Raw genomic sequence first — 57,671 nt, forward strand, 5'->3', positions numbered from 1 at the left:
GTGCACAAGATCGCCCGCGAGATCGCGGCCGTCGTACGCGACGGTGCGCAGATCGCGGTCGTCATCGGCGGCGGCAACTTCTTCCGCGGTGCCGAGCTCCAGCAGCGCGGCATGGACCGGGCCCGCTCCGACTACATGGGCATGCTCGGCACGGTCATGAACTGCCTGGCCCTGCAGGACTTCCTGGAGAAGGTGGGGGTGGACTGCCGGGTGCAGACCGCCATCACCATGGGCCAGGTCGCCGAGCCGTACATCCCGCTGCGCGCCGTGCGGCACCTGGAGAAGGGCCGTGTGGTCATCTTCGGTGCCGGTATGGGCATGCCGTACTTCTCCACCGACACCACCGCCGCCCAGCGCGCCCTGGAGATCGACGCGGAGGCGCTGCTGATGGGCAAGAACGGCGTGGACGGGGTCTACGACTCCGACCCGAAGACCAACCCGGACGCGGTGAAGTTCGACCACCTCGGCTACGGCGAGGTCATCACCCGTGACCTGAAGGTCGCCGACGCCACGGCCGTGACGCTGTGCCGCGACAACAAGCTCCCGATCGTGGTCTTCGAGCTGCTGGCGGAGGGCAACATCGGACGTGCCGTCAAGGGTGAGAAGATCGGCACGCTGGTGGGGGACCCCGGCAGCCGGGACTGAGACCCGAGAACAACCCCGTCCGGGGGACGGACGGGACGGAGCCGGGCCGGGGGATGGACAATGTTCCACCGGTCGGGAACCGTGCAGGAAGAAGACGCGACGCAGCCGGCCGCCGCCCACATGGAACCGCAGCCGGGCCTACTCAAGACACGCAGGAGCAAGTGGTGATCGAAGAGACCCTCCTCGAGGCCGAGGAGAAGATGGAGAAGGCCGTCGTGGTCGCCAAGGAGGACTTCGCCGCGATCCGCACCGGTCGTGCGCACCCGGCGATGTTCAACAAGATCGTGGCCGACTACTACGGCGCGCCGACCCCGATCAACCAGCTGGCCTCGTTCTCGGTGCCCGAGCCGCGCATGGCCGTGGTGACCCCGTTCGACAAGAGCGCGCTGCGCAACATCGAGCAGGCGATCCGCGACTCGGACCTGGGCGTCAACCCGAGCAACGACGGCAACATCATCCGAGTGGTGTTCCCCGAGCTGACCGAGGAGCGCCGCCGCGAGTACATCAAGGTCGCCAAGAGCAAGGGTGAGGACGCCAAGGTCTCCATCCGCTCCGTGCGCCGCAAGGCCAAGGACGCCATCGACAAGCTGATCAAGGACGGCGAGATCGGCGAGGACGAGGGCCGCCGTGCGGAGAAGGAGCTCGACGACACCACCCACAAGTACGTGGCGCAGGTGGACGAGCTCCTGAAGCACAAGGAAGCGGAGCTGCTCGAGGTCTGATGAACGACTCTTCCTGGGGGGCGCCGCCACAGGCCGGGTACTGGGGGCCCACCGACCAAGGGCATTCCCATGGGCACTCCCACACCCATGGGAATGGGCATGCCCACCCCCCTGGCCAGGGGCACGTCCAGGGAGCCGCTCCGGCGGGTCCCGCTTACGATGCGCATGAAGCGCCTCAGACTCGCCCCATGCCCATCGTGCCCGACGTAGCCGCGTACGGCGGAAACCAGGATGACGACCGGGGGGCTGCTCGGCTGAGCGGCTCTCCGGTCCGGAACGAGACGAATCCGGAGCCCATGCCCGACGCCGCAGAGCCGGCACCCAAGCCGCAGAAGAAGAGCGCGGGTCGCGACCTGAGTGCCGCGATAGGGGTCGGGGTCGGGCTCGGCGCGGTGATCGTCGCGTCGCTGTTCGTCGTCAAGGCCGTGTTCGTCGGTGTGATCGCGGTCGCCGTGGTGGTGGGTCTGTGGGAGCTGACCAAGCGGCTGGACGAACGCAAGGGCATCCGGGCGCCCCTCGTGCCGCTCGCGCTCGGCGGTGCCGCGATGGTCGTCGCCGGGTATGTCCGGGGTGCCGAGGGCGCCTGGGTCGCCATGGCGCTCACGGCACTGGCCGTGCTGGTGTGGCGCATGACGGAACCGCCCGAGAACTACCTCAGGGACGTCACGGCGGGCGTCTTCGCGGCGTTCTACGTGCCGTTCCTGGCGACGTTCGTCGCGATGATGCTGACGGCGGACGACGGGGCGCAGCGGGTGCTCACGTTCCTGCTGCTCACGGTCGTGAGCGACACCGGTGCCTACGCGGTCGGCTGGCGCTTCGGCCGGCACAAGCTCGCCCCGCGCATCAGCCCCGGAAAGACCCGCGAGGGTCTGCTCGGTGCGATCTCCTTCGCGATGGTCGTGGGCGCGCTGTGCATGCAGTTCCTCATCGACGACGGTGCCTGGTGGCAGGGCCTGGTGCTCGGCCTCGCGGTCGCGGTCAGCGCCACGCTGGGCGATCTCGGCGAGTCCATGATCAAGCGGGACCTGGGCATCAAGGACATGGGCACGCTGCTGCCGGGGCACGGCGGCATCATGGACCGGCTGGACTCACTGCTGCCCACGGCTCCGGTGGTGTGGCTGTTGCTCGTGCTCTTCGTCGGGTCCGGCTGAGGCGATACGGCTCTTACGGATCGTATGGCGAGCTCCGGCCGGGTGACCGGCGGGGGCTCGCTGCCGTTGTGCGGAGGTGCCTGCGACGTCTCCACGTGGGACGATTCAGGTGTACGTCGCAAAGGGGGACATCATGTCCAGCATTCGACAGACCATCGATGTCGACCGGCGCCCCGAGGACGTCTACGACTACGTCACGGACGCCGAGCGGCTGCCGGAGTGGCAGCTGAGTGCCGTGTCCGCGGAACGTCTCGACGAGGGGCCGGTCGGTGTCGGCTCCCGGATGCGGGTCACCCGGCACGTCGGCCGCCGGGTCATGCCGATGACCATGGAGGTCACGGAGTACGACCCGCCGCACAGCTGGGGCATGCGGGGTGTCGACGGCCCCGTCCGGGCGCGGGTGCACGGCGAGGTCGAGCCGTTCGACGAGGGACGGCGCTCCCACGTGACGATCGAGGTCGACTTCGAGGGCCACGGCGTCGGCAAGGTCCTCGTCCCGCTCGTCGTACGCCCCCAGGTCCGCAAGGAACTGCCGCGCAACGAGCAGATCCTGAAGGACCGGCTGGAGCACACGGGAGAGCAGGGCCTCTGAGGGGTACGGCCGCTGTGTGACGGGCCCTTCTGTGTTCAGACAGGGGCTCACCGCCGTGGCCCTCGAAAACGGCATGCTGACTGAACCGTGGACCGTCCCTGGGCCGTGCGAGGCCGAGCGGCGATGGCAGATGGCGATCAGGGGTGACCGCCCCCACCCCGCTCCGGCCTGGGGCACCGGAGTTGATCTGCCACACTGGATGGGTTATGCCTGCACCCGGAGAACTCACTTTCGTCGCCCCGCGCGGAGCCAAGAAGCCGCCGCGGCATCTCGCCGACCTCACTCCTGCTGAGCGCAAGGAGGCCGTTGTCGCTGTCGGGGAGAAGCCGTTTCGTGCCAAGCAGCTGTCGCAGCACTACTTCGCGCGGTACGCGCACGATCCGGAGCAGTGGACCGACATTCCGGCCGGCTCCCGTGGCCGGCTCCAGGAGGCGCTCCTTCCCGAGCTGATGACCGTCGTGCGGCATCTGTCGACCGACCAGGGGACCACGCGCAAGACGCTGTGGCGGCTGTTCGACGGGACGCTCGTGGAGTCCGTGCTGATGCGCTACCCGGACCGGGTGACCATGTGCATCAGCTCGCAGGCCGGGTGCGGGATGAACTGTCCGTTCTGTGCGACCGGGCAGGCGGGGCTCGACCGGAATCTGTCCACCGCCGAGATCGTGCACCAGATCGTGGACGGTATGCGGGCCCTCAGGGACGGCGAGGTGCCGGGCGGGCCGGCGCGGCTGAGCAACATCGTGTTCATGGGGATGGGTGAGCCGCTCGCCAACTACAACCGGGTCCTCGGCTCCATCCGGCGGCTCACCGACCCCGAGCCCGACGGGCTGGGGCTCTCGCAGCGCGGGATCACCGTCTCGACGGTCGGACTCGTCCCGGCCATCCACCGGCTCGCCGACGAGGGCCTCAAGTGCCGGCTCGCGATCTCGCTGCACGCCCCCGACGACGAGCTGCGCGACACCCTCGTCCCCGTGAACACCCGGTGGAAGGTCCGCGAGGTGCTGGACGCCGGCTTCGAGTACAGCGCCAAGTCCGGGCGCCGGCTGTCCATCGAGTACGCCCTGATCCGGGACATCAACGATCAGGCGTGGCGCGGTGACCGGCTCGGGCGGATGCTCAAGGGCAGGCCGGTGCACGTGAACCTGATCCCGCTCAACCCGACGCCGGGGTCGAAGTGGACGGCTTCCCGGCCGGAGGACGAGAAGGCGTTCGTGGAGGCCATCGCGGCCCATGGTGTGCCGGTGACGATCCGGGACACCCGTGGTCAGGAGATCGACGGGGCGTGTGGTCAGCTCGCGGCCACCGAACGGTAGTCTGACCGGCGTAAGCACAACCGTATTTTCCGACACCTTCATATTCCGACAGGGGAGCGCCACAGCGCTGAGAGTGCGGCACACGGCCGCAGACCCTCCGAACCTGGCCCAGGTCATTCTGGGTAGGGAGATCGGTCATCACTCGAGCTGTTGCGCCCTGCCCGGGACTCCCAGAGATCCCGGGCAGGGCCGCGTCTTCTCCTGGTCCTCCAGGAGGAATCCAGTGAGCCACACCATCAAGCGGCTGACGGCGGTGGCCGTCGGGCTCGGCATGGCCGGCACGCTCGCCGCGTGCGGGTCGTCCGACGGCGGCCAGGGGTCCGGCGACTCCAAGACCGTGACCCTCGTCAGCCACGACTCGTGGGCCGCCTCGAAGGACGTCATCGCGGCCTTCGAGAAGCAGTCCGGCTACAAGGTCAAGGTCCTCAAGGACGGCGACGCCGGGCAGGCCGTGAACAAGGCCATCCTGACCAAGGACAACCCGCAGGGCGACGTCTTCTTCGGCGTCGACAACACGCTGCTGTCCCGCGCCCTCGACAACGGCCTGTTCCAGCCGTACGAGGCGAAGGGCTCGGACCGGATCGCGCCGGAGTACCGGGCCGACCAGGACGAGCACCGGGTCACGCCCATCGACACCGGCGACATCTGCGTCAACTACGACAAGAAGTACTTCGCCGACCACAAGCTCGACCCGCCGCGCAGCTTCGACGACCTGGTCAAGCCCGAATACAAGAACCTCCTGGTCACCGAGAACGCCTCCACCTCCTCGCCCGGCCTCGGCTTCCTGCTCGGCACCGCCGCGAAGTACGGCGACGGGGGCTGGGAGGGGTACTGGAAGAAGCTCAAGGCCAACGGCGTGAAGGTCGTCGACGGCTGGGAGCAGGCCTACAACGAGGAGTTCTCCGGCTCGGCCGGCGGCAAGAAGGCCAAGGGCGACCGGCCGCTCGTCGTGTCGTACGCCTCCTCGCCGCCCGTCGAGGTCGTCTACGCCGACCCGAAACCCGCCGCGGCACCGACCGGGGTCGCGCAGGGCACCTGCTTCCGGCAGGTCGAGTACGCCGGGCTGCTGAGCAACGCCGAGAACACCAAGGGCGGCAAGGCGCTCCTCGACTTCCTGATCAGCGAGCGGTTCCAGGAGGACATGCCGCTCAACATGTACGTGTACCCGGTGCGCGAGGGCGCCCAGGTGCCGCCGGAGTTCGTGAAGTACGGGCCGCAGGCCAAGGACCCGGAGACCATGAACCCGGCGAAGATCGCCGACCGCCGTGACCAGTGGGTCAAGTCGTGGACTTCGCTCGTACTGAAGTAGCCGCCCGGAAGAGGAGCGCGGCGGCGCGGTCCGGTCTGCTGGCCGTGCCCGTCGCGTTCTTCGCGGTCTTCTTCGCCTACCCCGTCGCCGCGATCGTCGCGCGCGGTCTGGAGGTCGACGGGGTCTGGCAGTTCGGGCGGATCGGGGAGGTGCTGGCGCAGTCCGACGTCCGGCACGTCCTGTGGTTCACCACCTGGCAGGCGGTCGTCTCGACCGTGCTCACGCTGCTGGTCGCACTGCCCGGCGCGTATGTCTTCGCGCGCCTCGACTTCCCGGGCAAGCAGGTCCTGCGGGCGGTCGTGACCGTGCCGTTCGTGCTGCCGACGGTCGTCGTCGGTACGGCCTTCCTGGCGCTGGTCGGGCGCGGCGGGCTGCTGGACGAGCTGTGGGGCGTGCGGCTGGACACCACCGTGTGGGCGATCCTGCTCGCGCACGTCTTCTTCAACTACGCGGTCGTCGTACGGACCGTCGGCGGGCTCTGGGCGCAACTCGACCCGCGGCAGGAGGAGGCCGCGCGGATGCTCGGGGCGTCGCCGCTGCGGGCCTGGCGGCAGGTCACGCTGCCGGCGCTCGCGCCCGCCGTGGCCGCCGCCGCGCTCATGGTCTTCCTGTTCACCTTCACCTCCTTCGGTGTCGTCCAGATCCTCGGCGGCCCCACGTTCTCGACCCTGGAGGTGGAGATCTACCGGCAGACGTCGGAGATCTTCGACCTGTCCACGGCGGCCGTGCTGACCTTGATCCAGTTCGTCGCGGTGGGCGCGATCCTCGCCCTGCACGCTTGGACCGTACGACGGCGGGAGACCGCCCTGCGGCTGGTCGACCCGGCCGTGACCGCGCGCCGGCCGCGCGGCACGGGGCAGTGGGCGCTGCTGGGCGGGGTGCTCGTCACCGTCGTCGTGCTGCTCCTGCTGCCGCTCGCCGTGCTGGTGCAGCGCTCGCTGGACGCACCAGGCTTTGGCTACTACCGGGCGCTCACCAGGGACGACGGCGGGGTGTTCCTGGTGGCGCCGATCGCGGCGATCGGCAACTCACTGGAGTACGCCGTCGCCGCGACCGCCATCGCCGTGGTGATCGGCGGCCTGGCCGCCGTCGCGCTCACCCGCCGGGACGCCGGGCGGTTCGTGCGCGGCTTCGACGCGCTGCTGATGCTGCCGCTCGGGGTGTCCGCGGTGACCGTCGGCTTCGGGTTCCTGATCGCCCTGGACGAGCCGCCGCTGGATCTGAGGTCCACGTGGATCCTGGTGCCGCTCGCGCAGGCGCTGGTCGGTGTGCCGTTCGTCGTGCGGACGATGCTGCCCGTGCTGCGGGCGGTGGACGTGCGGCTGCGGGAAGCGGCCTCGGTGCTGGGGGCCTCGCCCTGGCGGGTGTGGCGCGAGGTGGATATGCCGATGGTGCGGCGGGCGCTGCTGATCGCGGCCGGGTTCGCCTTCGCGGTGTCGCTCGGGGAGTTCGGGGCGACGGTGTTCATCGCGCGGCCCGACAACCCGACGCTGCCTGTGGCGGTCGCGCGGCTGCTGGGGAGGCCCGGGGAGCTGAACTACGGCCAGGCGATGGCCCTTTCGACGGTTCTGATGGTGGTGTGCGCCGTGGCCCTGCTGGTACTGGAGAGGCTTCGCACCGACCGGAGCGGGGAGTTCTGATGCTGCTGGCCCTGGAGGGTGCGACGGTCCGTTTCGGCGGGCGTGCCGTGCTGGACGCCGTCGATCTGGAGGTCGCCGAGCACGAGGTCGTGTGCGTGCTCGGGCCCAGCGGCAGCGGCAAGTCGACACTGCTGCGGGTCGTGGCGGGGCTCCAGCCGCTCGACTCCGGGCGGGTGGTGCTGGACGGGCGCGACCAGGCCGGCGTGCCCGCGCACCGGCGCGGGGTCGGGCTGATGTTCCAGGACCACCAGCTGTTCCCCCAGCGGGACGTGGGCGGCAACGTCGCCTTCGGACTGCGTATGCACGGGGCGTCGAAGCGGCAACAGGCCGACCGCGTAAAGGAGTTGCTGGACCTGGTCGGTCTGCCGGGCGCGTCCCGCCGGGCCGTCGCGGCGCTGTCCGGCGGGGAGCAGCAGCGCGTGGCGCTGGCGCGGGCCCTGGCGCCGAGCCCCCGGCTGCTGATGCTGGACGAGCCGCTGGGCCAGCTCGACCGGTCGCTCAGGGAGCGGCTGGTCGTCGAACTGAAGGAGCTGTTCGGCCGGTTGGGCACGACCGTGCTCGCCGTGACGCACGACCAGGGGGAGGCCTTCGCGCTGGCCGACCGGGTCGTGGTGATGCGGGACGGGCGGATCGCCCAGTCCGGTACGCCTCTTGAGGTGTGGCAGCGGCCGGCCGACGCGTTCGTGGCCCGCTTCCTCGGCTTCGAGAACGTCGTCGAGGCGACGGTCGGGGCGGAGGCCGCGGACACGCCGTGGGGCAAGGTGCCCGTGCCGGAGGATGCCCCGCAGGGCACACGGACCCTGCTCGTGCGGCCCGCCGGTGTGCGCCTGGTGCCCGTCGGCGCGGGTCTGCGCTGCACGGTGACCGCGCGCACCTTCAAGGGCACCCATGTCGCCGTCCACCTCCAACCCGAGGACGCCCCGCGCCTGGAGGCGGCCTGTGCGCTGCGGGCGGCGCCGGAGCCCGGGGACGAGGTCGGGGTGGAGTTCGACGCCGCCGAAATCGTGGTGCTCGACTGATCGGACACCCCCTAGGGTGCGGGCATGACGTTACTCGCACACGACCGCTACTGCGACGAAATCGCCCACCAAGTGGGCCTGTTGAGGTCCGTGGTCACCTCCGGCGCGGATCTGTCCGTAACCGTGCCCACTTGCCCCGACTGGTCGCTGGAGGACCTGGTCCGGCACATGGGCGGGGCTCTGCGCTGGGTGGAGTTCATCGTGCGGACCCGGGCCGAGGAGGAGGTGCCCGAGGAGCGGGTGCCGGGCCTCGCCGGGCCCGGAATCCGGGGTGACGCCGTCGTACTGGACGCATGGCTGGCGGAGGGCGGTGAGCAGGTCGTCGCGGCGCTGCGGGAGGCCGGGCCGGACACGAGGGTGTGGAGCTGGGCGGGGATCCCCAACTCCGGGTTCTGGGCCCGCCGGATGACGCACGAGATCACCGTGCACCGCGCGGACGCCATGCTCGCCGCCGGACTGCCCTATGAGGTCGCGCCCGACGTGGCCGCCGACGCGATCGACGAGTGGCTCCAGATCGTCGAGTTCGTCCAGCGGACGGCACCGCACGACACGGCGCGGGAACTGCGCGGCCCGGGCCGCAGCATCCACCTGCACGCCACCGACACCGGCGCCGACCTCGACGCCGAGTGGCTCATCGAACTCGCCGAGGACGGTGTCACCTGGCGCCGCGGCCATGAGAAGGCCACCGTCGCCCTGCGCGGGCCGCTCACCGCCGTCCTGCTGGCCTTCTACCGCCGGCTGCCGCTGGACGCACCGGAGCTGGAGGTGCTGGGGGAGCGGGAATTGCTGGAGTTCTGGCTGGAGCGGGCGACGTTCGGGTGAGACGGGACGTGGCCCGCCCCAGGGATCACGGGACGGGCCACATCACGGTGTGCGCAGGCGTCAGCTGTCGCTGCTGCTCGCCCCACGACGGCGCATGCCGAAGAACACCGCGCCGCCACCGACGACGACCAGGGCCGCCGCGATGCCGGCGATGATGCCGGTGTTGGAGTCGGCACCCGTCTCGGCGAGGTTGGAGTCACCGGCCGCGGGCGCGGGCGCGTTGCCCGCCGGCGTGGTGCTCTCGCTCTCCGACGGCGACGGAGCCGGGGTATCGGCCGGGGTGTCGCCCTCCTCGGCCGGCTTCGACGGGGAGGCCGACGGGGTCGGCGTGGCCGGCTCGGTTGCCGGCGACTTCTCCTCTTCCTTCTTGCAGGCCGTGGCCGGGGTGACGAGGTTCGGCTTGATGTCCTCGTCGACGTACGGAGTGGCCTTCACATGGATGCGGTACTCCGCGTTCGGCTTCCAGTTCTCGGCGAAGGTGATGGTGGTGCCTTCGCGCGAGCCCTTGACCACCTGCTCGCCGACCTTCTTCACATCGGCGCCGTTGTTCTCCAGGTACACGGTGACGGTCGCCGGGACACCGGCGGGGTCCACGTCCGTGACGGTGATGACGCCCTTGTCACCCTCGCACTTCGCCTCGGCCGAGAACTCGTTGATGTTGCAGGCGAGCGCGTTGCCGGCGGCACCGAGCGCGAGCGCGGCCGAGGCGGAGACGACACCGAGGATCCGCACGGAACGTGCGACGGTACGGCGCGAAGCCGTACGACGTGATACGGACAGAACTGCCACGTTTGTCCTTTACAGGATGCGCAAATGCGGGGGGTGGAGGCAGCGCTGACTGTGCATCAGCACTACCGGGAGGCTCTCAGGTCTATAAGCGTCACATAAGTAGTGTCAACGCATATGCAGGCTGCAAGCACTTGCTTTGCCAGCTTATTAACCGCCGAGACGTTTCAACGCCTCGGGCACCTCCTCGATGCGCTCCACGAGCGCGATCCGCGCCTCCATCGAACGGCCCCTGGCCAGCGACTGGAGCAGTGGCCACGTCGGCAGCTTCTCCGTCCAGTGCGCCCGGTTCACCAGCACCATCGGCGTCGGCTCGCCGCGCGACTCGTAGTAGTTGGGCGTCGCGTTGTCGAAGATCTCCTGGACGGTACCGGCGGCGCCCGGCAGGAACACCACGCCCGCGTTGGACCGGGCCAGCAGGCCGTCCTCGCGGGTGGCGTTGGCGAAGTACTTGGCGATGTGCGACGCGAAGGCGTTCGGCGGCTCGTGGCCGTAGAACCAGGTCGGGATCCCCACGGAACGCCCGCCCTGCGGCCAGCGCGCGCGTATCTCGAAGGCGGCCACCGCCCACTGGGTGATCGACGGCGTGAAGTGCGGTGCCTTGGCGAGCAGTTCGAGCGCCTCGGCGAGCATCTCGTCGCCGAACGGGGCGGCGTACGCGCCGAGGTTCGCGGCCTCCATCGCGCCCGGACCGCCGCCCGTGGCGACCGTGAGGCCGGCCCGGGCCAGCTCCCGGCCGAGCCGCGCCGCCCCCGCGTAATCCTGGGTGCCACGGGCCATCGCGTGGCCGCCCATCACGCCCACGACCCGGGCGCCGGACAGGAGTTCGTCGAGCGCGTCCGAGACGGAGTCGTCGTGGACCGCGCGCAGCATGGAGGCGTAGATGTCCCGGTCCGCCTTCGTGCGCTGGAACCAGGCGTAGGCCTGGGCGTCGGGCGTGGCCTCGTAGCCGTCCGCCAGCGACTCGAAGAGTTCGTCCGGCGCGTAGACCTGGCCGCGGTAGGGGTCGAAGGGCAGGTCCGGGACCGGCGGGAAGACCAGGGCGCCGTCCGTGCGGATCTTCGCGGCGGCCTCCTCGCGCATCGCGCAGCCGAGGAAGACGGCGCCCGTGGTGTCCGTGCCGAGCAGTTCGCGCGTACGGTCCGTCAGGTCGACGGCCTGGACGCGGTGACCGGCGAGCGTGCCGCGCGCCGCGACGGTCGCGTCGAACTCCTCGAGTGTCTCGATCTCACGGTCGTCATGGTGGGCCGCATGGGCGGGCATCGTCTGCACGCGCCCATGCTGGCACAGCGCCTCAGCCCTCGACGGCCGTCGGGTCCATCCACACGACCTCGAAGGTGTGGCCGTCCGGGTCGTCGAAGGCGCGGCCGTACATGAACCCGTGGTCCTGCGTCTCGCCGGAGACGGAACCGCCCGCCGCGACCGCCTTCTCGACCAGCTCGTCGACCTTCTCACGGCTCTCGGAGCTGAGCGCGATCAGCACCTCGCTGGTCTTCTTGGCGTCCGCGATCTCCTTCCTGGTGAACTGGGCGTACTTCTCCTTGGTGTGCACCATCACCACGATGGTCTCGCTGATCACGAGCGAGGCGGTGCTGTCGTCGCTGAACTGCTCGTTGATCGAGTAGCCGAGCTCCGTGAAGAACTTCTTCGAGGCGTCCAGGTCGCTGACGCACAGGTTCACGAAGATCATCTGCTGGTACATGCGAGGTCTCTCCCATCGGGTGTGTGTCGTTACGCGGGGATAGACCGGGGGCCGGAGCGGAACTCATCGCCGTACGGAGATTTTTTTCGCACGAGTTTTTCAGCGGACCGGCGTCAGTTGACCGGCGTCAGCGGGCCAGCGCCAGCGCCGCCAGCTCGGCGACGGTCAGGGTGAGCGGGCCGAACAGGGCGAAAAGGGCGCCCGCGCGGAGGGCGGCGGCACCGCGGAGCATCGTCGCGGGGGCGCCGAGCCGCAGCAGGGCGGCGGTGGTGTCGGCTCGGGCCTGACGGGCCTCGACGGCGGCCGTGAGGAGCGTCCCCACGGTGCAGCCGGTCACCAGCAGCACGCCGAGCGTGGTGAGCGGACCGAGGGACAGTCCGTCCGGGGCGTGCAGCAGCGCCATGGCGTACGCCGCCGCCAGCACCGCGCAGACCACGCCCAGGGGGCGGCCGATCCGGGCGGCCTCGGCCATGAGGATCCGGCCGGCCAGGAGCCGGAGGGCGCCCGGGCGGGCCGACTGGAGCAGCCGTCCGCACAGATGGGTCAGGCCGGGACCGGCCAGGGCCAGTCCGACGGCGGCCAGGACCCAGCCCGCCAGGACGCCGGGGGAGGCGCCGGAGAAGGTGAGGTCGGGGGGCGTGGGGGAGGTGCGGCTCGTGTACGTCTCCACGGCGAGACCCGCGGCCAGGACGGTGATGCCCCAGGGGAGGCCGGAGGGGGCGGTGGTGGGGGCGTTGTCCGGCAGGCCGGCTTCCGGCAGGGCCGCGTCGGAAGCGGTGGCGGTGGAAGCGGCGAGCTCGCCGTCGCCGTGCGGTGCCGCCGCGTGCCGGGCGGACTGCCGGGCGGCGTCGGCGGCCGCGTGTGCGGCGCCGCCGGCCGGGATCACGGCGCTCACGGTGCCCTGTGCCGCCGTCCGGGACCCGGACGGCTCGGGCGAATCCTCGACCGTCGTGCTCCCGGCGCCCCGCGCGGTCGGGCCTGTGGCCGATGCCGGGACGGACCCGCCCGTCCGCGCCGGAGGCGGCCCGCCGTGCTGCGCGCTCTGCCCGGCCCCGGCCGCTGCGGAGGGCTCGGTGGCACGACCGCCCGTGGGCCGGACGATCTGCCGGCCGAAACGGCCGTACGCCCCGAAGGACTCGCGTGTGGCGGTGCGCCGGTACGCGCCGAAACGGCCGTACGTCCCGGCCGGCCGGGACGGTGCCGGACCCGTCTCCCTCGGCCGCAGCGCCAGGGCCACCGCCACCGACGCCGCTCCGGGCACGAGCGCGAGCAGCGTCAGGGCTCCCGGCAGCGGCAGCGGCCGGTCCGCCGCGAGGGGCTCGGCGGCCGCGCCGTCGAACGGCATGCCCGTCAGGTCACCGCGCAGGTGCAGGAAGACCAGCAGGGCCAGCACCGAGCCCAGGACGCAGGACAGGGCCGTCGTCGTCGCCGAGAGGGCCATCAGGCGCAGCGGGCCGAGTCCGATCGCGGAGAGGCCGGTGCGGGGCTTCGTGGCGGGGTCGGTGCGGGCCACCGCGACCGCGAAGTACACCGTGGCGGCCAGGGGAACCACGCACCAGGCCAGGCGCAGCAGGGCGGCGCCGGTGGCGTCGGGGTGGCCCAGCGCGTAGCCCAGGGTGCAGAGCAACAGGAAACCCGTGCCCGCCGAGGCCGCCGCGACCAGCAGGCGGCGCAGCTGGACGGCGGGGTGGGCGCCGCGGGTCAGACGGAGAGCGAGCACGCGGCCCGGCCTTCCGACTCGGTGGGCCCGCCGACCGGCGGCAGGTGCACCGTCTGCACGCGCCGCCCGTCGAGCAGGGACACCGTGCGGTCGGCGAGCGCCGCGGTCTCCGCGTCGTGCGTGGCCAGGACGACCGTGATGCCGTGGGAGCGGGCCGCCGTGGTGAGGGTGCGCAGCACATGGGCGCGGTCGGCGCGGTGCAGGGGCGCCGTGGGCTCGTCGGCGAACAGGACCGACGGGGCGGGGGCGAGGGCACGGGCGATGCACACCCGCTGCCGCTCGGCCTGCACCAGCTGGTGCGGGCGTTTGCGGGCGCCCTCGCCGATGTCCAGGCGCTCCAGCCACTCCAGGGCCGCCTTCTTGGCGCGGCGCCTGCTGGTGCCGCGCAGCATCAGCGGCAGGGCGGTGTTCTCCCAGGCGTTGAGCTCCGGGACCAGCGAGGGCGCCGGGTCGATCCAGCCGAAGCGGTCGCGGCGCAGTCGCTCGCGGGTGAGGGAGCCCATGGTGTGTACGGGCACGCTGTTGAACCAGACCTCGCCGCGCCGTACGGGCACCAGGCCGGACAGGCACCGCAGCAGGGTGGTCTTGCCGCTGCCGCGCGGGCCGCTGACGGCGAGGATCTCGCCCTCCCGGACGCCGAGCGAGACACCGCTGAGCGCGGGGGAGCCGTCGTCGTGCTGGAAGTGCAGGGCGCGTGCCCAGAGCACGTCGTTGTCAGGCGGGGCCTCCATGAGCGTACACCTCGGTTCAGATCCGTAGTTCCCGTGCCAATCCCCCGTGCGGGGGAACGAAGGCAGGGCCGATCGGTCACTGGCACGCTAGGCAGAAGGCGGCGGGACGCCGGACAGCACGCGGCCCCGGACCGCCGTTTCTCACTCGAACGGGCGGCACCGGGGCCGGTGTTGATCATCCATGCAGACGATCGGAGCAACGCGTGGTCACAGCTTCGTCCACGCCTCCGACAGCGTGGCGCGCAGGATCTGCTCGATCTCGTCGAACGTCGACTGGTCGGAGATCAGCGGCGGGGCGAGCTGCACGACCGGGTCGCCGCGGTCGTCGGCGCGGCAGTACAGGCCGTTCTCGTACAGCTTCTTGGAGAGGAAGCCGTACAGGACCCGCTCGGTCTCGTCCGCGTCGAAGGACTCCCTGGTGTCCTTGTCCTTGACCAGCTCGATGCCGTAGAAGAAGCCGTTGCCGCGGACGTCGCCCACGATCGGCAGGTCGTGGAGCTTCTCCAGGGTGGCGCGGAAGTGGCCCTCGTTGTCGAGGACGTGCTGGTTGAGGTTCTCGCGCTCGAACAGGTCGAGGTTGGCCAGGCCCACGGCCGCGGAGACCGGGTGGCCGCCGAAGGTGTAGCCGTGCAGGAAGGTGTTGTCGCCCTTGTAGAACGGCTCGGCCAGGCGGTCGGAGACGATGCACGCGCCTATGGGGGAGTAGCCCGAGGTCATGCCCTTGGCGCAGGTGATCATGTCCGGGACGTAGTCGAACTTGTCGCAGGCGAACATCGTGCCCAGGCGGCCGAAGGCGCAGATGACCTCGTCGGAGACGAGCAGCACGTCGTACTGGTCGCAGATCTCGCGCACCCGCTGGAAGTAGCCGGGCGGGGGCGGGAAGCAGCCGCCCGCGTTCTGCACCGGCTCCAGGAAGACCGCGGCGACCGTGTCCGGGCCCTCGAAGAGGATCTGCTGCTCGATCTGGTCGGCGGCCCAGCGGCCGAAGGCCTCGGGGGCGTCGCCGTGGATCGGCGCCCGGTAGATGTTCGTGTTCGGCACCTTGTGGGCGCCCGGCACGAGCGGCTCGAAGGGCGCCTTCAGGGCGGGCAGCCCGGTGATGGACAGGGCGCCCTGCGGGGTGCCGTGGTAGGCGACCGCGCGGGAGATGACCTTGTGCTTGGTGGGCTTGCCGACCAGCTTGAAGTACTGCTTGGCGAGCTTCCAGGCGGTCTCGACCGCCTCACCGCCGCCGGTGGTGAAGAAGACCTTGTTCAGGTCGCCCGGGGCGTGGTGCGCGAGGCGCTCGGCCAGCTCGACGGCCTTGGGGTGGGCGTAGGACCACACCGGGAAGAACGCCAGCTCCTGCGCCTGCTTGAAGGCGGTCTCGGCGAGTTCGACGCGGCCGTGCCCGGCCTGCACCACGAACAGGCCGGCGAGACCGTCGAGGTAGCGCTTGCCCTGGTCGTCGTAGATGTACGTGCCCTCGCCCCGGACGATGGTGGGGACGGGGGCCTTCTCGTACGACGACATGCGCGTGAAGTGCATCCACAGGTGGTCGTACGCGGTCTGGGAGAGGTCCTTGCTCACGGCTATCGGGTCCTCACGGTTATCGGGTTCCCCACATGTAGGTCTGCTTCTTGAGCTTGAGGTAGACGAAGCTCTCGGTGGAGCGCACTCCGGGGACGGCCCGGATGCGTTTGTTGATGACCTCCAGGAGGTGGTCGTCGTCCTCGCAGACGATCTCCACCATCAGGTCGAAGGAGCCCGCGGTCATCACCACGTACTCGCATTCGGACATGGCCGTCAGCGCGTCCGCCACCGACTCCACGTCGCCCTCGACGTTGACGCCGACCATCGCCTGTCTGCGGAAGCCCACGGTGAGCGGGTCCGTGACGGCGACGATCTGCATCACGCCCTGGTCGAGCAGCTTCTGGACACGCTGGCGCACGGCCGCCTCGGACAGGCCCACGGCCTTGCCGATGGCGGCGTACGGCCGGCGGCCGTCCTCCTGGAGCTGCTCGATGATGGCGAGGGAGACGGCGTCCAGCTGGGGACCGCCGCCGTTCCTGGACTCGCGGGAGTCCCTCTGATCTGCGCTTCGACTGGCCACCGGCTCACTGTGCACGAGGTCTCGACACTTCCGCAAGGTCTGATCGATGAAATCCGTTGTTTGCATAGCTCACATCTGCGGATTCCGCACGATCGAAGGGAGTGGGGGTGTTGAAAACGTGGACCGGCCGACTAGGGTGGGTGTCTCAAGTACTGGACATCCGAACTGGAGGGCCGGCAGTGAGCACCGAGCTGCGTCGTCTGCGCAACTACATCGGCGGTGAGTTCCGGGACGCCGCCGACGGACGGACCACCGAGGTGGTCAATCCCGCGACGGGCGAGGCGTACGCGACCGCTCCGCTGTCCGGGCAGGCGGACGTGGACGCCGCGATGGCGGCGGCCGCCGAGGCCTTCCCCGGCTGGCGCGACACCACGCCCGCCGAGCGCCAGAAGGCCCTGCTGAAGATCGCGGACGCCTTCGAGGAGCGGGCCGAGGAACTGATCGCGGCCGAGGTGGAGAACACGGGCAAGCCGGTCGGGCTGACCCGCTCCGAGGAGATCCCGCCGATGGTCGACCAGATCCGCTTCTTCGCGGGTGCGGCGCGGATGCTCGAGGGCCGCTCGGCCGGTGAGTACATGGAGGGCCTGACCTCCATCGTGCGCCGCGAACCGGTCGGCGTCTGCGCGCAGGTCGCGCCGTGGAACTACCCGATGATGATGGCCGTGTGGAAGTTCGCCCCGGCGATCGCGGCGGGCAACACGGTCGTCCTGAAGCCGTCCGACACCACCCCGGCCTCCACGGTGCTGATCGCGGAGATCCTCGGCGGGATCCTGCCGAAGGGCGTCTTCAACGTCATCTGCGGTGACCGCGAGACCGGCCGCATGATGGTCGAGCACGACATCCCGGCGATGGCCTCCATCACCGGCTCGGTACGCGCCGGCATGCAGGTCGCCGAGTCCGCGGCCAAGGACGTCAAGCGCGTCCACCTGGAGCTCGGCGGCAAGGCCCCGGTCGTGGTCTTCGAGGACACCGACATCGCCAAGGCCGTCGAGGACATCTCGGTCGCGGGCTACTTCAACGCCGGCCAGGACTGCACGGCCGCCACGCGCGTCCTCGTCCATGAGTCCATCCACGACGAGTTCGTCTCCGCGCTGTCGAAGGCCGCGTCCGAGACGAAGACCGGGCAGCCGGACGACGAGGACGTGCTGTTCGGCCCGCTCAACAACCCCAACCAGCTCAAGCAGGTCGAGGGCTTCATCGAGCGGCTGCCCGCGCACGCGCGGGTGGAGGCCGGCGGCAAGCGGGTCGGCGACAAGGGCTACTTCTACGCGCCGACCGTCGTCTCGGGCCTGAAGCAGGACGACGAGATCATCCAGAAGGAGGTCTTCGGGCCGGTCATCACCGTGCAGTCCTTCCGCGACGAGGAGCAGGCGGTGGAGTGGGCCAACGGCGTCGAGTACGCGCTCGCCTCCTCCGTGTGGACCAAGGACCACGGCCGCGCCATGCGGATGTCCAAGAAGCTCGACTTCGGCTGCGTCTGGATCAACACGCACATCCCGCTGGTCGCCGAGATGCCGCACGGCGGCTTCAAGAAGTCCGGCTACGGCAAGGACCTGTCGGCGTACGGCTTCGACGACTACACGCGGATCAAGCACGTGATGACGTCGCTGGACGCGTAGCTACTCCGTTCGGTCGTGACGGCCCCGGGCGCTGATGCCGCCCGGGGCCGTTCGTCTGCCCGCTGAACTATTTTTGAACATGTTCAACACAGGCGTAGAGTGCCGCCATGAGCGACAGAGCCGCCCTGCTGAAGGGCATCCGTGCGTGGCTGGTCTTCTTCGTCGTGTGCCTGGTGCTCAGCGGCGCCACGGCCTTTCCCCTGGTGCACGAACTGCGCTGGACCGAGGATCTGCTGCGCACGCTGTCCGTGGGCGACCACCTGCCCGGCTTGACGGACTGGATCGAGCGGGTCCGGGCCGGGCTCGACGAGGCGGACGCCGAGTACCCCTTCCTCCTCTACGGCACGGACTGGCTGGCCTTCGCGCACCTGGTGATCGCGGTCGCCTTCTACGGGCCCTACCGGGACCCGGTCCGCAACATCTGGGTCGTCGAGTTCGGGATGATCGCCTGCGCGGGGATCATCCCGCTCGCCCTGATCTGCGGGCCGCTGCGCGGGATCCCCTTCTGGTGGTCGGTGATCGACATGGCCTTCGGGGTGCTCGGGGTGATCCCGCTGTACGTCGTACGGCAGCGGATCAAGCGGCTGGAGGCGCTGACCGCCCCGGCGGCGGCCACCCCGGCATTCGGCGGCTGAGAAAAACTGTTATCCCGAGAACCTTCACGCCGTCTCCCCGCATGTGATCCCCCACATAGCCAAGACCCCCGTCCTGCCTGAGAGGGTGCGTGCGGAAAAGTACTGATCTCAGCCGGCGAGAGGCCACCGTGGACAGTCAGCACTGGCGCGCCGTCATCACGGCGGCGCAGGCCGGCGACCGGCAGGCGCTGGACGAGCTGGTCGCGGGCTGGCTGCCGCTGGTCTACAACATCGTGGGCCGGGCTCTGAACGGCCACGTGGACGTCGACGACGTCGTGCAGGAGACCATGCTGCGCGCGGTCGACCACCTCGGTTCGCTGCGCGACCCGGACAGCTTCCGGTCCTGGCTGGTGGCGATCGCCATGCGCCAGATACGCGACCGGGCCCGGCGCCGCACCCCGGAGCGGCTGGAGGAGGCGGCGGCCTCCGACTTCGCCGAACTGACCGTGCTGCGGCTCCAGTTGGAGGGGCAGCGGCGCGAGGTCGCCGAGGCCGTGCGCTGGCTCGACGACGAGGACCGGCAACTGCTGTCGCTGTGGTGGCTGGAGGTCGCGGGCGAACTGACCCGGCGCGAACTGGCCGCGGCCGTCGGCATCACCCGGCAGCACGCCGCCGTGCGCGTGCAGCGGATGAAGGAGCGCCTGGAGACCTCGCGCGGCATCGTCCGCGCCCTGGACGGCGCCTGCCCGGACCTGCGCGAGCTGACCGGCCGCTGGGACGGCCGGCCCGACTCGGTGTGGCGTAAACGGCTGGCCCGGCACATCCGGGGCTGCGGCTACTGCGGCGGCACCCGCGAGACGGTCGTACCGGCGGAACGCCTCCTGGTCGGCATCGCGCTCGTCCCGCTTCCCGTCGGGTTCACCCTGTCCCTCGCCTTCGGCGGGAAGACGGCCGTAGCCGCCGGCTCCGCCGGGTGGTCCGCCAAGCTGCTGGGCGCGCTCACCAAACCGGCCGTCGCGATGACCGCCGGCGCGACGATCGTGGCGGGCGGCGCGTACGTCGTCACCCAGCCGCCTCACGCCCCGCCTCCCCGGGCCGCAATCACCCCCACGGCGAGGGCCACGTCCGAACCGCCGCCCTCCGCCACGCCCAGCCCCAGCCCCACCCCCACGCCCTCACCGTCGGCGACGAAGAAGGCCGACCTGTACGGCACGGTCGTCGACGCCGTCGACCGTGCCCCCGACCCGGACGCCCGGCCCGCCGCCCTGCCCCGCCGCCCCGAGTCCGGCGTCACCAGCACCGGAGGCCCGAAGGCCGTCATGCAACACCGTGGCGACAGCGTGACGCTGAGCGGCCGGGGTTATGTCCTGGTCCGCTGGCAGATCTCGCCGCACGCCCGGCCCGGCGGGGTGGTCATGCCGACCTGGACCGGCCTGAAGGGCAAGCTGTTCCACGTGGCCTCCGGCGGCTCGCGCCGCATGGACGACCCGCTGCCCGGCGCCCCGAACGGCTACGTCACCGGTATGGGCGGCCCGGACATCGGATACGCCGTACTGCCGCCCGGCACCCAGCAGATGTGGCAGAACGAGTACTTCTACGTCGACGGCACCGTCACCCTCACCCAGAACGAACGCGGCTGCGACTACGGCATCGCCGTGTTCCCGTCGAACTGGGAGGCCGTCGAGAAGGACGTCGACACGGGCCCCGCCCATGGCGCCATCCGCTACGGCCTCGTCCGCGACACCGGCACGGACAGCGCGCCGGTGCCGCAGTACGTCACGCGGGCGACCCCGGCCGATCCGGCGACGGTCCCGCAGCGCTCGCGCGTGTAGCGCACAGCACGTCGATGCGGTTGGTCGTGATCGAGTCCACTCCCGCGCGCAGCAGCCGCCGCATGGAGCGCCGTGTGTCGGGAGTCCACACGGAGAGCAGATAGCCGTCGCGGTGGACCCGCTCGGCGAGGGGCCGGTCCACCAGGCCGAAACGGTAGTTCAGCCAGCGCGGGCGGATCGCCTCCAGCAGGACGGGCCGGGGCGGGGCCAGCGTCGTCCAGGTGAGGGCGATCTCGGCGGCCGGGTCCGCCGCGCGCACGGCGAGCATGGCGTCGGCGCCCGCGCAGTAGTAGACCCGGTCCGCCGCCCCGGCCTCCCGCACGGCGTCCGTCACCCGCCGCACCGCCCGTACGTCGGGCGAGCCGGGCAGGTCGATCATCACCCGGTGGCCCTCGGTCGCGGCCAGCGCCTCCGTCAGGGCCGGAACCCCGCCGCCGGTCAGTCCGCGCACCTCCTCCCAGGACAGCGCGAGCACCGGCCGCTCCAGCTCCCAGAGCCGCTTCAGCGTGTCGTCGTGCAGCAGCACCGGTACGCCGTCCCGGGTGAGGCGTACGTCGATCTCCACCGCGTCCGCGCCCCGGTCGAGCGCGGAACGCAGCGAGGCGACGGTGTTCTCGCGGTGGCGGTAGGGGTCGCCCCGGTGGGCCACGGCGGTCACGCGCCGCCGGGCAGGCCCGGGGTGTCCCGGGTGCTCGGGGTGCTCGGGGGCGGACGTCACCGGTGGAGCCATCCCGCGGTGTACGTGTCGATCTCCTCCTTGATCCTGGCCTTGCCCGCCGCGTCCAGGAAGGACGCCGCCACGGCGTTCTTCGCCAGGTCGGCCAGGCCCCGCTCGTCGAGGTCGAGCAGCCGGGCGGCGACCGCGTACTCGTTGTCGAGGTCGGTGCCGAACATCGGCGGGTCGTCGGAGTTGATCGTGACGAGGACCCCGGCCGCGGCGAACTCCTTGATCGGGTGCTCGTCGAGGGTGCGGACCGCGCGCGTGGCGATGTTGGAGGTCGGGCACACCTCCAGCGGGATCCGGTGCTCGGCGAGGTGCGCCAGCAGCTTCGGGTCCTGCGCGGAGCTGGTGCCGTGCCCGATGCGCTCGGCCCGCAGATGCGTGAGGGCGTCCCACACCGTCTCCGGGCCGGTGGTCTCGCCGGCGTGCGGTACGGAGTGCAGCCCGGCGGCGATGGCCCGGTCGAAGTACGGCTTGAACTGCGGACGCGGCACGCCGACTTCGGGCCCGCCCAGACCGAAGGAGACCAGGCCCTCCGGGCGCAGCCGGTCGTCGGTGGCGAGCCGGGTCGTCTCCTCGGCGGCTTCGAGTCCGGCCTCGCCGGGGATGTCGAAGCACCAGCGCAGCACGGTCCCGAAATCGGCCTCGGCGGCCTTGCGGGCGTCCTCGATCGCGTCCATGAAGGCGCGCTCGTCGATACCGCGGCGGGTGGAGGAGAACGGGGTGATGGTCAGCTCGGCGTACCGCACCTGCTGCCGGGCCAGGTCACGGGCCACCTCGAAGGTCAGCAGCCGGACGTCCTCCGGGGTGCGGATCAGGTCGACGACCGACAGGTACACCTCGATGAAGTGGGCGAAGTCGGTGAACGAGAAGTAGTCGACCAGGGCGGCGGGATCGGTCGGGACCTTCGAGTCGGGGTGCCGGGCGGCCAGTTCGGACACGATCCGGGGGGAGGCGGAGCCCACGTGGTGCACATGCAGTTCGGCCTTGGGCAGTCCGGCGACGAAGGCCGTGAGGTCGCGTGGGGCGCGAGGATCGACGAGATGCTCGGTCAAGGGTTCCTCCCCGGAACGGCGCCCCTGCCGGCGCGTGGCCGGCGGGGCGCGGGTGATCGGCTGATCGATGACTCGGAGTCATCGTATGCCGTGGGCACAGCGCCCGTTCAGGGGCGCGGGGCTGTATCCATATGCGGCTCCGCCGCGTGGGCGCGACCAGCCCCACGCACCCGCACTGTGGCGCTTCGCAGACGCCCCGTAGCATGGCGGCACGATCGACCCAGGGGGGATGCACCATGACGGACGCGACGCAACCAGACGGAGGCGGCGGCCACGACCCGTGGGCGCCCCCGGAGAACAAGACCTCGCTCGACAAGAACCAGACGCCGCAGTCGCCGTCAGGGTCGCCGTCCGTGCACGACCAGGCCACGGTCACCTCGATGCCGAGCGCGGGTTTCACCCCGCCCACCGGCACGCCCCAGTACGACACGTCCCACTCCGGCGCTGTCCCGCCCCCACCCGTGGCCCCCGGCGGGTACGGCTACCCCGGCTATCCGCAGGCAGGCGGGTACCCCCAGGCAGGCTACGGCTGGCCGGGCATGCCCGTGGCCCCCCAGAACGGCATGGGCGTCGCCGCGATGGTGCTGGGCATCATCTCCTGCACGCTCTTCTGCCTGTACGGCGTGGTCTCCCTGGTCACCGGCATCCTCGCCGTCGTCTTCGGCATCAAGGGCCGCAAGCGCGCCGAGGCCGGAGTGGCCACCAACCACGGTCAGGCGCAGGCGGGCCTGATCATGGGCATCATCGGGATCATCCTCGGCATCGCGGTGATCGTCCTGATAGCCGTCGGCATCACGGCCGCGATCAACAGCGACGAGCCGTACGACGACCCGTACTACGGCGCGCAGGCCCCGGTCGCCACTGCCGCGTCCCTCCGCTGAAACTGCCGTACTGCGCGGCGGATTCGGCCACTACGATTCCCTGGTCTGACAACGGAGGGGAGATCGTCCATGTCCAACACCAACCCCACGCCCGGTGGGTTCGGTCCGCCGTCCCAGCCACCGCAGCAGCCGCCCCCCGGGTACGGCTACCCGCAGCAGGGCGGCCCCGGCTACGGCTACCCCCAGGGCACTCCCGGTTACCCGGCCGCGCCCCCTGCGGGCTACCCCCAGGCTCCCGGCTACGCGATGCCCGCGCAGCCGAGCAACGGCATGGGAACCACGGGTCTGGTGCTGGGCATCATCGGCGTGGTGTGCAGCGTGACCTTCCTGCTGTGGTTCTTCGGCGTGATCCTGGGCATCCTGGCGATCATCTTCGGCGCCATCGGCCGGGGCAAGGCCACCCGTGGTGAGGCCACCAACAAGGGTGCGGCGACCGCCGGTCTGGTCTGCGGCATCATCGCCACCGTGATCCTGCCGCTGCTGGGCTTCCTGCTCTTCGCCAGCATCATGGGCGGGATCGGCGCCGCTTCCTGAACGAGGGCCCGAGACGGGGGCCGGTCCGTGGGCCGGCCCCTCACTCATGTCCCGCGCAGCCGCTCCCGCGCCTCCATCAGCGCGAAGCCCAGCAGGTTCGGCCCCCGCCACCGCTCCGGATCCCCCGCCGCCTCGTCGTCCGCGGCCAGCCCTATGCCCCACACGCGGTCCACCGGACTCGCCTCGACCAGCACACGATCACCCGTGCCCAGCAGAAACTCCCGCAGCGCGGGATGCGCGCCGAACTTGTGGACGCTGCCCTCCACGACGATCCGGAACCGCTCCCGTTCCCATATCGCCTCGTCGAACCCGCGCACGAGCCGCCCGGCCTTCTTCGCCTCGGCGGGATGCGCGGCGGCCAGGGCGGCTCGCTGCGCCGCCGCGTCCTCGAAGAGCCGGGCCTTGCCCGCCATCATCCAGTGCTCGGCCGTCGCGTACGCCACGCCGTCCACCGTGAACGGCGCCGGCCACCACTGGCTCAGACAGCTCTCCCCGATCCGGCCGTCCGGCCGCGGCCGGTGCCCCCAGAAATGCAGATACTTGATCCTGGTCCCCGTACGGGACGCCCTGATCAGGGCGTCCCGGGAACGGACCGCCCCCGTGATCTCCTCCATGCACGCGAGTCTGGCACGCACCACTGACACAGCGTCCTGCCTTTTCGCGGGGGACTCGACACCTGGTCGACAGATTCCGTCGCGTAACCAAAAATCAACAACGGAATCCCTTGTTGGCATGCCATCCCTCTGTCAGGATCGGCACTCAAATCGAGCCTGAGCCACGCCGGCCCCACCACGGGGACACGGAGGAGAGCGACATGCACAACCCGGGCAACGCCACCGCGGACCGATTCCCGGCCGAGGAGCGCTTCGCGGAGGGTACGCAGTTCATCGCCGGGCGCCTGACCAGGGGCACCTCCGGCCGCACGCACGCGGTCGTCGACCCGGCGTCGGGCGAGGAGGTGCTCCGCTACGAACTGGCGGGCACGGCCGACGTCGACCGGGCCGTCGCAGCCGCCCGCGCGGCCTTCCCGGGCTGGGCGGCGGCCACGCCCGGCGAGCGTTCCGACGCCCTGCACCGGTTCGCCGCGGTCCTGGCCGACCGCGCCGAGGACTTCGCCCGCGCCGAGTCGCTCCAGTGCGGCAAGCCGCTGAAGCTGAGCCGGGAGTTCGACGTCCCGGGGACGATCGACAACACCGCCTTCTTCGCCGGTGCCGCGCGGCTGCTCCAGGGCCAGTCCGCCGGCGAGTACTCCGGGGACCACACCTCGTACATCCGGCGCGAGCCCATCGGTGTCGTCGGCTCGATCGCGCCCTGGAACTATCCCCTGCAGATGGCCGCCTGGAAGGTCCTGCCGGCGATCGCGGCGGGCAACACCATCGTCCTGAAGCCCGCCGAGCTCACCCCGCTGACCTCGCTGCTCTTCGCCCAGGCGGCGACGGACGCCGGGATCCCGGACGGCGTGATCAACATCGTCACCGGCACCGGCAGGGAGGCCGGTGAGCACCTCGTCGGCCACCCCGACGTGGCCATGACCTCCTTCACCGGCTCCACCGCCGTCGGCAAGCGCGTCGCCGAGATCGCCACCGCCACCGTCAAGCGCCTCCATTTGGAGCTCGGCGGCAAGGCACCCTTCGTGGTCTTCGACGACGCCGACCCGGAGGCCGCCGCCCACGGCGCGGTCGCCGGCGCGCTCATCAACACCGGGCAGGACTGCACGGCCGCCACGCGCGCGTACGTGCAGCGACCGCTGTACGAGGCCTTCGTGGAGCGGACGGCGGCGCTCATGGAGACCGTCCGGCTCGGCGACCCCTTCGCCTCCGGCACCGACCTCGGACCGTTGATCTCGCACGCGCAGCGCGACCGGGTCGCCGGTTTCGTCGACCGGGCGCGTGCCTACGCGCGCGTGGTGACCGGCGGCGAAGCACCGGAGGGCGAGCTGGCCAAGGGCGCCTTCTACCGGCCCACCCTCATCGCCGACGCCGCCCAGGACAGCGAGGTCGTCCAGTCCGAGATCTTCGGACCGGTCCTGGTCGTGCTGCCCTTCGACACCGACGACGAGGGCATCGCGCTCGCCAACGACACCCCGTACGGGCTGGCCGCCTCCGCGTGGACCCGGGACGTGTACCGGGCGAACCGGGCCACGCGCGAGATCAAGGCGGGCTGCGTGTGGGTCAACGACCACATCCCGATCATCAGCGAGATGCCGCACGGCGGCTACAAGTCCTCCGGCTACGGCAAGGACATGTCCGCCTACTCGTTCGAGGAGTACACCCAGATCAAACACGTCATGTTCGACAACACCGCGGTGGCCGCGAAGGACTGGCACCGCACCGTCTTCGGGGATCGATAGTCGTCCGCAGGCCGCCTGACCAACGGCCGTCCACCCTCCGAAAGGGCACCACGCGCATGGAGCAGTACGAGCCCGACCGCCTGTCCCCGGCCCAAGTGGCCGCCATGCGGCGCAGTTTCAACAACGGCAGGGCCGCCCTCACCCGGCGGTCGCTGCTGCGCGCCTCCGCGGGCGGGGCGCTGGCGGTCGGCGGACTCGGGACGCTGAGCGCCTGCGGCATCCCGGCGGCGGGCCAGTCGCAGGGCGGCGTCCCGGCGCAGGACCACTCGGCCGAGGAGAAGACCGTGAACTTCTCCAACTGGACCGAGTACATGGACGTCGACGACAGCGGCAAGCACCACCCGACGCTGGAGCAGTTCACGAAACGCACCGGCATCAAGGTCAAGTACACCGAGGACATCAACGACAACAACGAGTTCTTCGGCAAGATCAAGCCGCAGCTCGCCGCGGGCCAGGACACCGGCCGGGACCTGATCGTCCTCACCGACTGGCTGGCGGGCCGCCTCATCCGCCTGGGCTGGGTGCAGAAGCTCGACCCGAGCAACCTGCCGCACGCCTACGCCAACCTGTCGGCCCAGTTCCGCAGCCCCGACTGGGACCCGGGTCGCGCCTACTCGTACGTCTGGCAGGGCATCTCGACCGTCATCGCGTACAACAAGAAGGCGCTCGACGGCGTCGAGGTGAAGTCGATCTCCGACCTGCTGGACAACCCCAAGCTCAAGGGGCGGGTCGGCTTCCTGTCGGAGATGCGCGACAGCGTCGGCATGACGCTGCTCGACATGGGCAAGGACCCGGCGGACTTCACCGCCGACGACTACGACGCGGCCATCGCCCGGCTCCAGAAGGCCGTCGACAAGGGCCAGATCCGCCGCTTCACCGGCAACGACTACACCTCCGACCTGACCAGCGGCGACTTCGCGGCCTGCGTCGCCTGGGCCGGGGACGTCGTCCAGCTCAAGGCGGACAGCCCCGACATCGACTTCCTCATCCCGGACAGCGGCTACATGACGTCGACCGACAACCTGCTCATCCCCAACAAAGCCCGCCACAAGACGAACGCCGAGCGGCTCATCGACTTCTACTACGAGCCGAAGCCGGCCGCCGAACTGGCCGCGTACATCAACTACGTGTGCCCCGTCGACGGGGTGAAGGCCGAGCTGGCGAAGATCGACGAGGACGCGGCGAACAACCCGCTGATCATCCCCGACAAGGCCATGGCCGCCAAGTCGCACGCCTTCCGCTCGCTGAGCTCGAAGGAAGAGACCGAGTTCGAAGAGAAGTTCGCGAAGCTGACGGGGGCGTGACCCAAGATGACGAACAAGACAGACCCCACCGGCGACGTCCGCCTGACGGGCATAGCCAAGACCTACGGGGCCTTCACCGCCGTCCATCCGCTCGACCTGACCGTGCCGCAGGGCTCCTTCTTCGCCCTGCTCGGCGCCTCCGGCTGCGGCAAGACCACCACCCTGCGCATGATCGCCGGCCTGGAGGAACCTTCCGCCGGGACCGTGTCGCTGGGCGGCCAGGACGTGACCGCGCTCCCGCCGTACAAGCGGCCCGTGAACACGGTCTTCCAGTCCTACGCCCTCTTCCCGCACCTCGACATCTTCGAGAACGTCGCCTTCGGCCTGCGCCGGCGCGGCCTGAGATCGGTGAAGAAGCAGGTCGAGGAGATGCTCGACCTCGTCCAGCTCGGCGAGCAGGCCCGCAAGAAGCCGTACCAGCTCTCCGGCGGCCAGCAGCAGCGCGTCGCCGTGGCCCGCGCGCTGATCAACCACCCCAAGGTGCTCCTCCTCGACGAGCCGCTCGGCGCCCTCGACCTCAAGCTGCGCCGCCAGATGCAGCTGGAGCTCAAGCGCATCCAGACCGAGGTCGGCATCACCTTCATCCACGTCACGCACGACCAGGAGGAGGCCATGACCATGGCCGACACGGTCGCCGTGATGAACGCGGGCCGCGTCGAGCAGCTCGGCTCACCGGCCGACCTCTACGAGAACCCGCACACCACCTTCGTCGCCAACTTCCTCGGCACTTCCAACTTCATCGAGGCCGAGGTCGACTCCAAAAACGGCGGCGAGATCGTGCTGAAGGCGGGCGGCGGCAAGCTCGTCCTGCCCGAGGCGCGGTGTTCCGCCCCCGCGGCCACCGGCGGCAAGGTCCTGGTCGGCGTCCGCCCGGAGAAGATCTCCCTCACCCACGCGGACGACGCCGGCGAGATACCCGAGGGCCGCAACCGCATCACCGGGAAGATCGCCGACTCCAGCTTCATCGGCGTCTCGACGCAGTACGTCGTCGACAGCCCGGTCTGTGCGGACTTCGAGGTCTACGCCCAGAACATCGACCGCGACCCGCGGCTCGTGCCCGGCGCCGAGGTCGTCCTGCACTGGAACCCGGCCCACACCTTCGGCCTGGACGCCGCCCAGGACGCCGATGCCGGAGTGGAAGAGGCGGCCTGATGTCGACACTCACCGAGGCACCACCCCCGCTCGCGCCGGAAGCGCCCGAGCCGAAACCCCCCAAGCGCCGGGGCCGCTGGACGCCGTACTGGCTGCTGCTCCCCGGCATCCTCTGGCTGGTGGTCTTCTTCGCGCTGCCGATGATCTACCAGGCCTCCACGTCCGTGCAGACGGGCTCCCTGGAGGAGGGCTACAAGGTCACCTGGCACTTCGCCACGTACTGGGACGCGCTGTCCGCGTACTGGCCGCAGTTCGTGCGCTCCGTGCTCTACGCGGGCACCGCGACGATCCTGTGCCTTCTGCTCGGCTACCCGCTCGCGTATCTGATCGCCTTCCGCGCGGGCCGCTGGCGGAACCTGATCATGATCCTGGTGATCGCGCCGTTCTTCACCAGCTTCCTGATTCGCACCCTGGCCTGGAAGACGGTCCTCGCGGACGGCGGCCCGCTCGTCGGCGCGCTCGACACGCTGCACGTCCTGGACGTGACGAACTGGCTCGGCTGGACCGCCGGCGACCGGGTCCTCGCCACACCGCTCGCGGTGGTGTGCGGACTGACGTACAACTTCCTGCCGTTCATGATCCTGCCGCTCTACACCTCGCTGGAGCGCATCGACGGCCGGCTCCACGAGGCCGCCGGTGATCTTTACGCCCGCCCCTGGACGACCTTCCGCAAGGTCACCTTCCCGCTGTCGATGCCGGGTGTCGTCTCCGGCACGCTGCTGACCTTCATCCCGGCCACCGGCGACTACGTCAACGCCGACCTGCTCGGCTCCACCGACACCCGCATGGTCGGAAACGTCATCCAGACGCAATTCCTCAGAGTGCTCGACTACCCGACGGCGGCGGCGCTGTCCTTCATCCTCATGGCGGCCATTCTCCTCATGGTCACCCTCTACATCCGCAGGTCCGGGACGGAGGATCTGGTCTAAATGCCCTTCGTCAACTGGCTGAAAAGAAATCTCGTCGTCATCGCGGGACTGCTGACGCTCGGTTATCTGCTCCTGCCGAACGTCATCGTCACGGTGTTCTCCTTCAACAAACCGAAGGGGCGCTTCAACTACGAGTGGCAGCAGTTCTCCCTGGACGCCTGGAAGGACCCGTGCGGCGTCTCCGATCTGTGCGGCTCACTGTCGGTCAGCCTCCAGATCGCCTTCTGGGCGACACTCGGCGCCACCCTCCTCGGCACGCTCATCGCGTTCGCGCTGGTCCGTTACCGGTTCCGCGCCCGCGGCGCCGTGAACTCGCTGATCTTCCTGCCGATGGCGATGCCCGAGGTCGTCATGGCCGCCTCGCTGCTCACCCTGTTCCTCAACATGGGCGCCCAGCTCGGCTTCTGGACCATCCTCATCGCGCACATCATGTTCTGCCTGAGTTTCGTGGTCACAGCCGTCAAGGCGCGCGTGATGTCGATGGACCCCAAGCTGGAGGAGGCGGCGCGGGACCTGTACGCGGGCCCGTTCCAGACCTTCGTCCGGGTCACCCTGCCGATCGCGGCACCCGGAATCGCGGCGGGCGCACTGCTCGCTTTCGCCCTCTCCTTCGACGATTTCATCATCACCAATTTCAACGCCGGATCGACCGTCACCTTCCCCATGTTCGTCTGGGGCTCGGCGCAGCGCGGAACGCCCGTTCAGATCAATGTCATCGGCACGACCATGTTCGTCGTCGCCGTGCTGCTCGTCCTGGCTTCCATGGTCGTCGGTAATCGGCGCAACATACAAAAGGCCTGACCGTAGGGAGTTGACATCATGGCCCCGAGCGCCATGAACCAGTGGATCCGTTCGCTTTCCGAAGCCCAGCCGCTTCCGTACTGGCTGGACGACCCCGGCCGGCCCCGCCCCGAACCCGCCCTCACCACCTCCGAGACCTGCGATCTGCTGGTCGTCGGCGGCGGCTACAGCGGACTGTGGACGGCGCTGATCGCCAAGGAACGCGAACCGCAGCGGGACGTGGTGCTGGTGGAGGGCCGCGAGGTGGGCTGGGCCGCCTCCGGCCGCAACGGCGGATTCTGCGCCGCCTCCCTCACCCACGGCCTGCCCAACGGCCTCGCCCGCTGGCCCGACGAGATCCACAAGCTCCAGGAGCTGGGCGCCCGCAACCTCGACGCGATCGAGGCGGCGGTCGCCCGGCACTCCATCGACTGCGACTTCGAACGCACCGGCGAGATCGACGTCGCCACCGAGCCCTACCAGGCGGCGGAACTGCGCGGCTGGCACGAGGAGACGGCCCGCCGGGGCCTCGCCGAGGACGTCGAGTTCCTGGACGCCGAGGCGGTCCGGGAGCAGGTGAACTCACCGACCTTCCAAGCGGGCCTGTGGGACCGCCGGGGCGTGGCCATGCTGCATCCCGCGAAGCTCGCCTGGGGCCTGAAGCGGGCGTGCGTCGAGCTGGGCGTCCGCGTCTACGAGCACACTCCCGCCCTCACCCTGAAGCCGTACGGCGCGGGCATGGCCGTACGCACCCCCTACGGCCGCGTCCGCGCCCGCCGGGTCGCCCTCGGCACGAACGTCTTCCCGAACCTCGTCCGGCGGGTCCGCTCCTACACCGTTCCGGTCTACGACTACGCCCTGATGACCGAGCCGCTCAGCCCTGACCGACTGGCCTCGATCGGCTGGAAGAACCGCCAGGGCCTCGGGGACAGCGCCAACCAGTTCCACTACTTCCGCCTGTCCGCCGACAACCGGATCCTCTGGGGCGGCTACGACGCGATCTACCCCTACGGCGGCCGCGTCCGCGCCGAGTACGACGACCGCCCGGAGACCTACGCCAAGCTCGCCGGGCACTTCTTCACCTGCTTCCCGCAACTGGAGGGCGTCCGCTTCACCCATGCCTGGGGCGGCGCGATCGACACCTGCTCCCGCTTCTCGGCGTTCTTCGGCACCGCCCACCAGGGCAAGGTCGCCTACGCGGCCGGCTACACGGGCCTGGGCGTCGGTGCCACGCGGTTCGGCGCCGAGGTGATGCTGGACCTGCTGGCGGGGGAGCGCACGGAGCGCACCGAGCTGGAGATGGTCCGCAGGAAGCCGCTGCCGTTCCCGCCGGAACCCTTCGCCTGGACGGGCATCGCCCTCACCAAGTGGTCCCTGGCCCGCGCCGACGCCCAGGGCGGCCGCCGCAACCTGTGGCTGCGGACGATGGACCGGCTGGGGCTGGGCTTCGACAGCTGAACCGGCGGCGTGTGGGACGGTTCACTCGTGTGAGACGGTTCACTCCAACGAGGGGCCGAAACCCGCGTAATGACCGCGAGGAGACCTCCTCTCCCTCGTGACGCCCTCGGAACGCACCGCGCGTTCGCGAGGTTCACGAGCGAGAAGGAGGTCTTCCTGATGACCGGTGCGAAGACGGCGGTCGAGTGGCTGGCATCCGTCGCACCCGATCCCGAGAGCTGCCGCTGGGAGTGGGAACGCAACCCGCTCGGGGTCGCGCTGCTGCCGGCCGGCAGCGCGTGGGACGTCCTCATCCTGCCCGGCGAACTCGGCTACGCCACGCTCGACGTGCTCAGTCGCGTCCTCGACCAGCCGGGCCCCGTGCTCGTCGACTTCGGCGACGCGCGCATGGGATTCTTCGTGCCGCCGGGCACCGCGGCCCGCTGGCTCGGCACGGGCATCCGCGCGGCCGGCCCCGGCACCTGGATCGTCGTGCCGTACCCGGGCCGTTCCTCACCCGGCGGCGTCCGCTGGCTCGTTCCCCCGGACGGCTCGGGCACCCTGACGGACCCCGCCCTGCTGGAACTGGCGATGCACGAGGCGGCGGCGGGGCTGGCCACGGAGTACGACGATTAGCCCGACAAGGGCTGCCCGGGCCGGGCCGTCCGCCCGAGGAACAGCCACAGCGACGACAGCAGCACCGCGCACAGGCACCAACTGGCCACCACGTCCAGGGGCCAGTGGTAGCCATGGCGGACCAGGCCGAAGCTCACGCCGAGTACGAGGGCGAGGCAGGCGGTGACGAGGGTGCGGCGGGCGAGGGGGGTGCGCAGCCGGGGAAGCAGGAGCAGGGTCGCGCTGCCGTAGGCGATGGCGGCCGTGGCGGTGTGGCCCGAAGGGTAGTAGCCGGTGCCGGGCGGGACGGCCGGGGTGCCCGGGCGGTCCGTCAGTTCCTTGAGCGGCACGATCAGTGCCAGAACCAGCGCCATGGGGAGGACCGCGGCGGTGACGGGCAGCCACCAGCGGTCCGTACCGCGGGTCCGCAGCGCGAGGTATCCGAGGACGACGGCGAGGACCGGGAGCGCGACCTGGACGTTGCCGAGGTCGGAGAGGAACTCGGAGAGACCGTCCGGGTGGAGGAGGCCGCGGCTGACGCGCTCGTCGAGACGGACGAGCGGACCGTCCGCGACGACCTGCCATGTGATCAGGGCGAAGAGGAGCACCGGGACGCCGAACAAGACGGCGAGGAAGCGTGGGAGCTGCGCGGTGGCGGATTCGTCGAGATCCTGGTCCTCGGAGATCGGCATGGGAACCAGCTTGGCACGGGCACGGATATCCACCGTCCACCTGCTCGACCCAGTGGAGGATCACGTGAACCACCCGGCGGAGAACGACGACGACGGCCTCTTCGACCACTGTCCATGGCTCTATGCCGAGCAGGCGTCGCAGGGGCAGCGGGCGGCACAGCAGCGGCGGCAGAAATGGCTGGTCGGGGGAGCGGGGTCGGGAGCGGAGCCGGGCGCTGCGTCCGTACGGCTCGGGGAGGGCTGCTTCGTCGCGGAGACGGCCGCCGTGTACCCGGACCATCTGTCCCTGGGCGACCGGTCGTACATCGCGGCCCACGCCTACGTCACCGGCGAGATACGCACCGGCGCCGACTGCACGATCAACCCCTTCACCGTGGTGCGCGGCACCGTCACGCTCGGGAACGGGGTGCGTATCGGCGCCCACAGCTCGCTGCTCGCCTTCAACCACGGGACCTCGCCCGACCTGCCGGTCCATCAGCAGCCCGTCACCAGCGCCGGGATCACGGTCGGCGACGATGTGTGGATCGGCTCCCACGTGGTCGTCGTGGACGGCGTCACCATCGGCGACCACTGCGTCATCGGCGCCGGCGCGGTCGTCACGAAGGACCTGCCCGCGTGGACGGTGGCGGCCGGCAACCCGGCCCGGCGGATACGCGACCGCCGGGAGCCGCGGGTGCCAGCGACGCGCGGAGCGGCACCGCGCCCCTCCACGGAACGGTCGGCGCTCATGGAGGAACTGTCCGCGTTCGCCGACGACGCCCGCGCGCAGGCCGCCGGTCTGCTCGACCGCTGCCGGCAGCCCGAGACCGGCCGGTACGTCGACCGGCCCGGTGTCGAGCCGACCGTGCGGGCGCACTGCGACGCAGTCGAGGTCGCCGCGCTGCTGCTCGGGGAAGCACCGCCCCACCTGCCCGCCGCCGAGCACGCGGCCCGGCTGCGTGCGCTCCAGGACCCCGTCACCGGACTGGTCCCCGAGTACGGCGCGGCACCGCCGGTCCCCGGCCCGGCCGGGCTGCCGGAGGACGGGGCCTCGGCGTACCACGTGCTGTGCGTCGGCTACGCGCTGGACCTGCTCGGCAGTTCCTTCGCCCACCCGGTCCACTCGGTGCGCACCACCACGGCGGACCGACTGGTCGGGCGCCTGGCCGAACTGCCCTGGCGCGACCGTGCCTGGCACGCCGGGGCGTGGGTCGACTCCTGGGCCACCGCGGCGCACTGGAACCGGCGCCTCGGTACGGAGGCCGCCGCGCCCGGGGCGCTGGAGGCGCTGTTCGGCTGGCTGCACACCCGTGCCGACCCCTGGACGGGCATGTGGGGCTCGCCCACCCCCGAGTCCGGGCGCCTCCAGATGGTCAACGGCTACTACCGGCTCACCCGCGGTTCCTTCGCCCAGTTCGGGCTGCCCGTGCCGTACGCGGAGCGCGTGGTCGACACGGTTCTCGACCACGCGCGCGACACCCGGTACTTCTCACCGGGCCGGGAGAACGCCTGCAACGTCCTGGACGTGATCCATCCCTTGTGGCTCTGCGCCCGGCAGACCACCCACCGTGCCGAGGAGGCCCGTGCCGGGGCGTCGGCCCAGCTCACCGCGGCCCTGCGTCGCTGGCACCCGGGCCGGGGATTCCCCTTCGGCCCTGCTCCCGACGGCACCGGCCCGGGCCGTGAACCCGGGCTCCAGGGAACGGAGATGTGGCTCGCCATCGTCTGGCTGCTCGCGGATCTCGTCGGGCTCGCGGATGCCCTGGGATACCGCCCGCGCGGGATACACCGTCCGGAACCCGCACTGCCCGCCAGGGGAACGGCATGACCTTCGACGGGCCGGAGATGGAGGTCGGCCGCCCCGGAACAGGGGGGGGAGTTCCGGGGCGGCCGACCGGACCGGAACGTCGCGCGCCCCGGGGGGTTTGGGGCGGGCGACTGTCCGATCGGTGAGGAGATCCAGAGCCTCAGGCTCCGGTTGTGTGCGCGAGGGCACGACCAGGTCGAAGCTGGGGAGGCCTCGGCCTGATGTCACCCACAGTCCCCTGTGGGCGGGGTGTATCTCTCATCTGGGTAGAACCTACGACAGGGGCTGGCCCCAGGACAGGCCGTAGGGCCCCCTGTCATCCACCTCGCACACCTTCTTCACACGCTCTGCGTGCTCTGCCGACGTCAGATGCGGGAAAAGGCCTGCTCGATGATGTCGAGGCCCTCGTTCAGCAGGTCCTCGCCGATCACCAGCGGGGGCAGGAAGCGGAGGACGTTGCCGTAGGTGCCACAGGTCAGGACCAGCAGGCCCTCGGCGTGGCAGGCCTTGGCGAGCGCGGCGGTCGCCTCGGGGTGGGGCTCCTTCGTCGTACGGTCCTTGACCAGCTCGATGGCGATCATCGCGCCCCGGCCGCGGACGTCACCGATGATGTCGAACTTGTCCTGCATGGCGGAAAGGCGCGTCTTCATCACGGCCTCGATGTGCTTCGCCCGGGCGTTGAGGTCGAGTTCCTTCATGGTCTCGATCGCGCCGAGCGCGCCCGCGCAGGCGACCGGGTTGCCGCCGTAGGTGCCGCCCAGGCCGCCGGCGTGCGCGGCGTCCATGATCTCGGCGCGCCCGGTCACGGCGGCGAGCGGCAGACCGCCGGCGATGCCCTTGGCGGTGGTGATCAGATCGGGGACGACGCCCTCGTCCTCACACGCGAACCACTGCCCCGTACGGCAGAAGCCGGACTGGATCTCGTCGGCGACGAAGACGATGCCGTGGTCGGAGGCGAACGTACGGATCGCCGGCAGGAAGCCCTTGGCCGGCTCGATGAAGCCGCCCTCGCCGAGCACCGGCTCGATGACGATCGCGGCGACGTTCTCCGCGCCGACCTGCTTGCTGATCTGGTCGATGGCCTGCGCGGCGGCCTCGGGGCCGGCGTTCTCGGGGCCGGTCGGCCAGCGGTAGCCGTACGCCACGGGCACGCGGTACACCTCGGGCGCGAACGGCCCGAAGCCGTGCTTGTACGGCATGTTCTTGGACGTCAGCGCCATGGTCAGGTTGGTGCGCCCGTGGTAACCGTGGTCGAACACCACGACGGCCTGCCGCTTCGTGTACGACCGCGCGATCTTCACGGCGTTCTCGACGGCCTCGGCGCCGGAGTTGAACAGCGCGCTCTTCTTGGCGTGGTCACCCGGGGTCAGCTCGGCGAGCGCCTCGGCGACCTCGACGTACCCCTCGTACGGCGTGACCATGAAACAGGTGTGGGTGAAGTCGGCGAGCTGCGCGGACGCCCGGCGCACGACGGCCTCGGCGGAGGCACCGACGGAGGTCACGGCGATGCCCGACCCGAAGTCGATCAGCCGGTTGCCGTCGACGTCCTCGATGATCCCGCCGCCGGCGCGCGCCGTGAACACGGGCAGCACGGACCCCACACCCTGCGCGACCGCGGCGGTACGGCGGGCCTGCAACTCCTGCGACTTCGGTCCGGGAATGGCGGTGACGACGCGACGCTCCTGCGGAAGTGCGGTCATGCGGGGCTCCTGGGGTGGTGCGGACGAATGGTTACAGCCACTTCGCTTCTTTTCTCGCAGGCTAGGGCGGGGGGAGGGGGGTGGGCATGCTCCATGTGGGCGTTGTCGGAAGGGCGGCTTGTCCGGGGTGGACATGGCGGTCTCGTGGGCTGGTGCCCCCGCCCCGGCCGTGTAAGCGGTGAACTCCCCAGGGGAGGGCGTTAGATTGGCTCGCTGATGGTGGACGGAGCGGCTGGTCAGGGGGCAAGGGCGATGGACAGCGACGGGACGCAGGAGGCGCGGGGTACGCACGCGAACCCGGTGCCGCGTCCGGCGGGGCCGCCGGAGGTGCCCGGGGTGCCGCCAGAGGGGGTCACTGTGCCGCCCCGGCCGACCCGGGCGCCCGGGATGCCTCCGGTGCCGGACGGGACCTCCTTTCTGACGTGGCTGCGTACGCCCCGGCCCGAGGCGCCGCCCGGCGTGTGGCGGTTCGGGCATCGGCCGCGGCCGGCGGAGGAGCCGGAGGAGATCCCCACGCGCCAGCTGCTGAGCGGGGCGCTGATCGCCTTCCTGGTGGGATGGCTGATCTGGTCGCTGCTGCAGAACGGCTACCTCGGCAACTGGTGGTGGGTGCCGTTCGATCTGATCGTTCCCGACGCCTGGCGCGGCGCCGACAGCGGCATCGGCGAGACCGGCACGTTCGTGGTGTACCAGGGGTACGAGCTGCTCGTCGCCCTGGCGATCATGGTCGGCGTGGCGCGGCTCGGCCGCTGGGGCGAGGTGTGGCGCCGCTTCGTCGCCCCCCGTTTCCGCAGGCCGGAGTCCCCGCAGGCGCAGCCGGCCGACCAGGACGATCCGGCCCAGTGGAACGAGCTCCGCGCCGCAGGAGCCGTCGACGCCGCCGAGCGGCTCGCCGCCGAGGCCCGCTCCGGGCTCATGCGGGACGTCGATCATGCCCGGATCCTCCGTGCCTGGCAGGGCGTGCGCACCGGACGGCACAGCCTCGCCACTTTCAGCTCCGCGGTCCTGCGGGACGGCGCCGCCGCCTGCCTCCATCCTTCCGGGGAGCGCGACCTGCCGGCGCGGCTCGCCCGGCACGACCTGCTCACCGGCCAGGTACGGCTGGGGACCACCGTGGACGACGCCCGCAACCCCTACACCTACCGCGGCGCGGGGCTCGGCCTCGGGCCCGACCTGCTCGGCACCTCGCTCGTGGCCGTCGGCCCCGCCGGATCCGGTAAGACCGGTACCGTCGTGCGGCCGCTCGCCGAGTCGTTGTGTCTGCATGCTCTCGCCGGGCGGGCCGCCGTCGTCGTCGTCGGGGCGGCGGGGGCCGGGCTCGGGCCGGCCGACGCGTATGACGTCGTCGTGCGGATCGGGAACCAGGAGTCCGAGTACGACCTGGATCTGTACGGGGGGACCGGCGACCCGGACGAGGCCGCGGCCGTGCTCGCCGAGGCGCTCGTCGGGGACCTCGCCGATCCGCATCCGGGCAGTGACAGCCGGCGTTCCACGACCGTCCTCGCGCAGTTGCTGGGGCCGTTCCGGGCCGTGCACGGGCGTTTTCCGTCCGTGCCGGAGCTGCGGCAGCTGCTGGACGGGGCGCCGGGGCCGCTGGCCGCGCTGCGGCAGGGGCTCCAGGAGGCCGGGCAGGAGTCGCTGCTGCGGGAACTGGACGCCCGGGAGCGGCAGATGGGGCAGCCGGGTGATGTCGGCGGGGTGCTCGCGGATCGGGTCGCCCTGCTGGACCGGCCGGCCTTCGCCTCCTTCTTCGACACCTCCGGGGCCACCCGCCCCTTCACCCTCAAGGCCCTCGACCATCCCGTACGCGTGCGGATCGACCTGCCCGAGCGCGGGCACGCCGACGCGTCCCGGATGCTGGCGCGGCTGGTGCTCGCGCAGTTCACGGCGAGTGTCGCCGTACGCGAGGACCGGTCGCTGTTCGCCTGTCTGCTGCTCGATGACGCGACCGGCGTGGTGACGCCCGAGGCCGTGCGCGGCATCCAGCGGCTGCGGTCCGGCAACGCCGGTGTCGTGCTGACCCTGCGGACGCTGGACGACGTACCCCGTCCCCTGCGCGGACCCCTGCTGGGGGCCACCGGGTGCCGGATGGCGCTGTCGGGGCTCACCCCGTGGGACGGGCAGGACTTCGCCGAGGTGTGGGGCAAGGAGTGGACCGAGGCCCGGGACGTCACCGATCGGCAGATCATCGCGGAGACGCCCGCCGGCAAAGCCGCGCACATGCTGCGGAGGGTCATCACCGGCAAGGCCCCGACCGCGCGGGCGGTGACCGTGCGGCAGGTCGAACGGGAGCGCTGGTCCGCCTCCGAGCTGGCGCACGGGGTGCCGGCCGGGCACGCGGTGCTGTCGCTGACCGACGTCAAGGGCGAGCACGCGCCACCGCTGCTCGTGGATCTCCGGGGCTGACCGGGCTGGCCTCTTCCAGCCGTGCCGGTACGCGGGGACCGTACGGTGAGGCAGAATCGTCACAGGTCGTTCATACGTGACGGCCAAAACAGCACAACGATCACACAGCCCTGACGCAGACCTGAAGGCCTCATGCCCCCGACGCTCGCCTCGCTCGTCCACCACTCCGCGCTGAAACTCACCGTGCGGGCGGGCGAAGACCGCCTCGACGTGCCGGTCCGCTGGGCGCACGTCAGCGAGCTCGCCGACCCCGTCCCCTACATGGAGGGCGGGGAACTGCTGCTGGTCACCGCCCTCAAACTGGACGCCGAGGACCCGGAGGCCATGCGCCGCTACGTGCGGCGGCTGGTCGGGGCCGGCGTGGTCGGGCTCGGCTTCGCCGTCGGCGTCAACTACGAGGAGATCCCCAAGGCCCTGGTCGACGCGGCCGAGGAGGAGGGCCTGCCGCTGCTGGAGGTGCCGCGCCGCACGCCGTTCCTCGCCATCAGCAAGGCCGTGTCCGCCGCGATCGCCGCCGACCAGTACCGCTCCGTCACGGCCGGGTTCGCCGCCCAGCGGGAGCTGACCCGGCAGGCGCAGACGGGCGGGCCCGAGGGGCTGCTGGCCGCGCTCGCCTCGCAGGTCGACGGCTGGGCCGCGCTGTACGACGCCTCGGGCGCCGTCGTCGCCACGGCACCCGAGTGGGCCGGGCGGCGGGCCACGCGGCTCACCGGCGACGTGCAGCGGCTGCGCGACCGGCCCGCGCCCGCCTCGTCGGTGGTCGGCGGACCGGAGAACGAGGACCGGGTCGAACTGCACACCATCGGCACGGGCCGCCGCCCCCGGGCGGCCCTCGCCGTGGGCACGGCCGCCGCCCTCGGCACCGCCGAGCGCTACGCCGTCCACTCGGCCATCGCCCTGCTGACCCTGACCACGGAACGCTCCCGGTCCCTCCAGGCGGCCGAGCAGCGGATCGGCGCGGCCGTGCTGCGCATGCTTCTGGCCGGGGAGCCGGACCACGCGCGCGCGGTCGCCGGTGACCTGTACGGCGGGCTGCTGGACGCGCCGTTCCGGATGCTTGTCGCGGAACGGGTGCCGGTGTCGGCCTCGGCCGCGCTGGCCCGTGCCGAGACCCACTCGGGCGCCCCGGCCGTCGACCGGCCCTCCGCCGCCGCGCTCGCCGCCGCGGAAACCAACGGCGACCCCCTCGCGGCGCTCGTCGACGTCATGGAGTCCGCCGCTGCCCGGGCCGGCGAGGCCGTCCTCGTCGTGCCGGAGGGGGAGCGGCTGGTGGTGCTGGCCGCGGACGGCGGTGCCGCCGCGGCGGCCTGCGGGGAGTACGCGGCGGCACTGGAGTCGGCCCGGGCCGGCGTGCGCGAGAAGGTGCCGGGCGGCGAGCAGGACGAACTGGTCGTGGGCCTGTCGGCGCCGGCCGGGCCCATCGCCGCCTCCGCCGCCTACAAGCAGGCCGAGCAGGCGCTGTCGGTGGCGCGGCGGCGCGGGCGCGTCCTTGTGGAGCACGAGCAGATGGCGGCCGGATCCGTACTGCCGCTGCTGGCGGACGACGCGGTACGGGCCTTCGCCGACGGGATGCTGAGGCCGCTGTACGAGCACGACGCCACGGGCCGCGGCGACCTCGTCGCCTCCCTGCGCGCCTGGCTGTCCCGGCACGGCCAGTGGGACGCGGCGGCGGCCGACCTCGGCGTCCACCGCCACACCCTGCGCTACCGCATGCGCCGGGTCGAGGAGATCCTCGGCCGCTCCCTGGACGACGCCGACGCCCGGATGGAGCTCTGGCTCGCCCTGAAGGCGACCAGCTCCGAGTAGCCAGTCCGTAGTGTGCCCGCCCCCTATTGCTACGCCCTGGACAAACGCCGTTCGGCCACCCCGCCCCTACCGTGGAACCCGCAGTACAGGACACCCCCAACGCCGAAGGGCCGGAACCAACATGACTTCCACCCACGCCTTCTGGCTCGCCGGCCGTGAGGCCACCGGCGAGGACACCTTCGACGTCACGTCCCCGTGGGACGGGCGGCTCGTCGGCAAGGTGAGCGTGCCGACGGACGTGCAGGTCGAGGAGGCCGTGGCCGCCGCGTACGCCGTGCGGGACGAGTTCGCCGCGACCCCGGCCCACGTGCGGGCCGCCGCCCTCGACCACGTCAGCAAGCGCCTCGTCGAGCGCACCGAGGAGATCGCCCGGCTGATCTCCGCCGAGAACGGCAAGCCGCTCAAGTGGGCGCGCGGCGAGGTCGGCCGGGCCGTGTCCGTCTTCCGCTTCGCGGCCGAGGAGGCCCGGCGGTTCAACGGCGGCGAGGCCCAGCGGCTCGACACCGACCTCGGCGGCCAGGGCCGGCTCGCCCTCACCCGCCGCTTCCCGAAGGGCGTCGTGCTCGGCATCGCGCCCTTCAACTTCCCGCTCAACCTCTGCGCCCACAAGGTCGCCCCGGCCATCGCCGCCGGCGCGCCGATCATCCTCAAGCCGGCCCCGGCGACGCCGCTGTCCGGCCTGGTCATCGGCGAATTGCTCGCCGAGACCGACCTCCCGGCCGGCTCCTGGAGCATCCTGCCCGTCGCCAACGACAAGATGCCCGCCCTGGTGCAGGACGAGCGCCTGCCCGTGATCTCCTTCACCGGCTCCGAGAAGGTCGGTTACGCGATCATGGACTCGGTGCCGCGCAAGCACTGCACCCTGGAGCTGGGCGGCAACGGCGCGGCCGTCGTGCTCGCCGACTGGGCGAGCGACGAGGACCTTGACTGGGCGGCGAACCGCATCGCCACCTTCTCCAACTACCAGGGCGGCCAGTCCTGCATCTCCGTCCAGCGGGTCATCGCGGACGCGTCCGTGTACGACCGGCTGCTGCCGCGCGTCGTCGCCGCCGTCGAGGCTCAGGTCACGGGCGACCCGAGCGACGACGCGACCGACGTCGGGCCGCTGGTCAGCGAGGAGGCCGCCAAGCGCGTCGAGACCTGGGTCCGTGAGGCGGTCGACGCGGGTTCCGCGCTGCTCACCGGCGGCAAGCGCGACGGCGCCTCGTACGCGCCGACCGTGCTGGCCGACGTACCCGCCGACGTGACGATCTCCTGCGAGGAGGTCTTCGGGCCGGTCCTCACCGTGCAGAAGGTGAACGGCGAGGCCGAGGCCTTCGCCGCCGTCAACGACTCCAAGTACGGCCTCCAGGCGGGCGTCTTCACCCACGACCTGCAGACCGCCTTCCGGGCCCACCGCGCCCTGGAGGTCGGCGGCGTCGTCGTCGGCGACGTGCCGTCCTACCGCGCCGACCAGATGCCGTACGGCGGCGTCAAGCAGTCCGGTGTGGGCCGGGAGGGCGTGCGGTTCGCGATGGAGGACTACACCTACGAGCGCGTGATGGTCCTCACCGGCCTCGCCCTCTGACGCCCCGCCACTAGCTCATGGGAACCATTTTCATATAGAGTGGGCGGAGAGGCCCGGCGCCGATGCCTTCCGGTGCCGGGCCCCTCCTTTACGCCGGCCTGCTCCGGACCCTCAACCGGAGAAGCCGACGTGCGCGAGCCGCAGCGGGCCGCGCAGTCTCAGGTGCACGTCGTGCACGCCCGCGGCGTCGGCGGAGGCGCCGAGCGAGACGTAGTCGTACGGGCCCGATGTGGGCGTGGCGGTCGACAGCACCGCGAGCGCCGGGCCGCCGTCGAGGGACAGCTCGACCGAGCCCTCGCCGGCCACCTCCACCGTCACCCCCGATACGCCGGAGCCGAAGTCGCAGGCCCGGTAGACCAGTTCGCCCGCCGTCCCGTCCGCCGGCGTCACCGCGTCGCCCGACACCTTCGTCCGGTCGACGATCTCGATGCCGCTCTGCTCGTCGAAGCCGGCCGCGGCCAGACCGCCCGCGACGACCGCGCGCGGTGTGGCGGGCTCGCCGTCGAGCGTGACGGTCGTCCGCAGCCGGACATCCTCGCTGGAGGCCCCGGCCAGCAGCTCGTACGCGCCCGGCTCCAGACGCCACCGGTCCTGGGCCACGTCCCAGAACGCGAAGGCGGACAGCGGGACTTCGAAGCTCAGGGCGGCCGTCGCGCCGGGGGCGAGGGTGACGCGGCGGTGGTCCAGCAGCTCGCGCCGGGGGCGCGGCACGGACGCTTCGGCGGCCCGGGTGTAGAGCTGGGCGACCTCGTCGGCGGTGACGTCACCGGTGTTGGTGACCGTGAAGGACACGTGTACCGCCCCGTCCGCCACCCGGGTCGTCAGGCCGTCGTACGCGAACGACGTGTACGACAGGCCGTGCCCGAAGGGGAACAGGGGCGTGCCCTCGAAGTACAGGTACGTCTGCCGGCTCCCGATCACGTCGTAGTCCAGGAGGCCGGGCAGGGCGGCGTCGTCGGCGTACCAGGTCTGCGGGAGGCGGCCGGCGGGGGAGACGTCGCCGGCCAGCACCCGGGCCAGGGCGGCGCCGGCCGCCTGGCCGCCATGCGCGGTCCACAGTACGGCCGGGACATCCGCCGGGTCGATCGCGTAGGGGTAGGCGGAGACCAGCGCCAGCACGGTCGCCGGGTTCGCCGCGCGGGCGGCCCGCAGCAGCCGCTCCTGGTGCCCGGGCAGCCGCAGGGTCGTACGGTCCTCGGTCTCGCGGCCGTTGATGTGCGGGTCGTTGCCCGCCACCACCACGACCACGTCCGCCTGCGCGGCGGCCCGCGCCACCGCCTCCTCGCCGCGCTCGGCGACGACCAGCTCGAAGACCTCGGGATCTTCGTCGGCAACCTTCACGCCGTCGGCGGAGACACACACGTGGCGACCCGTTCCCAGGTGCTTCAGGAGGTGCCCGTTCCCGTGCGGTTCCAGTCGGAACGTCTCCTGGACGACCCAGCCCCCCGGCTGGTCGGCGGAGGCGCGGACGCGGCCGTCGTCGGCGACCGAGAGGTAGCGGCCGTCGGGGGCGCGCAGGGTCAGCACGCCCTCGCCCCAGTCGACCAGCGCCAGCTCGGTGCCGGTCGCGTCGGTGGTGAGCGGGGGCAGGTCGGTGCGGCCCGCGAGCAGCGCCGGGTCGAGCGCGCCCTCGGCGCCGCGCACCTCGTCGGCGGCGTCCTCGGCCACCGGCACGTGCAGGAAGGCACCCGCGGAGGTCTTCAACCGGACCCGGTCCACGCCCTCGGTGAACTCCACCCGGTCCGCGCCGAACCGCTCGTACAGGCCCTCCAGTGGGGTCGAGCGGTGGAGGAGCGTGCCGCTGTACCAGTCGAGCTTGCACTCGTCGGCGAGCAGACCGACCACCGCGACCCGGGTGTCCGGGGCGAGCGGCAGCACCCCGTCGTTCTTGAGCAGCACGATCGCCTGCTCGGCGGCCTCCAGCGCGAGGGCACGGTGCGCCGGGGTGTCGAACTCGCTGGTGGCGCCGTGCGGGTCGTACTCCGGGTCGAACTCGCCCAGCCGGAAGCGGACCGAGAGCTGCCGGCGGACGGCGGTGTCGACGTCGGCCTCGGTCAGCAGCCCGCGCTCCAGGGCGCCTTGCAGGCGGCCGATCATCTGCGAGGAGTCCGTGCCGTGGTCCGTGAAGCTGTCGACGCCCGCCACGAGGGAGGCCGCGGTGGCTTCCTCGTGGGTGTCGAAGTAGTGCTCGGAGTCGACCAGGTTGCTCGGCGCGCCCGCGTCGGAGCAGACCAGCAGGTCCTCGTCGGTCCAGGTGCGCAGGTGCTCGCGCAGGTAGGGGGAGACGTGGTTGGGTCGGCCGTTGACCAGGTTGTACGCCGGCATCACCCCGGCCACCGCGCCCGCCTCGACGGTCTCGCGGAAGGCCTTCAGGTCGTACTCGTGCAGCACGCGCGGGCGCACCGAGCTGGACGTCGTCGACCGGTCGGTCTCGTTGTTGTGGGCGAGCCAGTGCTTCAGCACGGGCGCGGTGCGCCAGTAGGTGGGGTGGTCGCCGCGCAGGCCGTGCGTATAGGCGGTGGCGATCGCCGAGGTGAGCTTGGGGTCCTCCGAGTACCCCTCCTCGTTGCGGCCCCACAGGGGGTGGCGCAGCAGGTTGACGGTCGGGGCCCAGACGTTCAGGCCGACGCGGTCGTCCTTGGCGCGCATCGCGCGGACCTCCTTGGACACCGCGTCGCCGACGCGCCGCACCAGCTCCGGGTTCCAGGTGGCGCCGAGGCCGACCGCCTGCGGGAAGACCGTCGCCGGGCCCATCCACGCCACGCCGTGCAGCGCCTCCTGGCCGGTGCGGAAGGCGGCGATGCCGAGCCGTTCGACGGCGGGCGCGAACTGGTGCAGGAAGGCGATCTTCTCCGCCGGCGTGAGCCGCGACAGGAGGTCGTCGATCCGCTTCGCGAACGGCAGGCGCGGATCGCGGAACGGCGGACTGGGCGGCGTGGGTGCGGTCACGTGGGATTCCCTTTGCGGTGGAGCGGCGAGGCCCTTTCGAAGCGCTTCGATGCTGGGTCGACGACCGGTCGGGTGTCAAGGGACCGGTGCCGTCCCTTCAAGCCGTGCATGAGGAACGGTCCCCTCTCGCGCCTTCGAGGAAGTTTGGGGACGACCCTTGTGCACCCCTGGGCGTTCACTTAACCTCACAGCAACATCGAAGCGCTTCGACTAAGAAGGCCCCTGCTGGGTCGAAAGCTCGCTTCGGCTCAGCCAGTTCCACTCGAGACACCGCAGCCGACGGCCCACCGCCGGGTGTCCTGGTGCGCCATGAAGGGTTGACGCAATGACGCCGAACGCCGCCTCTGCCTCCTCCGGACCGAGCCGGAGAAGTTTCCTCGCCTCCACGGCGGTCGCCACCGCAGCGGTGGCCGGTGGGATGCCGCTGCTCGCCGCCTGCGGGGGGTCGCAAGAAGGGCGCAAGGAGGGAACCACCTCCGGGAAGGACGCCAAGAAGCTCCTTCCGGCCTTCGTGGCGCGGAACGTCGTCAGCCCCGACATCCCCTCGAAGAACGGTTCGGCCGCGGGTTTCACCCGGCCGCTGGACCTCAGCACCCTGAAGACCGCGGTGCCGGAGAAGCTCGGCAAGGGAAGCAAGATCAAGATCATGGCCCCGTTCTGGGGCACGCCCCCGTCGAACAACAACCCGTACTACAAGGCCATGAACGAGGCCATCGGGGTCGAGGTCAGCTGGCAGAACCAGGATGGCAACACCTACGACGAGAAGCTGGGCGCCATTCTCGCCTCCAGTGACATCCCGGACGTGGTGGTCGTCCCTGGCTGGAACCTGAACGGCAAGATACCGAGCGCCATCAACGCCAAGTTCGCGGACCTCGGAGAGTACCTCTCCGGCGACAAGGTCAAGGACTACCCGAACCTCGCGGCCGTCCCCACCGACGCCTGGCAGCGCTCCATCTTCGGCGGTCAGCTGCGCGCGATCCCGATGCCCGCCTCGCCCGTCGTGAACATCGCCCCCTTCTACCGCAAGGACGTCTTCGACAAGGAGGGCTACACGCTCCCCACGTCGGCGGACGAGTTCCTGGCCTGGGCGAAGGAGGCCACCAACGCCAAGGCGAAGGTGTGGGCCTGCGACGACATGAAGTGGCTCTCGTTCAGTGTGTTCGGCGTGCTGAGCGGGGCCGACAAGGCGCTGTGGTGGAACCTCGAGGGCGACAAGCTGATCAACCGGATCGAGACCGAGGCGTATCTCGAAGCCCTGGAGTGGACCCGCAAGCTCTACGCGGCCGGCGTGGTCCACCCCGATGCCAAGGCGGCCAACCAGGGCGTCGCGGGCAACCGGTTCACCGCCGGCCAGTCCCTCGTCTACAACGACGACCTCTCCGCCCTGTGGGGCAAGACGGCCGAACAGCGCACCCAGAACAAGGACTTCGACATGGGTGTGATGGACATCTTCGGTCACGACGGTGGTGACCCGACCCTGTGGGCGGTCCAGCCCGCGAACATCTTCACCTTCGTCAACAAGAAGGCGTCCAAGCAGGTCGTCCAGGACTTCCTCGCCCTGGCCAACTACTGTGCCTCGCCGTACGGCACCAAGGAGTACATGCTCACCGTCTACGGCGTCGAGGGCACCGACTACACGGTGAAGGACGGGGTGCCGACGAAGACGACCAGGGGTGTCAACGAGGTCAACGGCGCCTTCGACTACACCGGCGACCCGGCCGCCTACATCGCCCACCCGGACCTGCCCGAGATAGCCAAGCAGCAGGTCGAGTGGCAGCAGCGGATGGGTGCCTTCACCAAGAAGTCCTCCTTCCAGGGCATGACCATCACCGAGCCCAACCGGTGGACCAACCTGGCCGACGACTTCGAGCAGCTCGAGGACGACGTCGTGCGCGGGCGCAAGAAGATCAGCGACATGCAGCAGGCGGTCTCCGACTGGAAGAAGCAGGGCGGCGACGACCTGCGGGCCTGGTACAGGAAGCTGCTCGACGACAACGGTCTCGCGAAGTGACCCGGGGCTGAGGCAAGGAGAAGGCCGTGTCCCACAGCACGGTGCCTCGCAGCAGGGCCGAGGCGCACACGACGGACGGTACGACGAAGGCGGAGGGGTCCTCCGGGCGGGGCCGGCCGGCCGGGAAGCGCAAGGGGAGAGGCGCGGGAAAGCTGAGCCTGCGGATCCGCTTCCGGCGTGACCGGACGCTCGTCCTGATGACCGTACCGGCCGTGCTGCTGGTGCTCGTCTTCAACTACGTGCCGATCCTCGGCAACGTCGTCGCCTTCCAGGACTACGACCCGTACCTCAGCGAAAACGGCTTCGTCGCCATGTTCGAGAGTCCATGGGTCGGCCTGGAGCAGTTCGAACGGGTCTTCTCCGACTCCGAGTTCTGGCACGCGGTGCAGAACACCTTCGTGTTGTTCTTCCTCCAGCTCGTGCTCTTCTTCCCGGTGCCGATCCTGCTCGCGCTGCTCATCAACAGCGTGATCAGGCCCCGGGTCCGGGCTGTCGCCCAGGCGGTCCTGTACCTCCCCCACTTCTTCTCGTGGGTCCTGGTGGTCACGGTCTTCCAGCAGATCTTCGGCGGCGCGGGCATCATCGCGCAGACCCTGCGCGATCACGGGCGTGGCGGGTTCGACATCATGACCGACCCGGAGATCTTCAAGTACCTGGTCACGGTCGAGGGCATCTGGAAGGACGCGGGCTGGGGCGTCATCGTCTTCCTCGCGGCCCTCTCCTCAGTCAGCAACGATCTGTACGAAGCCTCCGCGATGGACGGTGCCGGGCGCTGGCGCCGCATGTGGCACATCACGCTCCCCGCGCTGCGGCCGGTCATCGCCCTCCTGCTGGTCCTGCGGGTCGGCGACGCCCTCACCGTCGGCTTCGAGCAGCTGCTGCTGCAACGCGACGCGGTCGGGCCGGAGGCGTCGGAGGTGCTCGACACGTACGTGTGGTGGAACGGCATCCGTAACCAGGACTTCAGTTACGCGGCCGCCGCCGGACTGATCAAGGGCATCGTCGGCCTGACCCTCGTCCTGGTGGCGAACAAGGTCGCCCACCTCATGGGCGAGCAGGGGGTGTACAAGAAGTGAGCACAGTCGTCGACCGGCCGTCGCTGACCGAGGTGGCCAAGAAGTCCAGCCCCTGGACCGCCCCGCCCCGCCCGTCCTGGGAGGAGGAGCCCGCCAAGGCCGGACTCGCGGCCAAGGGCATCGTCCTCGCCTTCGCCTGCTTCGCGATCCTTTTCCCCCTGTGGATCGTGATCGTCACCAGCCTGTCATCGAAGAAGACCATCGACGCGGCCGGCGGGCTGGTGGTGATCCCCAAGGACATCACCTTCATCGCCTACCAGGAACTGCTCAGCGGTGGCCAGGTCCAGCGCGCGGCGCTTGTCAGCCTCGGCGTCACCCTCGTCGGCACGCTGTTCAGCATGACGGTGTCGGTGCTGTGCGCCTACGGGCTCTCGCGCTCCGGCTCGCTCGGCCATCGCTGGATCCTGATGACCTTGCTCGCGACGATGTTCTTCGGCGCCGGGCTGATCCCGACCTACCTGCTGGTGCAGGCGCTCGGGCTGACCGACACCTATCTGGCGCTGATCCTGCCCAGCGCGGTCAGCGTCTTCAACATCCTGGTCCTGCGGGCGTTCTTCATGAACATCTCGCAGGAACTCACCGACAGCGCACGGATCGACGGTGCCGGGGACTTCCGGATCCTGTGGCAGATCGTCATGCCGCTCTCCCGTGCCGTGATCGCGGTGATCTCCCTGTTCTACGCGGTGGGCTACTGGAGCGCCTGGTTCAACGCCTCCATCTACCTCACCGACCAAGACATGATGCCGCTGCAGAACGTCATGATCCAGCTCGTGCAGAAGCAGGAGCGTCCGGTCGGGCTCGCCGCGCAGATCAACACCGGCCAGATTTCGGCCCTCTCGATCCAGATGGCGGTGATGGTCATGGCTCTGCTTCCCGTCGCCGTGCTGTCGCCCTTCGTCCAGAAGCACTTCAAGAAGGGCATGCTCACGGGGGCCGTCAAGGGCTGAAAACGCCCTTCCGCCGTAGGGCTGCCGGTCATCGGTGGCTGCGGCCGCGTCGTGGCTGATCGCGCAGTTCCCCGCGCCCCTGAGGTATGTCTCTCCGCCCTTTCTCGTAGATCGAGGTATGTGTCATGTACGCGTCCCACCTCAGCAGAAGAGCCGTCCTGGCAGGGACCGCGGCCACTGCCGCGCTCGCCACCGTTCCCTTCCTGCCCGGGCGCGCGCACGCCGCCGAGGCGGCCGCCTTCGCCGGCCAGGCGTACCGCTGGCGCAACGTCGTCCAGGGCGGCACCGGATTCGTGACCGGTGTCCTGTTCCACCCTGCCGTCCGCGGCCTCGCCTACGCCCGGACCGACATCGGCGGCGCCTACCGCTGGGACGACCGGAGGGACCGGTGGATCCCGCTGACCGATCACCTCGGCTGGGACGACTGGAACCTGCTCGGTGTGGAGGCCATGGCCGTCGACCCGGCCCACCCGAACCGGCTGTACCTCGCCCTCGGCACGTACGCCCAGTCCTGGGCCGGCAACGGGGCCGTGCTGCGTTCCGAGGATCGGGGGGCCACCTGGAAGCGCACCGACCTCGGTGTGAAACTCGGGGCCAACGAGGACGGGCGTGGCTGCGGGGAGCGGCTGCTCGTCGACCCGCGCGACGGCGACACGCTCTGGCTCGGCACCCGGCACGACGGGCTGCTCAAGTCGACCGACCGGGGCGCCACCTGGAAGGCCGTGAGCTTCCCGGCCGCTCCGAGCGTCACCGGCCAGGGCGTCACCCTCCTGGTCGCCGCGGGCCGCAGCGTCTACGCCGGCTGGGGCGACTCCGACGGCACCTCCGCGAATCTCTACCGAACCGCCGACGGCATGACCTGGGAGGCCGTCCCCGGGCAGCCCCAGGGCACCGCCGCCAAGGTCCCGGTCCGGGCCGCGTACGACCGGCACACGCGCGAGCTGTACGTGACGTACGCCAACGCCCCCGGCCCCAACGGCCAGTCGGACGGCAGCGTGCACAAGCTGCGCACGACCACCGGGAAGTGGACCGAGGTCACGCCCGTCAAGCCCGGCGGAGCGACGAGCGACGGCGGGACCGACTCCTTCGGCTACGGCGGCGTCGCCGTCGACGCCCGTCGCCCCGGAACCGTCGTCGTCTCCACCAACAACCGCTGGTCGCTGGTCGACACCCTGTACCGGAGCACCGACGGCGGCCGGACCTGGACGTCCCTGAAGGACCAGGCCGTCCTCGACGTCTCCGAGACCCCGTACCTCAAGTGGGGCGCCGACCAGCCCAAGTTCGGCTGGTGGATCCAGGCCGTCGGCCTCGACCCGTTCGACTCCGAGCACATCGTCTTCGGCACCGGCGCGACCCTCTACGGCACCCGCGACCTCGAGCACTGGGCCCCGGAGATCCGCGGCCTGGAGGAGGCGTCCATCCGCCAGCTGATCTCCCCTCCGGCCGGGGAGGCGCACCTGATCAGCGGGTCCGGGGACATCGGCGTGATGTACCACGAGCGGCTCACGGCGTCCCCCTCGCGGGGCATGGCGTCGAACCCGGTGTTCGGCACGTCGACCGGGCTCGCGCTCGCCGCGGCCAAGCCGTCGTACGTCGTGCGGGCCGGGTGGGGCGACCACGGCAACGGCGCCTGGTCGGGCGACGGCGGCAAGAGCTGGACCCCCTTCGAGGCCCAGCCGGAGGTGGCCAAGTCCGCGCCGGGCCCGATCGCCACCAACGCCGACGGCAGCGTGCTGCTGTGGTCCTTCGGTACGGGCAACCCGGGGTACCGCTCGGCGGACAACGGCGGTACCTGGTCCGAGGTGGCCTCCTTCCCCAAGGGAGCCGTCCCGGTCGCGGACCCCGTGGACCCGGCGCGCTTCTACGCCTTCGACACCACCACCGGCACCCTGTTCGCCAGCACCGACGGCGGCCGGACCTTCACCGCGCGGGCCACCGGTCTGGACTCGGGCGACACCGAGTTCCAGCTGGCCGTGGCACCGGGCCGCTCCGGCGACCTGTGGCTGAGCCTGAAGGGGAACGGGCTGTACCGCTCCACCGACGGCGGCGCGAGCTTCACCGAGGTCGACAGCTGCCGGGCGTCGTACACCCTCGGTTTCGGCAAGGCCGCCGAGGGCGCCTCCTACCCGGCGCTCTACATGGTCGGCTCCACAGACAGCATCACCGCCGTGTACCGCTCCGACGATGAGGCGAAGAGCTGGACCAGGGTCAACGACGACCAGCACCAGTGGGGCTGGATCGGCGCGACCATCGCCGGGGATCCGCGCGTCCACGGCCGGGTCTACATCGCCACCAACGGGCGCGGCGTGCAGTACGGGGAGCCCGCCTGATGCCCGGCCTGAGCGACGCGACCCGAGGCCGTCTCCTGTTCGGCGGCGACTACAACCCGGAGCAGTGGCCGCAGGAGACCTGGTACGAGGACGTCCGGCTGATGAAGGACGCCGGCGTCAACTCCGTCACCCTCGGGGTGTTCTCCTGGTCGAAGCTCGAACCGGAGCCGGGGGCACGGGAGTTCGGCTGGCTGGACACGCTGATGGACCTGATGCACGACAACGGCATCGGGGTCGTCCTCGCCACCCCCACGTCCTCGCCCCCGCCCTGGATGGGCCGGCTGCACCCCGACACCCTGCCCGTCACCGAGGACGGCCGCACCGAGTGGTGGGGCGGCCGGCAGCACTTCTCGCACTCCAGCGCCACCTACCGGCGCTACGCCGCCGCCATCACCGAGGATCTGGCGGCCCGCTACGGCGGCCACCCGGCCCTGACGATGTGGCACATCAACAACGAGTACTGCACCGCCGATCACGGCGACGAGGCCGCCGCAGCCTTCCGCCGCTGGCTGCGGCAGAAGTACGGCACCCTCGGCGCCCTCAACGAGGCCTGGGGCACCGCCTTCTGGAGCCAGGGCTACGACACCTGGGACGGCATCCTGCCGCCCCGCCTGCCCCACTACATGCGCAACCCCGGGCAGGTCCTGGACTTCCGGCGCTTCACCTCCGACATGCTCCTGGAGTGTTACACCGCCGAGCGGGACATCGTCCGGCGTCACACCCCGCACATCCCGGTGACCAGCAACTTCATGCCGCTGTGGGTCGGGCAGGACGCGTGGCGCTGGGCGGCGGAGGAGGACGTCGTATCGGTCGACATCTACCCCGACCCGCGCGACCCGCTCGGCGCCCAGAACGGCGCGCTCGTGCAGGACATGACCCGCTCCCAGGCACGCGGGCCCTGGATGCTCATGGAGCAGGCGGCCGGGCCGGTCAACTGGCGGGGCGTGAACCACCCCAAGCCGCGCGGCCTCAACCGGCTGTGGTCCCTCCAGGCCGTGGCCCGGGGCGCCGACGCCGTCTGCTTCTTCCAGTGGCGGCAGTCCCGGCAGGGCGCGGAGAAGTTCCACTCCGGCATGGTCAGCCACGCGGGGGAGGAAGGCCGTACGTACCAGGAGGTCAAGCAGCTCGGCGCGGACCTGGCCAGGATCGCCCCGCAGGTGACCGGCCGGCACCTCACCGCGAACGTCGCCGTCCTGCACGACTGGGACGCCTGGTGGGCGGGCGCTCATGACGGCCGCCTGTCCAGCCGGGTCGAGTACCCGGACGTCCTGCGCGCCTGGCACCGGGCCCTCTGGCAGGCGCACCTCACCTGCGACTTCGCCCACCCCGAGCACGATCTGACGCCGTACTCGGTGGTCGTCGTGCCCCAGCTGTACGCGCTCACCGACGCGGCGGTCACCAACCTCCTGACCTACGTCCGCGGCGGCGGCACCCTCGTCTGCGGCTTCCTGACCGGCGTCGCCGACGAGGACGACCGGGTGCGCCCCGGCGGCATGGACGCCCGGCTGCGGGAACTGTTCGGCATCCGCACCCTGCACGAGTGGTGGCCGCTGGACGCGGACGAGACCGTCGCGTGCGAGGGCTTCCGGGGCACGCTGTGGTCCGAGGAGATCGAGCCCGCCGACCCCGACCACACGACCTGCTACAAGGGCGGCGAACTGGACGGCATGCCCGCCGTCCTGCGCAAGGGCCGGGCCTGGTACGTCTCCACGCTCCCCGAGCCCGAGGCCCTGCGCGAGCTGCTGGCCCGGATCGCGGGCGACGCGGGCGTCCGGCCGGTGCTCGACGGCCTCCCCGAGCAGGTCGAGGCCGTCCTGCGGGGCGAGATCCTGTTCCTGCTCAACCACGGCCGTGAGCCGGTGACCGTCGAGGTCCCCGGCACCCACCACGACCTGCTGACGGAGACGGCCGTCACCGACCGGGTCACCCTCGGCCGCTACGGGGCGGCGGTGCTGCGGCCATGACCGACTCCGCACCCGTCCACGGCACGTGGGAGCCGCACCCGGCCGCCCGCTGGGAGGACGGCTTCCTGAGCGGCAACGGCCACCACGGCGCCCTCGTGTCCGGTGACCCGAACGACGAGCGGGTCGTCGTCACCCACCACACCTTGGTCCGGCCCAACGGCAGGGACTCCCGGCCCCCGCAGCTCGCCGACGGCCTGCCCGCCCTCCAGGACCGCCTCCTGGCGGGCGACACGACCGCGGCCGAGAGCTTCACCGACGGCAGGCCGCTCCAGTGGGTGCAGCCCTTCCACCCCGCCTTCCGGATCCGGCTGCGCCGCCCGCCGGACGACTGCCCCGGCTACCGGCGCGACGTCGACTTCACCACCGGCGTCGTGCGGGCGGCCTGCACCGGCTGGACAAGTCGCCTCTTCGTCTCCCGCGCCGACGACGTGCTCGTCCAGCAGGTCACCGGACCCGGCCTCACCCTCGACATCGACCTGGACCACCGGCTGCCCGGCGCCCCCGCCGGACTGGGCGTCGGCCACGGAGCCGTCCTCACCCCCGAGGGCGCCCTGCTGAGCCTGCGCGCCCGCTACCCGGACAGCGACCTGGCCTGCACCGGCGTCACCCTGCTCGCCGTCACCGGCGGCACGACCACCCTCACGCCCCCCGGCGTGCACATCGAGGGAGCCCGGTCCGTGCTGCTCCTCACCCGGGTGCACCGGCACACCGGCGAGCTGGACGTGGTCGCGCAGGGGCGTGCCCTGCGGGACCTGCCCACCGGGTACGACGAACTCCTCGACCGCCACGCAGCCCTGCACCGCACCGCCTACGAGCGCGTCACCCTCGACCTGGCCGCCGACCCCGCCGAACGGGCGCTGCCGGGCTCCGAGTTGCTGAAGCGGCCCCGCAGCGCCGCCCTGCTGGAGCGCCTGTTCGCGGCCGGCCGCTACCACCTGCTGTCCGCCAGCGGCCTTTTCCCGCCCCGTCTGACCGGACTGTGGACCGGCGACTGGAACACGGCCTGGTCGGGCGCGTTCACCAACGACGCCAACCTCAACCTCCAGACCTCCTCGGCCGCTGCCGCCGCCCTCCCCGAGGTCACCGAGGCCCACGCGAACCTCATCCACCGCCAGCTGCCCGACTGGCGCGACAACGCCCGCGCCGTCTTCGGCACCCGGGGCGCCGTCGCCCCCGCCCACACCGACGGCGAGTCCGGCCACTCGTACCACTTCAGCCGCGAATACCCGCTGCACCTGTGGACCGCCGGCGCCGACTGGCTGCTCAAACCCCTCGTCGACCATGACGAGACCCACGGCACCCGCGATCCGCGCACCGCCGCCGCGCTCGCCGAAGTCGCGCTGTTCTACGAGGACTTCCTCACCCGCACGGACGAGGACGGCCGGCTCGTCGTCGTCCCCTCCTACTCGCCGGAGAACCGGCCCGCCAACGCGAGCTGGGGCACCCTCGACGCGGCCATGGACCTCTCCGCCGCCCGGCACGCCCTGCTGACGGCCGCCGCCTACCACCCGGGCCCCGACGCCGACCGCTGGCGCGCCCTCGCCGACCGGCTCCCCCCGCACCGGATCAACGCCGACGGAGCCCTGGCCGAATGGGCCTGGCCGGGCCTGGAGGATTCCTACGACCACCGCCACCTCAGTCACCTCTACGGCGTCTGGCCGCTCGACGAGATCACCCCCTACGACACCCCCGAGCTGGCGGCCGCCGCGCACCGCGCCCTGGAACTGCGCGGCGCCGAGAACGACTCCGCGCACGGACACCTGCACCACGCGCTCATCGCGGCCCGGCTCAGGGACGGCGACCGCGTCGCCCGCGCCCTCGGCCAGGTCCTGGACGGCGACTTCTTCCACGCGTCCCTGATGAGCGCCCACTACCCGAACCGGAACGTCTACAACGCCGACGCCGCGCACACCCTGCCCGCCGTGCTGATCGAGATGCTGGTGCAGTCGACCCCCGACCGACTGGTCCTGCTGCCCGCGCTGCCGGCGGCGTACCCCAGCGGCGCACTGCGCGGTGTGCGCACCCGGTTCGGGGCGGAGCTCGACGTCACCTGGACGCGTGACGGCGCCACCGTGGTCATCAGGCCGGGCCGCACCCACCGCGTCGAACTGCGGACTTCCTCCGGCGCAGAATCCCTCCACCTGGTCGCCGGAGAAGACCACGTCCTCACCCTGAGGGCGTGGTAGTTCCCCCCATCCCCCCACCCATGGAAGGGACACCATGGCATCACGCACCTTGAGCAGGGTCACCAAGGCCCTGCTCGCCCCCGCCCTGGCACTTGGCGCGACCATAGGCCTCGCCTCCGCCCCCGCCTCCGCCGCCGTCTGGAACTCCTGTGACCAGTGGGGCAACACGAGCCTGAACGGCTACACGCTCTACAACAACATCTGGGGCTCCGGCGCCGGCAGCCAGTGCATCTGGGCCAACTCCGGCACCAACTGGGGTGTCTGGGCCGACCACCCCAACACCGGCGGCATCAAGTCGTACCCGAACTCCAAGAAGGTGATCAACAAGTCGATCGACTCGCTGCGCTCCCTCTCCAGCAACTACAACGTCTCCGTGCCGTCGTCCGGCGCGTACAACTCGTCGTACGACGTCTGGGACACGGACTACGACTACGAGATCATGCTCTGGGTGAACTACAACGGAGCGGTCGGCCCGATCGGCACCTCCCAGGGCTCCGTCAGCCTCGGCGGTCACACCTGGAACGTCTACAAGGGCAGCAACGGCAGCAACGAGGTCTTCTCGTTCCTGCGGACGTCCGACTCCAACTCCGGCACCGTCAACATCCTGCCGATCCTGAAGTGGATCAAGGACACCAAGCGCTGGATGGGCAACGAGACCATCGGTGACGTCCAGTTCGGCTACGAGGTCACCTCGTCGTCCGGCGGGCTGAACTTCACCACCAACAACCTGACGGTCAGCAGCAGCTGATCCGTCGCGGGGGCCGGGGCCGGCCGTGCCGCTCAGGCGCGGTCGACCTCGGCCCGCAGCGCGTTGTAGTCCGCGAACGCCGCCTCGACCTCGGCGCGGCTCAGGCCGTAGCGGGACAGGTCGTAGGTGTGCTTGCGGGTGCCCTTGGGGCGGGCGACGGCCGCCGGGAGACGGGCCGCGTCCGCCTCCGTCCAGGGGGCACCGACGGCCGCGTAGAGCTTCGGGGCGCCGGTGGCCGGGTCCGAGCCGAGCCACGAGTACGGGGCGTCCACCAGCTGCTCCGCCGGGATCGCGGCCCGGGCCGCGAGGCCGCGCGTCATGGCACGGCTCAGCAGGCCCAGCCAGGTGGCGCCGATGCCGGCCAGGTCGAGCGGGCGGGTGCTGACGGCCATGCCGTGCTCGATCAGAGAGCAGAACGACGCCACGACGGTGACCGGATCGCGGTGGCACCACACGATCGTGGCGTCGGGGAACACCCTGCGCAGCGCGTCCAGGTTCTCCAGGTGCATGGGGGACTTCAGCACCCAGCGCCGCCGCGGACGGCCGTACTGGAGCACTTGGTACACCTGCTTGAGGTACCGGTAGTCGGCGGTGAAGTCCCGCTCGCAGTGCCAGTCCAGGTACTCCGGGATACGCGCCTGGGAGAACGGCATCAGGGCGTGCGGGAGCGCGAACGTGCACTCCTCGGGCCCCTCGGCGGCCATCGCGTGGATGTCGCGGAAACGCGGCGCGAAGAGGTCCGTGCCCCGCACCAGCCGGCGCCCGGCCGTGATCGCCCCGCGCCGCTGCCGGGGCGGCAACTCGAGGTCGGGCCCGAGCAGTTCCCACAGCCGGGGACACCGGTGCTCGTCCGAGATCGCCAGCACCGAGTGCGTGACCGTGGTGGCGGTGCGCGGCAGCCCCACGACGAACACCGGCTTCTCGATGGGCTCCCGCTCGATCTCCGGATGCTCGGCGATCAGCCGCAGGACGCGGGCCCGGTTGGTGAGGTGCCGGCGCACGTGCACCTGCGCCGACTGCCAGCCGACCGGGGTGAGGTTCCCGGCCTTCGCCCACCACCCCAGCAGCGACCGGAAGCCGTCGACGAACTCCCGGTCTCCCGGCGCCTCACCGGCCTCCACCACGATGCGGTCGAAGATCCGGCCCGGGTCACGGCGGGAGCCGAAGCCCGGCCGCAGCAGCAGGTTCGCCAGCGTGAGAGCGAGTGGTGACGTGGACACGCAGGGAACTTATCCTCTCGAACCCGCTTGCCGTGGGCGAAAGTTGGCCGAACAGGCGGACGGGGTGGCCGGAAGACCTCCATCGAACCGGCCACCCCTCCCGCTGACGCGGCTACTCCGCTACGGGCAGCCGCGCCCCGTCCCGCAGGAACAGCGGGATGCGGTCCAGCGGGGCGTCGACCGTCACGGACCGGCCGCCCTCGTACGTCTCACCCGTCCACGCGTCCGTCCAGGTGGCCCCCGCCGGCAGATACG

The 57,671-nt window shown here is 71.2% G+C and carries 46 protein-coding genes, 1 pseudogene and 1 riboswitch (2 of these 48 running past the window's edge); of the genes and pseudogenes, 32 read left to right on the plus strand and 15 right to left on the minus strand.

Annotated elements, in window-relative coordinates; all coding sequences use genetic code 11:
• The 9 genes from pyrH to ACIBL4_RS29130 form a co-directional block, all read left to right on the plus strand.
• On the plus strand, positions 1 to 645 hold the 3' portion of the coding sequence (gene pyrH / locus ACIBL4_RS29090) for a UMP kinase (protein WP_010044452.1). 114 nt of this gene lie to the left of the window's left edge; 645 of the gene's 759 nt are visible here — the last part of the coding sequence; its start codon lies beyond the left edge, outside the window; it ends in the stop codon at positions 643 to 645.
• A 164-nt stretch (positions 646 to 809) separates the two neighbouring features.
• Positions 810 to 1,367: a ribosome recycling factor gene (frr, locus tag ACIBL4_RS29095; protein WP_059422066.1), complete on the plus strand. Its 558-nt coding sequence runs from the start codon at positions 810 to 812 to the stop codon at positions 1,365 to 1,367.
• A complete protein-coding gene (locus ACIBL4_RS29100; RefSeq protein WP_399414756.1) occupies positions 1,367 to 2,518 on the plus strand; it encodes a phosphatidate cytidylyltransferase in 1,152 nt (383 codons plus the stop codon). Before frr ends, ACIBL4_RS29100 begins: the two co-directional genes overlap by 1 nt.
• 133 nt (positions 2,519 to 2,651) lie before the next feature.
• The gene (locus ACIBL4_RS29105) at positions 2,652 to 3,110 is read left to right on the plus strand and encodes an SRPBCC family protein (protein WP_356925851.1); all 459 of its coding nucleotides are present in this window, start codon (positions 2,652 to 2,654) and stop codon (positions 3,108 to 3,110) included.
• 206 nt (positions 3,111 to 3,316) lie between these two features.
• A complete protein-coding gene (gene rlmN / locus ACIBL4_RS29110; RefSeq protein WP_399414757.1) occupies positions 3,317 to 4,423 on the plus strand; it encodes a 23S rRNA (adenine(2503)-C(2))-methyltransferase RlmN in 1,107 nt (368 codons plus the stop codon).
• A 40-nt stretch (positions 4,424 to 4,463) separates the two neighbouring features.
• Positions 4,464 to 4,570: riboswitch (TPP riboswitch) on the plus strand.
• 124 nt (positions 4,571 to 4,694) lie between these two features.
• Entirely contained in the window at positions 4,695 to 5,732 is a 1,038-nt protein-coding gene (locus ACIBL4_RS29115) for a thiamine ABC transporter substrate binding subunit (RefSeq protein ID WP_399414851.1), read from the plus strand.
• A complete protein-coding gene (locus ACIBL4_RS29120) occupies positions 5,708 to 7,372 on the plus strand; it encodes an ABC transporter permease (protein ID WP_399414758.1) in 1,665 nt (554 codons plus the stop codon). The genes ACIBL4_RS29115 and ACIBL4_RS29120 overlap by 25 nt, the downstream gene beginning before the upstream one ends.
• Positions 7,372 to 8,391 carry an ABC transporter ATP-binding protein gene (locus ACIBL4_RS29125; RefSeq protein ID WP_399414759.1) on the plus strand — a complete coding sequence of 340 codons (1,020 nt, stop codon included), beginning with the start codon at positions 7,372 to 7,374 and terminating at the stop codon, positions 8,389 to 8,391. Before ACIBL4_RS29120 ends, ACIBL4_RS29125 begins: the two co-directional genes overlap by 1 nt.
• A 24-nt stretch (positions 8,392 to 8,415) precedes the next feature.
• Positions 8,416 to 9,213 carry a maleylpyruvate isomerase family mycothiol-dependent enzyme gene (locus tag ACIBL4_RS29130; protein WP_399414760.1) on the plus strand — a complete coding sequence of 266 codons (798 nt, stop codon included), beginning with the start codon at positions 8,416 to 8,418 and terminating at the stop codon, positions 9,211 to 9,213.
• A 60-nt stretch (positions 9,214 to 9,273) separates the two neighbouring features.
• Here ACIBL4_RS29130 and ACIBL4_RS29135 read toward each other — a convergent pair whose 3' ends face one another.
• From ACIBL4_RS29135 to ACIBL4_RS29165, 7 genes are all read right to left on the minus strand, one after another.
• A complete protein-coding gene (locus ACIBL4_RS29135) occupies positions 9,274 to 9,945 on the minus strand; it encodes an LAETG motif-containing sortase-dependent surface protein (protein WP_399414761.1) in 672 nt (223 codons plus the stop codon).
• 204 nt (positions 9,946 to 10,149) lie between these two features.
• A complete protein-coding gene (locus ACIBL4_RS29140; protein ID WP_399414762.1) occupies positions 10,150 to 11,271 on the minus strand; it encodes an LOG family protein in 1,122 nt (373 codons plus the stop codon).
• 22 nt (positions 11,272 to 11,293) lie between these two features.
• Positions 11,294 to 11,701 carry a VOC family protein gene (locus tag ACIBL4_RS29145; RefSeq protein WP_399414763.1) on the minus strand — a complete coding sequence of 136 codons (408 nt, stop codon included), beginning with the start codon at positions 11,699 to 11,701 and terminating at the stop codon, positions 11,294 to 11,296.
• 127 nt (positions 11,702 to 11,828) lie between these two features.
• Positions 11,829 to 13,421, minus strand: a complete 1,593-nt coding sequence (locus ACIBL4_RS29150; protein WP_399414764.1) for a hypothetical protein — start codon at positions 13,419 to 13,421, stop codon at positions 11,829 to 11,831.
• Complete coding sequence (locus ACIBL4_RS29155; RefSeq protein WP_399414765.1) at positions 13,403 to 14,152, minus strand: ABC transporter ATP-binding protein; 750 nt, start codon at positions 14,150 to 14,152, stop codon at positions 13,403 to 13,405. Before ACIBL4_RS29155 ends, ACIBL4_RS29150 begins: the two co-directional genes overlap by 19 nt.
• A 207-nt stretch (positions 14,153 to 14,359) precedes the next feature.
• On the minus strand, positions 14,360 to 15,721 hold the full coding sequence (locus ACIBL4_RS29160; RefSeq protein ID WP_399414766.1) for an aspartate aminotransferase family protein: 1,362 nt from the start codon (positions 15,719 to 15,721) through the stop codon (positions 14,360 to 14,362).
• A gap of 19 nt (positions 15,722 to 15,740) precedes the next feature.
• Entirely contained in the window at positions 15,741 to 16,259 is a 519-nt protein-coding gene (locus ACIBL4_RS29165; protein ID WP_399414767.1) for an Lrp/AsnC family transcriptional regulator, read from the minus strand.
• Between the two features lie 164 nt (positions 16,260 to 16,423).
• Between ACIBL4_RS29165 and ACIBL4_RS29170 the strand changes: the two genes are divergently transcribed.
• The 3 genes from ACIBL4_RS29170 (at position 16,424) to ACIBL4_RS29180 (ending at position 20,270) form a co-directional block, all read left to right on the plus strand.
• The gene (locus ACIBL4_RS29170) at positions 16,424 to 17,863 is read left to right on the plus strand and encodes a gamma-aminobutyraldehyde dehydrogenase (RefSeq protein WP_399414768.1); all 1,440 of its coding nucleotides are present in this window, start codon (positions 16,424 to 16,426) and stop codon (positions 17,861 to 17,863) included.
• Between the two features lie 107 nt (positions 17,864 to 17,970).
• Entirely contained in the window at positions 17,971 to 18,498 is a 528-nt protein-coding gene (locus ACIBL4_RS29175; protein ID WP_399414769.1) for a hypothetical protein, read from the plus strand.
• A 128-nt stretch (positions 18,499 to 18,626) separates the two neighbouring features.
• Positions 18,627 to 20,270 carry an RNA polymerase sigma factor gene (locus ACIBL4_RS29180; RefSeq protein ID WP_399414770.1) on the plus strand — a complete coding sequence of 548 codons (1,644 nt, stop codon included), beginning with the start codon at positions 18,627 to 18,629 and terminating at the stop codon, positions 20,268 to 20,270.
• On the opposite strand, the gene ACIBL4_RS29185 is transcribed toward ACIBL4_RS29180, so the two are convergent.
• Both ACIBL4_RS29185 and ACIBL4_RS29190 read right to left on the minus strand, forming a co-directional pair.
• A complete protein-coding gene (locus tag ACIBL4_RS29185) occupies positions 20,215 to 20,919 on the minus strand; it encodes a glycerophosphodiester phosphodiesterase (protein WP_399414852.1) in 705 nt (234 codons plus the stop codon). The genes ACIBL4_RS29180 and ACIBL4_RS29185 overlap by 56 nt on opposite strands.
• A gap of 65 nt (positions 20,920 to 20,984) precedes the next feature.
• Positions 20,985 to 22,144: pseudogene (locus ACIBL4_RS29190) on the minus strand (adenosine deaminase).
• 138 nt (positions 22,145 to 22,282) lie between these two features.
• Here ACIBL4_RS29190 and ACIBL4_RS29195 point away from each other — a divergent pair.
• Positions 22,283 to 22,927, plus strand: a complete 645-nt coding sequence (locus tag ACIBL4_RS29195) for a DUF4190 domain-containing protein (protein WP_399414771.1) — start codon at positions 22,283 to 22,285, stop codon at positions 22,925 to 22,927.
• Positions 22,928 to 22,996: 69 nt separating this feature from the next.
• Entirely contained in the window at positions 22,997 to 23,461 is a 465-nt protein-coding gene (locus ACIBL4_RS29200) for a DUF4190 domain-containing protein (protein WP_399414772.1), read from the plus strand.
• A 44-nt stretch (positions 23,462 to 23,505) separates the two neighbouring features.
• Here ACIBL4_RS29200 and ACIBL4_RS29205 read toward each other — a convergent pair whose 3' ends face one another.
• Positions 23,506 to 24,075: an NADAR family protein gene (locus ACIBL4_RS29205; protein ID WP_399414773.1), complete on the minus strand. Its 570-nt coding sequence runs from the start codon at positions 24,073 to 24,075 to the stop codon at positions 23,506 to 23,508.
• 200 nt (positions 24,076 to 24,275) lie between these two features.
• On the opposite strand from ACIBL4_RS29205, the gene ACIBL4_RS29210 reads away from it, so the two are divergent.
• From ACIBL4_RS29210 to ACIBL4_RS29240, 7 genes are all read left to right on the plus strand, one after another.
• Entirely contained in the window at positions 24,276 to 25,811 is a 1,536-nt protein-coding gene (locus ACIBL4_RS29210) for a gamma-aminobutyraldehyde dehydrogenase (RefSeq protein ID WP_399414774.1), read from the plus strand.
• 56 nt (positions 25,812 to 25,867) lie between these two features.
• Positions 25,868 to 27,115, plus strand: coding sequence for a spermidine/putrescine ABC transporter substrate-binding protein (locus tag ACIBL4_RS29215; protein ID WP_399414775.1), 1,248 nt, complete (start codon positions 25,868 to 25,870; stop codon positions 27,113 to 27,115).
• Positions 27,116 to 27,121: 6 nt separating this feature from the next.
• Positions 27,122 to 28,267 (plus strand): ABC transporter ATP-binding protein, encoded by a 1,146-nt coding sequence (locus tag ACIBL4_RS29220; protein ID WP_399414776.1) that lies wholly within the window; start codon positions 27,122 to 27,124, stop codon positions 28,265 to 28,267.
• On the plus strand, positions 28,267 to 29,196 hold the full coding sequence (locus ACIBL4_RS29225; protein WP_399414777.1) for an ABC transporter permease: 930 nt from the start codon (positions 28,267 to 28,269) through the stop codon (positions 29,194 to 29,196). Before ACIBL4_RS29220 ends, ACIBL4_RS29225 begins: the two co-directional genes overlap by 1 nt.
• Positions 29,197 to 29,997 (plus strand): ABC transporter permease, encoded by an 801-nt coding sequence (locus ACIBL4_RS29230; RefSeq protein ID WP_399414778.1) that lies wholly within the window; start codon positions 29,197 to 29,199, stop codon positions 29,995 to 29,997.
• 18 nt (positions 29,998 to 30,015) lie between these two features.
• Positions 30,016 to 31,434 carry an NAD(P)/FAD-dependent oxidoreductase gene (locus ACIBL4_RS29235; protein WP_399414779.1) on the plus strand — a complete coding sequence of 473 codons (1,419 nt, stop codon included), beginning with the start codon at positions 30,016 to 30,018 and terminating at the stop codon, positions 31,432 to 31,434.
• Between the two features lie 159 nt (positions 31,435 to 31,593).
• Positions 31,594 to 32,049, plus strand: coding sequence for a hypothetical protein (locus ACIBL4_RS29240; RefSeq protein ID WP_399414780.1), 456 nt, complete (start codon positions 31,594 to 31,596; stop codon positions 32,047 to 32,049).
• On the opposite strand, the gene ACIBL4_RS29245 is transcribed toward ACIBL4_RS29240, so the two are convergent.
• Positions 32,046 to 32,720 (minus strand): phosphatase PAP2 family protein, encoded by a 675-nt coding sequence (locus tag ACIBL4_RS29245; protein ID WP_399414781.1) that lies wholly within the window; start codon positions 32,718 to 32,720, stop codon positions 32,046 to 32,048. The genes ACIBL4_RS29240 and ACIBL4_RS29245 overlap by 4 nt on opposite strands.
• On the opposite strand from ACIBL4_RS29245, the gene ACIBL4_RS29250 reads away from it, so the two are divergent.
• Entirely contained in the window at positions 32,719 to 34,527 is a 1,809-nt protein-coding gene (locus tag ACIBL4_RS29250) for an acyltransferase (RefSeq protein ID WP_399414782.1), read from the plus strand. The genes ACIBL4_RS29245 and ACIBL4_RS29250 overlap by 2 nt on opposite strands.
• Before the next feature lie 344 nt (positions 34,528 to 34,871).
• Here ACIBL4_RS29250 and gabT read toward each other — a convergent pair whose 3' ends face one another.
• Complete coding sequence (gene gabT / locus ACIBL4_RS29255) at positions 34,872 to 36,206, minus strand: 4-aminobutyrate--2-oxoglutarate transaminase (protein ID WP_399414783.1); 1,335 nt, start codon at positions 36,204 to 36,206, stop codon at positions 34,872 to 34,874.
• Positions 36,207 to 36,458: 252 nt separating this feature from the next.
• Here gabT and ACIBL4_RS29260 point away from each other — a divergent pair, with 252 nt between their 5' ends.
• The 3 genes from ACIBL4_RS29260 (at position 36,459) to ACIBL4_RS29270 (ending at position 41,985) form a co-directional block, all read left to right on the plus strand.
• Positions 36,459 to 38,612 (plus strand): ATP-binding protein, encoded by a 2,154-nt coding sequence (locus tag ACIBL4_RS29260; protein ID WP_399414784.1) that lies wholly within the window; start codon positions 36,459 to 36,461, stop codon positions 38,610 to 38,612.
• A 132-nt stretch (positions 38,613 to 38,744) separates the two neighbouring features.
• Positions 38,745 to 40,418, plus strand: coding sequence for a PucR family transcriptional regulator (locus ACIBL4_RS29265; RefSeq protein WP_399414785.1), 1,674 nt, complete (start codon positions 38,745 to 38,747; stop codon positions 40,416 to 40,418).
• A 121-nt stretch (positions 40,419 to 40,539) separates the two neighbouring features.
• Positions 40,540 to 41,985 (plus strand): aldehyde dehydrogenase family protein, encoded by a 1,446-nt coding sequence (locus ACIBL4_RS29270; RefSeq protein WP_399414786.1) that lies wholly within the window; start codon positions 40,540 to 40,542, stop codon positions 41,983 to 41,985.
• Between the two features lie 111 nt (positions 41,986 to 42,096).
• Here ACIBL4_RS29270 and ACIBL4_RS29275 read toward each other — a convergent pair whose 3' ends face one another.
• The gene (locus tag ACIBL4_RS29275) at positions 42,097 to 44,934 is read right to left on the minus strand and encodes a glycoside hydrolase family 3 C-terminal domain-containing protein (protein WP_399414787.1); all 2,838 of its coding nucleotides are present in this window, start codon (positions 44,932 to 44,934) and stop codon (positions 42,097 to 42,099) included.
• Positions 44,935 to 45,259: 325 nt separating this feature from the next.
• On the opposite strand from ACIBL4_RS29275, the gene ACIBL4_RS29280 reads away from it, so the two are divergent.
• From ACIBL4_RS29280 to ACIBL4_RS29310, 7 genes are all read left to right on the plus strand, one after another.
• On the plus strand, positions 45,260 to 46,945 hold the full coding sequence (locus ACIBL4_RS29280; protein WP_399414788.1) for an extracellular solute-binding protein: 1,686 nt from the start codon (positions 45,260 to 45,262) through the stop codon (positions 46,943 to 46,945).
• 26 nt (positions 46,946 to 46,971) lie between these two features.
• On the plus strand, positions 46,972 to 48,021 hold the full coding sequence (locus ACIBL4_RS29285) for an ABC transporter permease (protein WP_399414789.1): 1,050 nt from the start codon (positions 46,972 to 46,974) through the stop codon (positions 48,019 to 48,021).
• On the plus strand, positions 48,018 to 48,968 hold the full coding sequence (locus ACIBL4_RS29290; RefSeq protein WP_399414790.1) for a carbohydrate ABC transporter permease: 951 nt from the start codon (positions 48,018 to 48,020) through the stop codon (positions 48,966 to 48,968). The genes ACIBL4_RS29285 and ACIBL4_RS29290 overlap by 4 nt, the downstream gene beginning before the upstream one ends.
• Positions 48,969 to 49,093: 125 nt before the next feature.
• Positions 49,094 to 51,298, plus strand: coding sequence for a WD40/YVTN/BNR-like repeat-containing protein (locus ACIBL4_RS29295; protein ID WP_399414791.1), 2,205 nt, complete (start codon positions 49,094 to 49,096; stop codon positions 51,296 to 51,298).
• Positions 51,298 to 53,262, plus strand: coding sequence for a beta-galactosidase (locus tag ACIBL4_RS29300; RefSeq protein ID WP_399414792.1), 1,965 nt, complete (start codon positions 51,298 to 51,300; stop codon positions 53,260 to 53,262). The genes ACIBL4_RS29295 and ACIBL4_RS29300 overlap by 1 nt, the downstream gene beginning before the upstream one ends.
• Entirely contained in the window at positions 53,259 to 55,448 is a 2,190-nt protein-coding gene (locus tag ACIBL4_RS29305; RefSeq protein ID WP_399414793.1) for a glycosyl hydrolase family 95 catalytic domain-containing protein, read from the plus strand. Before ACIBL4_RS29300 ends, ACIBL4_RS29305 begins: the two co-directional genes overlap by 4 nt.
• A gap of 34 nt (positions 55,449 to 55,482) precedes the next feature.
• Positions 55,483 to 56,196: a hypothetical protein gene (locus tag ACIBL4_RS29310; RefSeq protein WP_399414794.1), complete on the plus strand. Its 714-nt coding sequence runs from the start codon at positions 55,483 to 55,485 to the stop codon at positions 56,194 to 56,196.
• Positions 56,197 to 56,228: 32 nt separating this feature from the next.
• On the opposite strand, the gene ACIBL4_RS29315 is transcribed toward ACIBL4_RS29310, so the two are convergent.
• Positions 56,229 to 57,416 (minus strand): sulfotransferase family protein, encoded by a 1,188-nt coding sequence (locus ACIBL4_RS29315; RefSeq protein ID WP_399414795.1) that lies wholly within the window; start codon positions 57,414 to 57,416, stop codon positions 56,229 to 56,231.
• A gap of 112 nt (positions 57,417 to 57,528) precedes the next feature.
• A protein-coding gene (locus tag ACIBL4_RS29320; RefSeq protein WP_399414796.1) for a TIM-barrel domain-containing protein crosses the window boundary here: on the minus strand, positions 57,529 to 57,671 show its end. 1,900 nt of this gene lie beyond the right edge of the window; the window shows 143 of its 2,043 coding nt (coding positions 1,901–2,043); its start codon lies off the right edge, out of view; its stop codon occupies positions 57,529 to 57,531.

It is taken from the genome of Streptomyces sp. NPDC050416, from assembly GCF_044458845.1.
In the GTDB taxonomy this organism is placed as follows: Bacteria; Actinomycetota; Actinomycetes; order Streptomycetales; family Streptomycetaceae; genus Streptomyces.

What these genes read in the sequence shown, in the direction of transcription:
- ACIBL4_RS29100 (WP_399414756.1), top strand. Translation starts at nt 1,367, where the DNA reads ATGAACGACTCTTCCTGGGGGGCGCCGCCACAGGCCGGGTACTGGGGG.
- ACIBL4_RS29105 (WP_356925851.1), top strand. Translation starts at nt 2,652, where the DNA reads ATGTCCAGCATTCGACAGACCATCGATGTCGACCGGCGCCCCGAGGAC.
- rlmN (WP_399414757.1), top strand. Translation starts at nt 3,317, where the DNA reads ATGCCTGCACCCGGAGAACTCACTTTCGTCGCCCCGCGCGGAGCCAAG.
- ACIBL4_RS29115 (WP_399414851.1), top strand. Translation starts at nt 4,695, where the DNA reads ATGGCCGGCACGCTCGCCGCGTGCGGGTCGTCCGACGGCGGCCAGGGG.
- ACIBL4_RS29125 (WP_399414759.1), top strand. Translation starts at nt 7,372, where the DNA reads ATGCTGCTGGCCCTGGAGGGTGCGACGGTCCGTTTCGGCGGGCGTGCC.
- ACIBL4_RS29130 (WP_399414760.1), top strand. Translation starts at nt 8,416, where the DNA reads ATGACGTTACTCGCACACGACCGCTACTGCGACGAAATCGCCCACCAA.
- ACIBL4_RS29145 (WP_399414763.1), bottom strand. Translation starts at nt 11,701, where the DNA reads ATGTACCAGCAGATGATCTTCGTGAACCTGTGCGTCAGCGACCTGGAC.
- ACIBL4_RS29155 (WP_399414765.1), bottom strand. Translation starts at nt 14,152, where the DNA reads ATGGAGGCCCCGCCTGACAACGACGTGCTCTGGGCACGCGCCCTGCAC.
- ACIBL4_RS29175 (WP_399414769.1), top strand. Translation starts at nt 17,971, where the DNA reads ATGAGCGACAGAGCCGCCCTGCTGAAGGGCATCCGTGCGTGGCTGGTC.
- ACIBL4_RS29195 (WP_399414771.1), top strand. Translation starts at nt 22,283, where the DNA reads ATGACGGACGCGACGCAACCAGACGGAGGCGGCGGCCACGACCCGTGG.
- ACIBL4_RS29200 (WP_399414772.1), top strand. Translation starts at nt 22,997, where the DNA reads ATGTCCAACACCAACCCCACGCCCGGTGGGTTCGGTCCGCCGTCCCAG.
- ACIBL4_RS29205 (WP_399414773.1), bottom strand. Translation starts at nt 24,075, where the DNA reads ATGGAGGAGATCACGGGGGCGGTCCGTTCCCGGGACGCCCTGATCAGG.
- ACIBL4_RS29210 (WP_399414774.1), top strand. Translation starts at nt 24,276, where the DNA reads ATGCACAACCCGGGCAACGCCACCGCGGACCGATTCCCGGCCGAGGAG.
- ACIBL4_RS29215 (WP_399414775.1), top strand. Translation starts at nt 25,868, where the DNA reads ATGGAGCAGTACGAGCCCGACCGCCTGTCCCCGGCCCAAGTGGCCGCC.
- ACIBL4_RS29220 (WP_399414776.1), top strand. Translation starts at nt 27,122, where the DNA reads ATGACGAACAAGACAGACCCCACCGGCGACGTCCGCCTGACGGGCATA.
- ACIBL4_RS29225 (WP_399414777.1), top strand. Translation starts at nt 28,267, where the DNA reads ATGTCGACACTCACCGAGGCACCACCCCCGCTCGCGCCGGAAGCGCCC.
- ACIBL4_RS29230 (WP_399414778.1), top strand. Translation starts at nt 29,197, where the DNA reads ATGCCCTTCGTCAACTGGCTGAAAAGAAATCTCGTCGTCATCGCGGGA.
- ACIBL4_RS29235 (WP_399414779.1), top strand. Translation starts at nt 30,016, where the DNA reads ATGGCCCCGAGCGCCATGAACCAGTGGATCCGTTCGCTTTCCGAAGCC.
- ACIBL4_RS29240 (WP_399414780.1), top strand. Translation starts at nt 31,594, where the DNA reads ATGACCGGTGCGAAGACGGCGGTCGAGTGGCTGGCATCCGTCGCACCC.
- ACIBL4_RS29250 (WP_399414782.1), top strand. Translation starts at nt 32,719, where the DNA reads ATGGGAACCAGCTTGGCACGGGCACGGATATCCACCGTCCACCTGCTC.
- ACIBL4_RS29245 (WP_399414781.1), bottom strand. Translation starts at nt 32,720, where the DNA reads ATGCCGATCTCCGAGGACCAGGATCTCGACGAATCCGCCACCGCGCAG.
- gabT (WP_399414783.1), bottom strand. Translation starts at nt 36,206, where the DNA reads ATGACCGCACTTCCGCAGGAGCGTCGCGTCGTCACCGCCATTCCCGGA.
- ACIBL4_RS29260 (WP_399414784.1), top strand. Translation starts at nt 36,459, where the DNA reads ATGGACAGCGACGGGACGCAGGAGGCGCGGGGTACGCACGCGAACCCG.
- ACIBL4_RS29265 (WP_399414785.1), top strand. Translation starts at nt 38,745, where the DNA reads ATGCCCCCGACGCTCGCCTCGCTCGTCCACCACTCCGCGCTGAAACTC.
- ACIBL4_RS29270 (WP_399414786.1), top strand. Translation starts at nt 40,540, where the DNA reads ATGACTTCCACCCACGCCTTCTGGCTCGCCGGCCGTGAGGCCACCGGC.
- ACIBL4_RS29280 (WP_399414788.1), top strand. Translation starts at nt 45,260, where the DNA reads ATGACGCCGAACGCCGCCTCTGCCTCCTCCGGACCGAGCCGGAGAAGT.
- ACIBL4_RS29295 (WP_399414791.1), top strand. Translation starts at nt 49,094, where the DNA reads ATGTACGCGTCCCACCTCAGCAGAAGAGCCGTCCTGGCAGGGACCGCG.
- ACIBL4_RS29300 (WP_399414792.1), top strand. Translation starts at nt 51,298, where the DNA reads ATGCCCGGCCTGAGCGACGCGACCCGAGGCCGTCTCCTGTTCGGCGGC.
- ACIBL4_RS29305 (WP_399414793.1), top strand. Translation starts at nt 53,259, where the DNA reads ATGACCGACTCCGCACCCGTCCACGGCACGTGGGAGCCGCACCCGGCC.
- ACIBL4_RS29310 (WP_399414794.1), top strand. Translation starts at nt 55,483, where the DNA reads ATGGCATCACGCACCTTGAGCAGGGTCACCAAGGCCCTGCTCGCCCCC.